57 protein-coding genes (1 of these 57 running past the window's edge) are annotated in these 57,671 nt (G+C 34.9%); 45 read left to right on the top strand and 12 right to left on the bottom strand.

The window, feature by feature from the left end:
• Positions 1-246 precede the first annotated feature (246 nt).
• Complete coding sequence (locus tag LRP83_RS15740) at positions 247-1,074, bottom strand: alpha/beta fold hydrolase (RefSeq protein WP_230497642.1); 828 nt, start codon at positions 1,072-1,074, stop codon at positions 247-249.
• An 866-nt stretch (positions 1,075-1,940) separates the two neighbouring features.
• Here LRP83_RS15740 and LRP83_RS15745 point away from each other — a divergent pair.
• The 3 genes from LRP83_RS15745 to LRP83_RS15755 all read left to right on the top strand — a co-directional run bounded on the left by LRP83_RS15745 (position 1,941) and on the right by LRP83_RS15755 (position 5,104).
• Positions 1,941-2,603, top strand: a complete 663-nt coding sequence (locus tag LRP83_RS15745) for a DNA-binding response regulator (protein WP_230497643.1) — start codon at positions 1,941-1,943, stop codon at positions 2,601-2,603.
• A 399-nt stretch (positions 2,604-3,002) separates the two neighbouring features.
• Positions 3,003-4,271, top strand: a complete 1,269-nt coding sequence (locus tag LRP83_RS15750) for an MFS transporter (RefSeq protein ID WP_230497644.1) — start codon at positions 3,003-3,005, stop codon at positions 4,269-4,271.
• Between the two features lie 245 nt (positions 4,272-4,516).
• Positions 4,517-5,104 (top strand): cysteine hydrolase family protein, encoded by a 588-nt coding sequence (locus tag LRP83_RS15755; protein WP_230497645.1) that lies wholly within the window; start codon positions 4,517-4,519, stop codon positions 5,102-5,104.
• A 43-nt stretch (positions 5,105-5,147) separates the two neighbouring features.
• On the opposite strand, the gene LRP83_RS15760 is transcribed toward LRP83_RS15755, so the two are convergent.
• Entirely contained in the window at positions 5,148-5,882 is a 735-nt protein-coding gene (locus tag LRP83_RS15760; RefSeq protein WP_230497701.1) for a YqcI/YcgG family protein, read from the bottom strand.
• 540 nt (positions 5,883-6,422) lie between these two features.
• Between LRP83_RS15760 and LRP83_RS15765 the strand changes: the two genes are divergently transcribed.
• The 7 genes from LRP83_RS15765 (at position 6,423) to LRP83_RS15795 (ending at position 12,425) form a co-directional block, all read left to right on the top strand.
• Positions 6,423-7,205 (top strand): GNAT family N-acetyltransferase, encoded by a 783-nt coding sequence (locus tag LRP83_RS15765; RefSeq protein ID WP_230497646.1) that lies wholly within the window; start codon positions 6,423-6,425, stop codon positions 7,203-7,205.
• A 56-nt stretch (positions 7,206-7,261) separates the two neighbouring features.
• A complete protein-coding gene (locus LRP83_RS15770; protein ID WP_230497647.1) occupies positions 7,262-8,404 on the top strand; it encodes a PstS family phosphate ABC transporter substrate-binding protein in 1,143 nt (380 codons plus the stop codon).
• A 243-nt stretch (positions 8,405-8,647) separates the two neighbouring features.
• The gene (locus LRP83_RS15775) at positions 8,648-9,088 is read left to right on the top strand and encodes a DMT family transporter (RefSeq protein ID WP_230497648.1); all 441 of its coding nucleotides are present in this window, start codon (positions 8,648-8,650) and stop codon (positions 9,086-9,088) included.
• 183 nt (positions 9,089-9,271) lie between these two features.
• Positions 9,272-10,330, top strand: a complete 1,059-nt coding sequence (locus LRP83_RS15780; protein ID WP_230497649.1) for a GGDEF domain-containing protein — start codon at positions 9,272-9,274, stop codon at positions 10,328-10,330.
• Between the two features lie 54 nt (positions 10,331-10,384).
• On the top strand, positions 10,385-10,894 hold the full coding sequence (locus LRP83_RS15785; protein ID WP_230497650.1) for a hypothetical protein: 510 nt from the start codon (positions 10,385-10,387) through the stop codon (positions 10,892-10,894).
• A gap of 551 nt (positions 10,895-11,445) precedes the next feature.
• Positions 11,446-11,877, top strand: coding sequence for a MarR family winged helix-turn-helix transcriptional regulator (locus LRP83_RS15790; RefSeq protein ID WP_230497651.1), 432 nt, complete (start codon positions 11,446-11,448; stop codon positions 11,875-11,877).
• Complete coding sequence (locus LRP83_RS15795; protein ID WP_230497652.1) at positions 11,877-12,425, top strand: NADPH-dependent FMN reductase; 549 nt, start codon at positions 11,877-11,879, stop codon at positions 12,423-12,425. The genes LRP83_RS15790 and LRP83_RS15795 overlap by 1 nt, the downstream gene beginning before the upstream one ends.
• A gap of 310 nt (positions 12,426-12,735) precedes the next feature.
• Here the strand turns inward: LRP83_RS15795 and LRP83_RS15800 are convergent, their stop codons facing one another.
• Positions 12,736-13,386: a GntR family transcriptional regulator gene (locus tag LRP83_RS15800; RefSeq protein WP_230497653.1), complete on the bottom strand. Its 651-nt coding sequence runs from the start codon at positions 13,384-13,386 to the stop codon at positions 12,736-12,738.
• A gap of 378 nt (positions 13,387-13,764) precedes the next feature.
• On the opposite strand from LRP83_RS15800, the gene LRP83_RS15805 reads away from it, so the two are divergent.
• The 18 genes from LRP83_RS15805 to LRP83_RS15890 all read left to right on the top strand — a co-directional run bounded on the left by LRP83_RS15805 (position 13,765) and on the right by LRP83_RS15890 (position 33,618).
• Positions 13,765-14,931 carry an aminotransferase A gene (locus LRP83_RS15805; RefSeq protein WP_230497654.1) on the top strand — a complete coding sequence of 389 codons (1,167 nt, stop codon included), beginning with the start codon at positions 13,765-13,767 and terminating at the stop codon, positions 14,929-14,931.
• A gap of 40 nt (positions 14,932-14,971) precedes the next feature.
• A complete protein-coding gene (locus tag LRP83_RS15810) occupies positions 14,972-16,645 on the top strand; it encodes a M20/M25/M40 family metallo-hydrolase (protein WP_230497655.1) in 1,674 nt (557 codons plus the stop codon).
• A 175-nt stretch (positions 16,646-16,820) separates the two neighbouring features.
• Entirely contained in the window at positions 16,821-17,483 is a 663-nt protein-coding gene (locus LRP83_RS15815) for a DUF2848 family protein (RefSeq protein ID WP_230497656.1), read from the top strand.
• Between the two features lie 72 nt (positions 17,484-17,555).
• On the top strand, positions 17,556-19,001 hold the full coding sequence (locus LRP83_RS15820) for a YfcC family protein (protein WP_230497657.1): 1,446 nt from the start codon (positions 17,556-17,558) through the stop codon (positions 18,999-19,001).
• A gap of 321 nt (positions 19,002-19,322) precedes the next feature.
• Positions 19,323-20,108 (top strand): GNAT family N-acetyltransferase, encoded by a 786-nt coding sequence (locus tag LRP83_RS15825; RefSeq protein ID WP_230497658.1) that lies wholly within the window; start codon positions 19,323-19,325, stop codon positions 20,106-20,108.
• Between the two features lie 826 nt (positions 20,109-20,934).
• Positions 20,935-21,561, top strand: coding sequence for a DNA-3-methyladenine glycosylase (locus LRP83_RS15830; protein WP_230497659.1), 627 nt, complete (start codon positions 20,935-20,937; stop codon positions 21,559-21,561).
• 450 nt (positions 21,562-22,011) lie between these two features.
• Positions 22,012-22,674: a TetR/AcrR family transcriptional regulator gene (locus LRP83_RS15835; RefSeq protein ID WP_230497660.1), complete on the top strand. Its 663-nt coding sequence runs from the start codon at positions 22,012-22,014 to the stop codon at positions 22,672-22,674.
• 26 nt (positions 22,675-22,700) lie between these two features.
• The gene (locus tag LRP83_RS15840) at positions 22,701-23,630 is read left to right on the top strand and encodes an ABC transporter ATP-binding protein (protein WP_230497661.1); all 930 of its coding nucleotides are present in this window, start codon (positions 22,701-22,703) and stop codon (positions 23,628-23,630) included.
• A gap of 1 nt (position 23,631) precedes the next feature.
• Positions 23,632-24,513: an ABC transporter ATP-binding protein gene (locus LRP83_RS15845; protein ID WP_230497662.1), complete on the top strand. Its 882-nt coding sequence runs from the start codon at positions 23,632-23,634 to the stop codon at positions 24,511-24,513.
• Between the two features lie 12 nt (positions 24,514-24,525).
• Complete coding sequence (locus LRP83_RS15850; RefSeq protein ID WP_230497663.1) at positions 24,526-25,311, top strand: ABC transporter permease; 786 nt, start codon at positions 24,526-24,528, stop codon at positions 25,309-25,311.
• Between the two features lie 150 nt (positions 25,312-25,461).
• Positions 25,462-26,670 carry an AimR family lysis-lysogeny pheromone receptor gene (locus LRP83_RS15855; protein WP_230497664.1) on the top strand — a complete coding sequence of 403 codons (1,209 nt, stop codon included), beginning with the start codon at positions 25,462-25,464 and terminating at the stop codon, positions 26,668-26,670.
• A 225-nt stretch (positions 26,671-26,895) separates the two neighbouring features.
• Positions 26,896-27,201, top strand: coding sequence for a hypothetical protein (locus LRP83_RS15860; RefSeq protein ID WP_230497665.1), 306 nt, complete (start codon positions 26,896-26,898; stop codon positions 27,199-27,201).
• 114 nt (positions 27,202-27,315) lie between these two features.
• Complete coding sequence (locus LRP83_RS15865; RefSeq protein ID WP_230497666.1) at positions 27,316-28,338, top strand: SRPBCC family protein; 1,023 nt, start codon at positions 27,316-27,318, stop codon at positions 28,336-28,338.
• 273 nt (positions 28,339-28,611) lie between these two features.
• Positions 28,612-29,811 (top strand): MFS transporter, encoded by a 1,200-nt coding sequence (locus LRP83_RS15870; protein WP_230497667.1) that lies wholly within the window; start codon positions 28,612-28,614, stop codon positions 29,809-29,811.
• Positions 29,812-29,953: 142 nt separating this feature from the next.
• Positions 29,954-30,394 carry a YybH family protein gene (locus tag LRP83_RS15875; protein ID WP_230497668.1) on the top strand — a complete coding sequence of 147 codons (441 nt, stop codon included), beginning with the start codon at positions 29,954-29,956 and terminating at the stop codon, positions 30,392-30,394.
• Between the two features lie 609 nt (positions 30,395-31,003).
• The gene (locus LRP83_RS15880) at positions 31,004-31,501 is read left to right on the top strand and encodes a DinB family protein (RefSeq protein WP_230497669.1); all 498 of its coding nucleotides are present in this window, start codon (positions 31,004-31,006) and stop codon (positions 31,499-31,501) included.
• A gap of 325 nt (positions 31,502-31,826) precedes the next feature.
• A complete protein-coding gene (locus tag LRP83_RS15885; protein ID WP_435531367.1) occupies positions 31,827-32,603 on the top strand; it encodes an SDR family oxidoreductase in 777 nt (258 codons plus the stop codon).
• Between the two features lie 379 nt (positions 32,604-32,982).
• A complete protein-coding gene (locus tag LRP83_RS15890) occupies positions 32,983-33,618 on the top strand; it encodes a hypothetical protein (protein WP_230497671.1) in 636 nt (211 codons plus the stop codon).
• Positions 33,619-33,715: 97 nt separating this feature from the next.
• On the opposite strand, the gene LRP83_RS15895 is transcribed toward LRP83_RS15890, so the two are convergent.
• Positions 33,716-34,150 (bottom strand): Rrf2 family transcriptional regulator, encoded by a 435-nt coding sequence (locus LRP83_RS15895; protein WP_230497672.1) that lies wholly within the window; start codon positions 34,148-34,150, stop codon positions 33,716-33,718.
• 209 nt (positions 34,151-34,359) lie between these two features.
• On the opposite strand from LRP83_RS15895, the gene LRP83_RS15900 reads away from it, so the two are divergent.
• The 6 genes from LRP83_RS15900 to LRP83_RS15925 all read left to right on the top strand — a co-directional run bounded on the left by LRP83_RS15900 (position 34,360) and on the right by LRP83_RS15925 (position 38,679).
• The gene (locus LRP83_RS15900) at positions 34,360-34,998 is read left to right on the top strand and encodes an NAD(P)-dependent oxidoreductase (protein ID WP_230497673.1); all 639 of its coding nucleotides are present in this window, start codon (positions 34,360-34,362) and stop codon (positions 34,996-34,998) included.
• Positions 34,999-35,201: 203 nt separating this feature from the next.
• Positions 35,202-36,158, top strand: a complete 957-nt coding sequence (locus LRP83_RS15905) for a VOC family protein (RefSeq protein ID WP_230497674.1) — start codon at positions 35,202-35,204, stop codon at positions 36,156-36,158.
• A 434-nt stretch (positions 36,159-36,592) separates the two neighbouring features.
• On the top strand, positions 36,593-37,108 hold the full coding sequence (locus LRP83_RS15910; protein WP_230497675.1) for a hypothetical protein: 516 nt from the start codon (positions 36,593-36,595) through the stop codon (positions 37,106-37,108).
• A 60-nt stretch (positions 37,109-37,168) separates the two neighbouring features.
• Positions 37,169-37,351 carry a hypothetical protein gene (locus LRP83_RS15915; protein ID WP_230497676.1) on the top strand — a complete coding sequence of 61 codons (183 nt, stop codon included), beginning with the start codon at positions 37,169-37,171 and terminating at the stop codon, positions 37,349-37,351.
• A gap of 146 nt (positions 37,352-37,497) precedes the next feature.
• Positions 37,498-37,986, top strand: coding sequence for a GNAT family N-acetyltransferase (locus LRP83_RS15920; protein WP_230497677.1), 489 nt, complete (start codon positions 37,498-37,500; stop codon positions 37,984-37,986).
• Between the two features lie 228 nt (positions 37,987-38,214).
• The gene (locus tag LRP83_RS15925) at positions 38,215-38,679 is read left to right on the top strand and encodes a VOC family protein (RefSeq protein ID WP_230497678.1); all 465 of its coding nucleotides are present in this window, start codon (positions 38,215-38,217) and stop codon (positions 38,677-38,679) included.
• A 101-nt stretch (positions 38,680-38,780) separates the two neighbouring features.
• Here LRP83_RS15925 and hprK read toward each other — a convergent pair whose 3' ends face one another.
• Positions 38,781-39,698, bottom strand: coding sequence for an HPr(Ser) kinase/phosphatase (gene hprK, locus LRP83_RS15930; protein WP_230497679.1), 918 nt, complete (start codon positions 39,696-39,698; stop codon positions 38,781-38,783).
• Positions 39,699-40,171: 473 nt separating this feature from the next.
• Entirely contained in the window at positions 40,172-40,582 is a 411-nt protein-coding gene (locus tag LRP83_RS15935; RefSeq protein ID WP_230497680.1) for a hypothetical protein, read from the bottom strand.
• Positions 40,583-40,902: 320 nt separating this feature from the next.
• Between LRP83_RS15935 and ypfJ the strand changes: the two genes are divergently transcribed.
• On the top strand, positions 40,903-41,739 hold the full coding sequence (gene ypfJ / locus LRP83_RS15940) for a KPN_02809 family neutral zinc metallopeptidase (protein ID WP_230497681.1): 837 nt from the start codon (positions 40,903-40,905) through the stop codon (positions 41,737-41,739).
• A 71-nt stretch (positions 41,740-41,810) separates the two neighbouring features.
• Here the strand turns inward: ypfJ and splB are convergent, their stop codons facing one another.
• Together splB and LRP83_RS15950 are read right to left on the bottom strand one after the other, a co-directional pair.
• On the bottom strand, positions 41,811-42,839 hold the full coding sequence (gene splB, locus LRP83_RS15945) for a spore photoproduct lyase (protein ID WP_230497682.1): 1,029 nt from the start codon (positions 42,837-42,839) through the stop codon (positions 41,811-41,813).
• On the bottom strand, positions 42,836-43,087 hold the full coding sequence (locus LRP83_RS15950; RefSeq protein WP_230497683.1) for a transcriptional regulator SplA domain-containing protein: 252 nt from the start codon (positions 43,085-43,087) through the stop codon (positions 42,836-42,838). The genes splB and LRP83_RS15950 overlap by 4 nt, the downstream gene beginning before the upstream one ends.
• A 159-nt stretch (positions 43,088-43,246) precedes the next feature.
• Between LRP83_RS15950 and LRP83_RS15955 the strand changes: the two genes are divergently transcribed.
• The gene (locus LRP83_RS15955; RefSeq protein WP_230497702.1) at positions 43,247-43,606 is read left to right on the top strand and encodes a carboxymuconolactone decarboxylase family protein; all 360 of its coding nucleotides are present in this window, start codon (positions 43,247-43,249) and stop codon (positions 43,604-43,606) included.
• Positions 43,607-43,774: 168 nt separating this feature from the next.
• Here LRP83_RS15955 and uvsE read toward each other — a convergent pair whose 3' ends face one another.
• The 3 genes from uvsE to LRP83_RS15970 all read right to left on the bottom strand — a co-directional run bounded on the left by uvsE (position 43,775) and on the right by LRP83_RS15970 (position 45,879).
• Positions 43,775-44,740 (bottom strand): UV DNA damage repair endonuclease UvsE, encoded by a 966-nt coding sequence (gene uvsE, locus LRP83_RS15960; protein ID WP_230497684.1) that lies wholly within the window; start codon positions 44,738-44,740, stop codon positions 43,775-43,777.
• Positions 44,741-44,863: 123 nt separating this feature from the next.
• The gene (locus LRP83_RS15965; RefSeq protein WP_230497685.1) at positions 44,864-45,331 is read right to left on the bottom strand and encodes a CBO0543 family protein; all 468 of its coding nucleotides are present in this window, start codon (positions 45,329-45,331) and stop codon (positions 44,864-44,866) included.
• Positions 45,328-45,879, bottom strand: a complete 552-nt coding sequence (locus LRP83_RS15970) for a CBO0543 family protein (RefSeq protein ID WP_230497686.1) — start codon at positions 45,877-45,879, stop codon at positions 45,328-45,330. The genes LRP83_RS15965 and LRP83_RS15970 overlap by 4 nt, the downstream gene beginning before the upstream one ends.
• A gap of 157 nt (positions 45,880-46,036) precedes the next feature.
• Here LRP83_RS15970 and LRP83_RS15975 point away from each other — a divergent pair, with 157 nt between their 5' ends.
• The 3 genes from LRP83_RS15975 (at position 46,037) to LRP83_RS15985 (ending at position 48,161) form a co-directional block, all read left to right on the top strand.
• On the top strand, positions 46,037-46,888 hold the full coding sequence (locus LRP83_RS15975) for a hypothetical protein (protein WP_230497687.1): 852 nt from the start codon (positions 46,037-46,039) through the stop codon (positions 46,886-46,888).
• 102 nt (positions 46,889-46,990) lie between these two features.
• The gene (locus LRP83_RS15980) at positions 46,991-47,191 is read left to right on the top strand and encodes a hypothetical protein (RefSeq protein WP_230497688.1); all 201 of its coding nucleotides are present in this window, start codon (positions 46,991-46,993) and stop codon (positions 47,189-47,191) included.
• A gap of 88 nt (positions 47,192-47,279) precedes the next feature.
• Positions 47,280-48,161, top strand: coding sequence for a hypothetical protein (locus LRP83_RS15985; protein WP_230497689.1), 882 nt, complete (start codon positions 47,280-47,282; stop codon positions 48,159-48,161).
• Positions 48,162-48,192: 31 nt separating this feature from the next.
• Here the strand turns inward: LRP83_RS15985 and LRP83_RS15990 are convergent, their stop codons facing one another.
• Positions 48,193-48,456 (bottom strand): hypothetical protein, encoded by a 264-nt coding sequence (locus LRP83_RS15990; RefSeq protein ID WP_230497690.1) that lies wholly within the window; start codon positions 48,454-48,456, stop codon positions 48,193-48,195.
• A gap of 210 nt (positions 48,457-48,666) precedes the next feature.
• On the opposite strand from LRP83_RS15990, the gene LRP83_RS15995 reads away from it, so the two are divergent.
• The 6 genes from LRP83_RS15995 to LRP83_RS16020 form a co-directional block, all read left to right on the top strand.
• Complete coding sequence (locus LRP83_RS15995; protein ID WP_354002350.1) at positions 48,667-49,917, top strand: ATP-binding protein; 1,251 nt, start codon at positions 48,667-48,669, stop codon at positions 49,915-49,917.
• 77 nt (positions 49,918-49,994) lie between these two features.
• Entirely contained in the window at positions 49,995-50,222 is a 228-nt protein-coding gene (locus tag LRP83_RS16000) for a hypothetical protein (RefSeq protein ID WP_230497692.1), read from the top strand.
• Positions 50,223-50,378: 156 nt separating this feature from the next.
• Positions 50,379-51,452, top strand: coding sequence for a Wadjet anti-phage system protein JetD domain-containing protein (locus tag LRP83_RS16005; protein WP_230497693.1), 1,074 nt, complete (start codon positions 50,379-50,381; stop codon positions 51,450-51,452).
• Positions 51,453-51,464: 12 nt separating this feature from the next.
• Entirely contained in the window at positions 51,465-52,949 is a 1,485-nt protein-coding gene (locus tag LRP83_RS16010) for a hypothetical protein (protein ID WP_230497694.1), read from the top strand.
• Positions 52,950-52,977: 28 nt separating this feature from the next.
• Entirely contained in the window at positions 52,978-53,736 is a 759-nt protein-coding gene (locus tag LRP83_RS16015; protein WP_230497695.1) for a DUF6063 family protein, read from the top strand.
• On the top strand, positions 53,729-57,671 hold the 5' portion of the coding sequence (locus LRP83_RS16020; RefSeq protein ID WP_230497696.1) for a hypothetical protein. The gene runs 518 nt beyond the window's last position; 3,943 of the gene's 4,461 nt are visible here — the first part of the coding sequence; its start codon is at positions 53,729-53,731; the stop codon falls past the right edge of the window. The genes LRP83_RS16015 and LRP83_RS16020 overlap by 8 nt, the downstream gene beginning before the upstream one ends.

A 57,671-nucleotide genomic window follows, 5' to 3' on the forward strand; every position in this document is an offset into this window, starting at 1 on the left:
CATCCAATCTGATAAATAGACGGAGAAAGTTCGTTTAATTAGTGAATAGTGTTGAAAATAGCAAAAATAAACGGAGAGATTCCGCCTATTGACTTGAAAAGCGCTAAAAAGGGGGCTTTTGCTTTGCATAGTCGGAAAACCTCCCCTTATATTCCCCGAAACAGGCTCCATTCTAAATTTAACGGAAAATCCTCCGCTTATTTTAATTTTGCAGGTTTCGTGCAGCTTTTTAATAATCTGAACTTCCTATTTGGATACGCAAACTGCATGGCTCCTAATTAACCAATCTTTAATTAGTCCTTGGACTATTTTACGTTTTTCTATTTGAATCATATGACCAGCCTGATCTAAAATCGCAAAGGTAGCATTTGGGAATTTTTCAAGAAGATAAAAGTGATCTTTATATCCACAGATTGAATCTTGTTTTCCTAATATAATTAGTGCAGGATGTGGAAGCTTACTTACATCATTAAATGGTTCCTCAGAGAGAAAATACCCTGTTTCTCTCCAATTTGACATTAGAAAACTCTTATTGGCTAATAAACGGCCTGGTTGAATTTCGTTCAAAAAGTAACTAAGGTTCTCTTTATTTTGATAAATTATCAATGTTTCAAATGCTTTTCTTATATCAGGGTCCAATCCATTTAATAAAGCTTCATCTTTTGTAAAAACAATTTTTTTAGGTAGACTTCTTTCTTTCAAATGAAGTGCAGTAGCCAGTAAACAAATACTCTTTACTTTTTTGTGTTTTTGGTGCAAAACACCTTGTGCCAAATATCCACCAAACGAAAAACCGATAAGAGAAAATGCTTGGTTGGGAATTGTTTTATCAATAAAGTCTAAAATATTTAAAAGTATATCATCAGAAGACTTTAGATTTTCGTCAATGAAACTTAGGCCGTGTGCAGGTAAATCTATGTAAATTCTTTGATAACCCTGAATGTTTTCAAAAATAGGCTCTATCCATGTTTTCATAGATCTATGGTCTGTACCCATTGAATGGATGATTAATATTGGAAAACCACTTCCTACGATATCATAATAAATATTCCCATTTGTAACTAAGCAATTCATCAGATTATTTCTCCTTATTCATAACACTTTTATCAATACCCTTTGCCGGTTCACCTATATATTTCTGTAGAAAGTTTAAAAAACCCTTTTTAAACTGCTTATTAGATCATTTAGATACAACGCTGTAAACTTGTTCCATAAGTAAATGAGGGTTTTAGCCTATGCACTTGGATTAGGGGACCAACTTAAGCAACCAATCTGAAAAATAGGCGGAAAAATTTCGCTTAATGTGTAAATTGTATAGAAAATAGCAAAAATAGACGGAGAGATTCCGCTTATTGACTTAAAAAGCGCGAAAAATAGGGGCTTTTGTATTGCATAGTCGGAAAACCTCCCCTTATATTCCCTGAAACAAGCGCCATTCTAAATTTAACGGAAAATCCTCCGCTTATTTTAATTTCGCACGTTTGATAGGATTAATTTTCAATTGGAAGTAGGGAGGTGTTTGGATAATAGCATTTTTTTGTTTATCTTAAAAAATTAAGAAATTGTCAAAATTTAAGGAAAATTAATTTACAAATTTTTAGAATTTTAATAAACTAAAGATAGTTCTATCCTCAAATTCTTCTAAGAATTATTCTTTTATAGTAGATACTTCGCATAGTCTATATTTGTTTTTACATTCTTCAATGGAAGCCGCATTAAACTCTTTTTTCATTCACTCGCAAACACTCATTAATTTTATGAATCTGTCTGAAGTTTAAATGAATAAATAATAGAGATCATTCATTCAAGGTATCGATATGGATGCTTATGCTATTAAATGCCATGTTGTAGAAGTTTTGCATTTGAAGGTGATTATTTCAATATTCAAGTAGGTTATGAGGTAACAAATTTAATAGTACGAGAAATGGAGGAGAAATGATTTGGGATTTGAAGAAGAATACCAGACCTTTATGAATGCTCACTCACAAGCAAGAACTGGTGAACGGTTGCGGCGCTTACAAGAAGGCCATAGCCAGGCTGAAATGTTGTTTTTGAAGCAAGTGTGGTGGCCATTATTTTATCATTTCAGATATCTTCATCCAGAATATGAAGTCGATGATTTCAAGGATGGCAAAAGATATTTGGATTTTGCTTATATTCGTCCGGCCATCCGGATATGTTTTGAGGTCGACGGGTACGGTCCTCATCTTAAGAATATAAGCAGATGGCAATTTTCGGACAGCCTAGAGCGTCAAAATCAGTTGGTTATTGACGGTTGGACCGTGATCCGCTTTTCTTATGACCAAGTTAAAGAGCAGCCTCGTCGATGTCAACAATTCGTTCAGCAAGTAATTGGCCGATGGGTGGGTGATGAACTAGACTTTACCTCTCTATCTTTCGCCGAAAAGGAAGTGCTTAGGCTAGTGATTCGTAAAGGAGAAGCCATATCCCCTAGGGAAGTAGAAAACTATTTGAAGATAAGTGACAAGACGGTAAAAAAAGTACTTTCTCAACTAGTCGATAAAAAGATGCTGATCCCCGCATCCGGGATTATGAGGGTCCGTTCTTATCGTTTGGGGGACCAACTTAAGCAACCAATCTGAAAAATAGGCGGAAAAATTTCGCTTAATGTGTAAATTGTATAGAAAATAGCATAAATAGACGGAGATATTCCGCCTATTGACATCAAAAGCGTGAAAATGGAGGCTTTTGTCCTGCATAGTCGGAAAACCTCCCCTTATATTCCCCGAAAACAGGCTCCATTCTAAATTTAACGGAAAATCCTCCGCTATTTTCCTTCGCCGCTAGTTACCCAATGAAGCTTAGGATAAATATTTAAATGGAAGCAAGTTTTTTTGGTGCTAGGATTTAAGCATTCATAATTATCCTCATTTAAATCCATCCCGGTGAACTGTACCGGTGCTTTTTCCTGATATAAACTGGCTCCATAAATATAAAAAAACATATTATTATAGGATAAACTCTTACAGGAGTTGATCTTATTGGACAAACAAAATAGCAGATTTAGATGGATTGTTTTTATCACTGTATTATTTACTTATGTATTAATGTCGAGCCAGCGAACCGCACCGGGGTTGATTACTGACCAAATCATGATGGATTTTAAAGTAACAGCTACCACTATTGGGTTACTGACTAGTATTCAATTTTTTGTCTATACTAGCTTACAAATTCCGATGGGGATGATGGCGGATCGTTTTGGACCGAATTTTTTTCTCATTATCGGTGCCTTTTTAACCGGATTAGGTACGATTATTTATAGTCTTGGCACACATGAATTTGTATTATTTTTTGCTAGAATTTTAACCGGAATGGGGGATGCAACCATTTGGGTTAATATGGTGTTAATATTGGGCCAATGGTTTAATGCGAAGGAATTTACAAAGTTAATCGGTGTTACTGCCATGACTGGAAGCATCGGGTTCCTTGTAGCAACCGTTCCTTTCGCCTTATTTATTGACTTGCTTGGCTGGAGGCCAGCCTTTTTTTCAGTGGGTCTGTTGCTTTGCTTATGTCCAATACTGCTTTATTTTGTCCTAATAATGAGACCAAAACAGACGCTTTTTTTAAAAAGGGAAAAGGTACGTGAAAAAACAGGGGCTTTATTACGAAGGATTTTTACGAATCGGCAAGCATGGGCTTTATTCTTATGTCACTTTGGGATTGTTGGGACGTATGTTGGATTCATTAGTTCGTGGGGAGTACCATATGGGATGAACGTGTATGGAATGACACGTTCCGATGCAAGTCAGCTCATGATGATTGGATTGATCGGGGCACTTATTGGTGCACCGTTAGCTGGATGGATTTCCAGTCGATTAAATATGATAAAACGTCCTTATATCGTTGTTCATCTTATTCTATTGGTGACTTGGTCTGTCTTTCTTTTTTTCAAGGGGAATCCACCCTATATCTTATTGATCATGCTTTTCTTCATTATTGGTCTAGCCTATGGGGCAAATGCCTTAACCTTTGCTGCTGTTCGTCAAACGTTTCCAATAAAAGAAGCGGGCATTGTTTCTGGTTTCGCCAATACCGGCGGCTTCTTGAGTGCCGTATTGCTGCCAAGTATGTTTGGAGCTGTATTGGATTATTTTCAGCTTAGTACAGGTAGCATCGGTAAGGGATACTACTATGGCTTCATTATACCGGTGATTTTCTCCATGATTGGTTTGGTTGGAGTGGGTATGTTTAAGGAAAAGCGTAAAAGTAGGGAAAATGAGGGAGAAAAATTTATTTCATTGAATTAAAAGTGAAATGGTACTCACCTTTGGAAAGAGTATTTCAGATAATGTGGATTTAGGGAGACCCATAATATGGTTCTCCCTAATATTTATGCCATAATACACTTTTAAGTATGGGGTTAAAAAGAGTTTACGAATGAATCCCCAAATAAGGTATGTCCTTAGCCTATTGAATAATGAGACCACTCTGGATAAGTGTAAGTTTTTTACATATTCTAATTTGTATACTCTAATGGATAGGAGACAATGTCATGAAGACGATTATTAATCAGCCCGCTTTATTAGTTCTAGACGTGCAAAAAGGTTTTGACGATCCACATTGGGGAAAACGTAACAATAACCAGGCAGAGGAGAATATTCTAAAGCTTTTAACTGAATGGCGAAAACGAGGATGGGAGATTATTTATTCTCAGCATTTATCCTTGTTGCCTAATTCACCATTAAACTATCAAAATAAACTAGGTATCGAGTTTAAGGAGATTGTTAAGCCCTTACCTCATGAGGTTGTCTTTCAGAAAAATGTAAATAGTGCTTTCATTGGGACAAAATTAGGGAATTACCTTAAAGAAAAGCAAGTGAAAACGGTTGTGATAACAGGATTATCTACCCAACATTGTGTATCGACGACGACTAGGATGAGTGGGAATTTAGGGTATGATACCTATCTAGTGGAAGATGCAATTGCTGCATATGAGATTACTGATCACAATGGAACGTATCATAGTCCTGAGGATGTGCAAAAATCTGAAGTGGCTGCTTTACATAAAGAATTTGCGACGATCGTTAAGACACAAGAAGTATTGACCCAACTGCAGCAACTAAATTCACAATCTCAGTAAATCAATCATAAACAGCGCTGGAAGCACCAGCGCTGTTTTATTATCAATTTTTCTTCTGAGTATTCATCATTTGATGGAAGGGGCATTTGGATAAAGCAGTTTCATCATCGTGAAGAAAATACTGCTTCCATTCATAATTATCATCTTTACCATACGTATTCAAATCGGGATGAATGTTTATAGAGTCATAAAGTTCAAGTCTCTTTCGAACATGTTTTCGAATCTTTTTAGCGTATTCTTCCGATTTACCAAATTCGGTTAAAACCCATCTTGGCGTAATAGCTAACATATAGACATCAAAATGTCTGCTTTTTCTATTTTTGTGGGAAGGAGTGGCGCAGTACATAAAATACTGTTCCCCGTGATAACAAAACTCCCAAAGCGGTTTATGCGGATCTGTTGGAATGTGGTTTGGCCATTTTACTTGGTCCAATTCAGCAATTCCACTAAGATGTCTCCAGAAAATCTGTTCAAATTGTTCCACAGTATAGTTCTTTTGTAGATCACTAGGAGTCTCGAAAAATACAATGAGAGAGGTATAATCTCCATACTCTTGAGAATGATTGGTATAGGCTGATAAAAGCTGAGCGAGCTCCATTATCGAGGAGTCATTTCGTGGATCTCCTAGAAACCCATATCGTAGGTGGTTCAATGAAAATCCTTGAGTAGCAGGTATACAAGGAAATGGATGTTCTTTATCTTTCATTTTTGCTTCAAACTTTTCTAACGCATGTCTTTCCCATTGTTGTAATTGAATTTTGTTAGACGGTTCGTTCATAAACAGGTCTTTAATTTTCAACACCTCCCAAAGGCTCATACAGTATATTCACAGGGAACCCTCCTAGGTGATTAGACTCTGGTGAATTGGGCAGCAAGTTTCTAGAATGCTGCGGAACTGCTGAGATAGGGGGACTTCAAAATAAAACAGGAATCTTGAGAATCCATCCTTGCTTCCAATTTACTTTTTTAACAAGCTATTAAGCTAATCGTTCCAGTTAACTGTGAAAAAGCTTGAAAACGGTAACGAATAGATGCTAATCGTTACCGTAAACAGTCAAAAAGCAAGAAAACGGTAACGAATAGGGTCTAATCGTTCCCGTTAATAGCCGATATTTTCAATCGTTTTAAAAAATCTAATGGTGGCCATATTTCCTAAAGCAGGAAGTATGGCTTTTTTGTAGAACTTAAAAAATAAGGATAGTAGAAGGAAATGATTGGTAGCAAAAATTAGGTGATATAAAGTTAATTTGAGGCGTACATAGGGGATTTACCCAAATAAACGTAACCGCTTTAGATTAAAAAGGAGAGAAGTAGAAAAATGAACTACCACTTTAAACCCTGTAACATAGAAGATTGTAAAGAGTTAATTCAAGAATATGTCTCTATGTTACAATCCCCCTTTGATTCCTTTTTAGAGGAACATATTGTAAGCTCTAAGTTCTATTTGATCAAGGATAACGAAGAGGCAGTAGGTTATTATGCTATCTTTAAAAATGAGTTGCTTACTCAATTTTTCCTAAAGGCATCGATGTATAGTAAGAGTCAGGAAGTGTTAAAACAAGTACTAGCTAGCCACCCGGTATCTTCTATATTTGTGCCGACTTGCGATGAGTTTATGTTAAGTACCGTGTTGGATCAAGATTTCAAAATGACGAAACAAGCGTACTTTTTTCAAGATAGCCAAGTACCTGTTTCAGAAGATAAATTATTTCAAAATGGTCAATTAAGAAAAGCAGAACAAGTTGATGCCCAGCAAATAATCGATGTGAGTCAGGACTTTTTTGATCGATTAGATGAGAGAATTGAAGCGGGTGAAATGTTTGTTTTTATGAATGACCACCAACTATTAGGTGTAGGGATTATTGAAATAAGTCGATTACAATGTGGTTATGCAAGTGTAGGTATGTTTGTAAATGAGGCGTTTCGAAAGCAAGGGATTGGTCGAACAATCATTTATCGCTTAAAAGAGTGGTGCTATCAAAATCAAATAACACCGATTTGTGGTTGTTGGTACTACAACACAAACTCAAAATTAACTCTCGAAAGTGCGGGGATGGTTTCGAAAACTAGATTATTAAATTTTCAAGTTGGAAGAGACTGAGAAGTGGTGTAAAATTACACTATAAAGGATGCGATTACAAGTTCGGAGGGGGAATTATGAGACTATTTGTTTCTATCGTCACCATTATTGGTTTTAGTTTTGTTGGGTTTGTAGCTTTTATCATCGCCTCGTTTTCGAGGGATGCGGAGTTTTATCGCATTTTTGTTCCCGTCATTACAGTAGGTTTGATCACGATGATTATTCTAGCTATCTATGGAAAATTTAAAAATAGAATAGTTAGTAAGTGCTTATTCATATTTTTTACTTTAAGTACATTATCGGTGATAGGCTATGAGGGGTACCAAGCATATTTGAAAAGCTTAGAGGTAGTAAGTACGCAGGACGTAGATTTGTCTGAGTATCTTCCTTTTGCTGAGGATACAAAAGCGGTTTCATTAGAAGAGGCTTCCATTTTTAAAATTAAAGACAATCTGCCAACTTTAGATGGTTCAACCGCTTTATACCCTGTATATTCTGCATTTGCTCAAGCTGTTTACCCTGAAAAAGACTATCCGTTATATGACAGCGAGGTTGTTTCTAGTCAGACAGGTGAAGCGTTTGATCGTCTACTAAAAGGAAATGTGGATATTGTTTTTATGCCACATCCATCAGATAAACAGATGAAGACTGCTGAGAGCGTTGGCCGTGAATTAACCTTAACTCCCATTGGTCGAGAGGCATTTGTATTCTTTGTTCATTCTAAAAATCCGGTTAAGGAATTAACAATTAAACAGATTCAAGGAATATATGCAGGAGAAATCTCGAATTGGAATGAGGTTGGAGGAGAAAATGAAAAAATCCGCGCCTTTCAGCGGCCAGAAGGAAGCGGTAGTCAATCTGCCTTGATCAAGGTCATGAATGGTATTCCCTTGATGCACCCTCCTTCTGAAGATATTGTGTCGGCAATGGGGGGTATCATTAAAGAAACCACCAATTATAAAAACAGAACAAATGCGATTGGCTATTCATTCAGACATTTTTCACAGGAAATGGTTCAAAATGGAAAAATTAAAAATATCGCAATAAACGGGATTCTACCTACAGAGGAAACAATTAAAAATGATACTTATCCAATCGTTGCGGAGTTCTATGCGATAACGGCAGGAAGTGAAAATCCTTATATCGAAGCATTCATCAAATGGATGCAATCCGAACAAGGACAAAAAATCGTTGAACGTACCGGATATGTACCTCTATGAGGAATGGGTACGGTCTTCCGCTTCAAATGAAACGGAAGTACCGTACCATTTTTATTAATGGTTATTGCCTTTTATTATTATATTGGCACAATCTGTAAAATCTAGTAAAATAAATGGATAAGAGTGTAGTGTTAGAACCTTATACTCCCTGGACAAGTAAGGCTGATGGTAGAATATTTTATAGATGAGGGAAGAAATAGAAGAGAAAAGTCCTATTTAGGATTTTATGTAAGGAGCAAACAGATGATTTTAAAGATTCTATTTCCATTGTTGGCTGTATTGGGTGGTATGGCGGTCGCGATACAAGGTCAAATTAATGGTGGCTTAGGTAAAAAGGTTGGTGTTATAGAGGGTTCGTTTATCAGTTTTACAGTAGGATCATTAGCATTATTATTTATTTTACTATTTTTTGGTACAGGTAATATTTCTGCGATTGGTACAGTTCCGAAATGGCAATTAATAGGTGGTCTGCTCGGGGCTTTTTTCGTCATTGTTCAGGTTTTAGTCGTTCCAAAGATTGGGGTCTCAACCACTCTAATTGCGGTCATTGTTGGGCAGATTATCCTTGGAGCAGTGATTGATCATTTTGGCTTATTTGGAGGAAATCGTCTTCCCATTGACAAACAAAAAATGATTGCCATCGTGTTGCTGTTATTTTCTATAATTTTATATATAAAAAAATAGTTTTGAAACAATATGTGAACAGTCCTAGCTATAGGCTGTTCTTCTTTTTATCACATATGGTTGATATAGAATAGTAGTTGGTTTGAATATAAGTTAATCATTTTTAACAAATTTTACTAGATTACTGCACCTTATCGATTATAATTAAGATTAATAGAAATTATTTAAGTGGATGTGGACGAAATGAAGAATTTTTTAAGAACTGCTTACCAGTCCGACCATGCACTTGAAGTCATTTTTTCTTCATTGCGCTGGTTTTTTTTAGTCATATCAATTAGTGTTTTCACGATTCAATATGTTGAAAATCCAAATCAGTTAAAACTAAACCTATTCCTATCATTAGTTATCTTTGGATTTTTATATATGGGCATTTCTGATTATTACCTACATAAGTCACCTGAAGGGTCAAAGATGTATACTATCATGACTAAAGGTGGACCAGGGTTTGACCTTATTGCCTTTTCTGCACTTGTCCCTTTAACTGGTGGAGTCGAAAGTCCGTTGCTACCACTGGCTTATTTAATCATTTTACATGTAGCTGTTTATTGGAGATTTATTGGTGGGATCATCACAGCCATTTTATTTATTTTGATCTACTCGATTATTTTTTTCATTCAAGTTTCAGATGTCTACTCTTTATATAGTTTTATGATTTATTGTAGTCAAGTTTTCTTTTTGATTCTGATTGGTGGTTTAGGGGGCATTATTGTTTCAAGAGAAAGAAACCATCATTCAGAAAAAAACTTACTAGCGGAAGCTGCAAGTCGTGATTATCTGACGAATTTACTTAATCACCGCTCATTCCAGGAATATTTACGAAAAGATTTAGAAAACGGTATAGATTTTTACCTTGTCCTGACTGATATTGATAAGTTTAAATCCATTAATGATCAATATGGACATGTAATCGGAGATAAAGTATTACGTCAGATTGGGGCTATTATTTCTTCGATTATTCCAGAAAAACAGGGGGAAGTTTTCCGATATGGGGGGGAAGAGTTTGCTCTCATTCTTTACACGAATGAACACTATGAGGTGAACAAGCTTTTAGTTGAAATCAAACAATCGGTTTCCAATCATATCTTTTACAGTGAAGGTAAACCCTTTTCTGTCACAATGAGCTTTGGAAGTTGTAAACAAAACGGTGAAGAGCCAAATATATTAGTGGGTAAAGTTGATAAACTACTTTATCAGGCGAAGGACAAAGGAAGAAACCAAATTGTCTATTCGAATGTGGGGTAGAACAAGAAAAAGGAAACCATCCATCCAATGATTGGTTTTATAAAGGAGTTTTATATGAAACGAATAATTGTTGTAGCTTTGATTGGGATTATTCTTTTGCTATCTGTCTTTACATTAGACCAAACCTTCCCTCGTTCCTATCATCATTTGATTACTAGTAACACAAATTTAGGCCATGAGAAGGTTGATGGCTTATCTGTAAATGATGACTTTTACAGCAATAAATTATCAGAAAAATATGGGGATAAAACAAAACAAAGTCGTGATGTCAAAAACTACGATTATTTTAAGCTAAGTAATGGAATTGAGGTAGCAGTAAATAACAAAGGCAAAATTACAAGGTTTGTTGTAACTGACAGCGATTTTAAAACTGCTAAAGGAATAAAAATGTACGATGGTAAAAAGGCTATTGAACAAGCATACGGAAAAAATAACTATTTTCGAACAGAGCAAGGTGCAGATATTATCGGTTATGTCGATAAAAAAAGAAACCTATCCTTAGAATTTTGGCTATTTGATAACAAAGTGAATTTTTTTAGACTTGATAACAATTCTATGAAATAAAGTTAAGCAAAGTTGATTAGCTTTTATTTTTGATAATTTGGTTGTTGAATGTTCGGTTAGTTAGAATGCTTTGTTTACTTAATCACTTTTTCCTGTTGTAATTCAATTATTAAACCTCTTCTGCGTAGGTTGCGTTTATATACAGTAAATTGATCCGATGCAACGAGTAACCAATTGATTAATCAGTTGATGAAAATGATTTCTGTGGATTTTTTTAAAAATGGAAAAAAAATCCTGAAAATGAACCATCTGTCATTTATTGTTAATGACAGATGGTTCATTTATTTTTTCAAGAAGTGTGTGCTAGGTTGCATAGCTTACTAGATGTATTAGTGACATTCGTTATCCTGTTCGTTGCGCTTCTTACGTAATAAAAGTGATTATCCACAATAGAATGACAGTCGATTTAGCAAAAAAGAGCTAGATTCGCGTGGTCTGACACCCATGATCTCAAGCTAATACACGGTGATATTTGACAATGATTGTAAAATATTCTATTGTTGATATATCAACGTTGTGTAATCAACGAGTGTGAGGAAGGTGAAAACCTTTTGAATTTAGAAGAGAATATTGGAATTTTGGTTCGTAATGCACATTTAAACATTTCAAATTATGTAAAGAAACAGTTAGAACCTTTTCATCTTGCTCCAGAACAAAATTTAATCATGTTGATGCTTTGGAAGAAAGATGGAATTTCACCAAACGAATTTTCTTTTAAACTGAATAAAGATAAAGCCAACATTGCACGAATGATTGCCAGTTTGGAAAAGAAAGGATACATCACAAAGGAAGATGACCCTTCAGACAAACGAACCTTTAAAGTTCACTTAACTGAAGAGGGCAAACACCTTGAGAGTTTGGTATTACCTGTTCTTAGAAAAACCCATCAAACTGTTATAAATGGAATATCTGAGGAACAATTAGTTGAGTTACAAAATTTGATTTCAAAAATGATTAACAATTCTTTAGGAGGTAATGAGTAGTGAACATCGTTGCAATCGTAGGAAGTTTAAGAAAAGATTCATATAATATGCAATTAGCTAAAACAATGCAAGAACGATATAAGGGGAAATTAAATATTAAAATTGCCGACATCGGTTCTTTGCCTCATTTTGACCAAGACGAAGAAAACAACCCACCGCAACCTGTAAAGGAGTTTAAAGATGCGATTGCAAATGCTGATGGGGTTATGATTATTACGCCAGAATATAATTGGTCTGTACCTGGTGTTTTAAAGAACGCTTTAGATTGGGCTTCTAGGGTGGACAAAGTATTCATCGGTAAACCAGTAATGACACTTGGCGCAACCATGGGAATGCTGGGAACCGTTCGTGCTCAAATGCATTTACGAGAAATATTAGTATCCCCGGGTATTCAGGCTAAGATACTTCCACCAGGAGGAAATGAGGTCCTAATTGGTTTTGCAAATCAAAAATTCGATGAACAAACACATCAATTAGTCGAGGAAGGAACGCTTAATTTCTTGGATAGTAAAGTAGAAGCGTTTGTTGATTTTGTAAAGTTAGTATAGATAAACAAGGGGCCGATACTTTAAACTATTAATAGCTTAAACATAAATTGAAATAAAAAAATCATAGAGCCGAAAAATATACAATATTTCATGCATTTTTGTATATTTAGGCTCTATTTGTATTTCAAAAAATATTCTATCATAAACAGCATTTCTTGATATGTTAAGTCTTAAGCATAGTGGTAATTTACAGTAATATCATATCGAAAGAAATACAATTGCAAACAATTTGTTAAATAAACGGAAGAATGCAAATAATCTATGCATAGCTACTTCCTTCTTCCGCCCAACCTTAATAATTATCAACTAATTAGGATTCTAAAAGTGTTCGTCTACCATTTTGTAAATGTTCTTCTATTTTCTGTACAACTTCCTCAGCATTACCTTTTTCTAGCTCTTCTAAAATCGATAAATGTTCCTCATAGGTTTGCCTTAATCGAATCTCTTTTTTCTTTAAGACTTCATTTCCATAAAATTTTAATTTGTCTCTTATACTTTTAAACATTTCTAGCATCTGCTCATTTTCAATGAACTCCATTAATTTGAGGTGGAACATCATATCATATTCAAGTGACAAATTGGTATCTTCACTTTTTACATACTCGTATTGCTTTATTAAGATGTCGTGCAGTTCTACAAGTTGCTGTTTTTTTATATTTTTTGAAAGTTTACGTAATGCAAATGATTCAAGCGCCATTCTTATCTCATACACTTCATTGATTTGTTTTACAGAGATATCACATATATAGATACCCTGCTTTGGGTGAATACGTAAAATCCCATCAAGTTCTAAACGTTGAAGGGCGGATCGGATAGGAGTACGGCTCATTTCCAACTGCTCACTAAGAAAACCTTCAGAAAGAAATTCTCCTGGTACCAAATCTCCATTCACAATGAGTTTTTTGATTTTTTCATAAGCTTGATCTTTTAGAAATGTTTTGTTTGGTTTTTTTAAGTTCATTTTATCTATCCCTTTAATGTAATTAATGCCATACGATATTATTAATAAATTAATATTAACTATAAATTATACCATTCTTCATGTAAGTATATTTTATTATATCGGACACTCAGATAATAATAAATATTCAGAATCTATTGACAACTCATATTTTTCTGTTGTATACATGTAGTATACAACATGAATGTGTCTTAACATACGAATTAGGTAACGGTCTGATATTAAAAGAAGGGAGGAACGCCATGAAATTCGTAAATTCAACCATTTCAAGACCTAATCGTGAAGAGAGTACTCAATCGATTAACCTATCTGACCTAGTGAATGTATTTTCTTAAATTTTTTTAATTCATTTACAGAAAAATTAAAGGGGATGAGCAAATGGAAAATCTGATAAATAGATATGTCTCTATTATTCAGGTTCCTGGCATAAGAAAATTTTCCAATATGGTTGTCGATTATCCTAATGCAATCAATCTAACTCTTGGCCAACCTGATTTTCCGACACCTAATCATATTAAAGAAGCAGCAATCTTAGCTATAAGGAGAGACCAAACATCTTATACGCATAATGCTGGGTTATTAAAACTTAGAGAAGTTGCTGCTGATTATGTATTTCAAAAATATAAGCTCTCATACAATCCTGTGGATGAAATTATCGTAACTAACGGTGCGACTGAAGCAATTGATATTGCCTTTCGGAGCATTCTACAAGAGGGGAGCGAAGTAATTCTCCCAGCGCCTATTTATCCTGGGTATGAACCGCTAATCACTTTATGTGGAGCTATTCCAGTTTACGTTGACACATCACAAAATTCTTTCCAACTAACTGCGGAGATGATCATGAGTAAACTCTCGGATAGAACACGATGCATCGTCCTTTGCTCACCTTCCAATCCTACAGGGAGTATGTTAAGCAAAGAAGAGATTATTAAGATTGCTGATGTAGTAAGAGATAAGAAGATCTTTATTGTTTCGGATGAAATCTATAGTGAATTGACTTATGATAATCAGCACTTCTCTATTGCTTCTGTTCCAGGCATGCGGGAGAAAACCATTGTTGTAAATGGACTTGCGAAATCACATGCCATGACGGGATGGAGAATTGGTTTTACTTTCGCTCCTTCCTATCTATCTAGTGAAATGCTAAAAGTTCATCTTTACAATTCAGTTTGTGCAAGTACAGTGAGCCAGCATGCAGCCATAGAAGCTCTAACCAATGGAATGGACGATCCAGTTGAAATGGTTGTCGAATATAGAAAAAGAAGAGATTACGTCTGTGAGCGACTTATTAGCATGGGGTTAGAAATAGATAAGCCAGATGGGGCCTTTTATGTATTCCCCTCGATTAAACATACAAAAATGACTTCATTTGACTTTTCACTAAGGTTGCTCAAAGAGGCAGGTGTGGCCGTTGTCCCCGGGGATTCGTTTTCAGGTGGGGGAGAAGGTTACATAAGAATGTCATTTGCAGCTTCAATTGAAATGCTCGAAGAAGGATTAAACCGAATGGAACGATTTATCCATTCTAATTTAGTAAGCCAATAAATTCACACCAGTAAAAAGGGAAATAACAAGGGGGAATTTTATGTACAATAAAATTTACAAAATGGCAACTTCTGAAAAAGTGGAAGCGTTTACTCGAGCTCTTGTTAGTATTAAAAGTATTAATGGAACCATTGGTGAGGTGGAAGTGGCGAACTTTATAAAAGAAACACTTTTAAGTTTTCCATATTTTCAACAAAACCCATGCCAAATATGGGAACAGCTTATTCCGAATGATCCACTAGGACGGAAGAATATATTTGCTATAGTCAAAGGGAAGTCTGAGAAGAAAGAAACTATTATTTTCCATTCCCATTTGGATACAGTAGGAATTGAAGATTTTAGTAGTATTAAAAAAGATGCGTTGACTCCAGATGCACTAGAGGATTTTTTCAAAAGGTATGAATTTGACAAAGATGTACAAAAAGATGCCCAGTCGGGAGAATGGCTATTTGGAAGAGGAGCCCTTGATATGAAAAGCGGGATTGCCGTTCATCTTGCTAATGTTCTCCATTTCTCTGAATATCCAGAAGAATTAGCAGGTAATATTTTGTTAATGGTAAATCCTGATGAAGAGAGTCAGCATAAAGGAATTATATCTGCTATAACTGAGTTGAATCGATTGAATGAGGAAGATGGGTTGTCTTTTATTGCAGCCATTAATGATGACTTTATTACCCCTTTATATGATAATGACCCCCACCGCTATATCTACACGGGGACAGCTGGAAAGCTACTGCCATGTTTCTATATTTATGGCCGAGAAGCCCATGTTGGTGATACGTTAACAGGTATTGATCCGAACTTTATCGCCAGTGAAATAACGAGGCGTGTCCATAATAACCTAGAACTGGCCGAAAATATTGAGGGTGAGTTGGTTCTTCCACCTACTTGTTTGTATCAGCGAGACACAAAAGAGTTTTACAATGTACAAACGGCAACAAGTAGTTACCTATATTTTAATTACTTTATTTATAAAGCAACTACGAAAGAAATCATGGAAAAGCTTTTGGGTGTGACAGTGGATGCCTGCAAGGAAACGGAACAAGTTCTTAAAAAGCACTATCTCGACTTTCTAGAGCGAATAGGTTTACCTCCAAAAACATTATCTTGGAACATTGAAATAACGAGCTTATCTGATTATATCAATGAGTTAGAAAGTATCGGTATTCCTACTTCTGAAGTTACAAGGAAGGTGCTCGATGAGAATAAGAATATGGAGCCAAGAATGCTTTGTTTCAAGTTGGTAGAAGCATTGCAAGAACTTGATTCGAATAAAAAACCGATGGTGATTATCTTCTTTGCACCACCTTATCTTCCACATAACTATTTAAATCCTGAGATCGAAAGGGATGCGAAATTGGAAGAAGTGCTAAAAGAAATTTTGAATGAAATGGCAGAAGAGACAAACGAGAAATTCTTATTAAAAAAATTCTTCCCTTATTTGGCAGATGGTAGTTTTTTATCCTTGCATGAAACCGATGAGGAGATTCTTTCATTAGTAAATAATTTCCCAGAATGGGATTCTATCTATCCATTGCCTATTAATGAAATTAGAAATCTTAATATTCCGTCTATTAATATAGGAGTCTATGGAAAAGACGGACATAAGTGGACCGAACGGGTATATAAACCTTATACGTTTAACGTCTTACCTAGACTTATTCAAAAAGTAACCCTTCAGCTGTTAAAAAATAGTGATAAAGTATTAGTGTAAAATACTCGATTATTATCTATTATTTTATTAAAAACTAATTAGACAATTTTTTTCCTTAAATAGAAATGGCATAAGCAGGTATATAATTTTCCGAATAATCCCTATTTTTAAACTTGTTCATTATTATTAATAATCTAAAAATTACGAAACTAGTATTAGATACAAGGAGGGAATAATGGAGCTTAAATATGGTGATAAATTAATTGTTTATGAACCCAAAAACCTGATTGTTATGGGATTTACCCCTAGAGATGAGAAGGTAATAAATGAACTATTTGTAGCATTAAGAAAAATCGGCGGTGTTATTCCGGATAAAACACCAATGACATATCCTTTAGCAGTTGAACTTTTGACAACTAAAGAGGAAATATTTGTAGTAGGAAATGATACGAACGGCGAAGTAGAATATTTAATTATTTCTTTAAATGGAGATATTTATATTGGGGTTGGCAGCGATCATGCTGATAAAAATATAGAGTCTTTAAATATTCATAAATCGAAACAGTTGTGTGCTAAACATATGTGTAATGAGGTATGGAAATGGAGTGAAGTGAAAGATCATTGGGATAAAGTAGTTTTGGAATCAAGATACATTGTTAACGGAGTAGAAGAACTTTACCAAAAAAATATTGCAGAAGTCATGATTCGCCCTGAGAATATTATTCAATCAGTAGAGGACTTTTATCATAAAAAAATATCAGATTTTGACTGTGTTATTTTTTCTGGTAGTATACCAACTCTAGACGGGTTCAGGTATGGAGAACATTTTAAATACTCCTTATTTGATCCAGTTAAAAACAGGAAAATCAGTTCAGAGTATTCCATTAAAATATTATAAAAAATAATGTTATAGTGCAAATCAGATCTAAGCCCTCACAAGGTTTTATGGAGTATATACAAGGAAAAGGAAGTGGAGAACATAGAAACGATTACGAATATTAACAATAATATTGTAAAAAAGAAATGGTATGACAGAATTCCAAGTACTGTAGTGTTCTTGTTTTTTACCTTAATTATCGGGGCTATTGCAACCTATCTTATTCCAGCTGGGAAATTTGTAAGAGTTGTAGATGAAAAAACGGGTGTAACTAAAATTGATCCTAACTCCTTTCATTATGTAGACTCTGCTCCTGTAGGTTTTCTTGATATTTTTAAAAGTATCTACACTGGTTTAGTAGAAGGCGGAGGTATCATTTTCTTAGTATTCCTTGGATATTTTTGGGTATATACGATGCTTAAAACAGGTGCATTCAATGCAGTGATTGGTAAGATTATTAATAACAGTAAGCTCCGTAGCTTATATATTCCTATTTTTATTATTCTTTTCACGTTAGCTGGTTCTACTTATGGAGAACTGACTGCGTCATATGGCTTGATCCCTCTATTCATAGGATTGGCCATGATGATGAGACATGATGCCATAATAGGGATTGCTATATGTGGTATGGCTTGTGCGATTGGGTCAGCTGTTGCAACATCCAATCCATATACAACAGCCTTAGCACAAAATATTGCAGAATTGCCTATGTATTCGGGACAAGGGTTAAAATGGTTATCGATGGTTGCATTTCTAATACCAACGATTTGGTATACAACAAGATACGCGAATAAAATTAAAAACGATACTTCCCAGAGTCTTGTAAATGATTTAGATTTTACTAGCTTTAAGTTTAATGAGGCAGAAATCAATAATTTGCAAGATTCTAAAATGACATTGACACAAAAAGTAGTCCTAGGAGTCTTCTTGCTATCAATCGTTGCAATCGTAGCGGGGTCTGTCCTTTGGAAGTTCGGTCTGACAGAAGTAGCGATGGTCTATTTAATGGGTGCTTTAGTGATGTCATTCGTAGCTAGATTTTCCGCTGATCAAATAGCAGAAAACTTCTGTAAAGCATGTTCTGAAATCATGATGGTTGTCATTTTAATTGGATTAGCAAGAAGTGTTTTAATTATCCTTACGAATGCAGATATTATTGATTCGATTGTTTATGGACTTTATCAGCCTATAAAAGATTTACCACCGTGGGCAAGTGCTCAAGGCATGCTGGTGATGCAAACCCTATTAAACTTTGTCATTCCATCTGGAACGGGCCAAGCCGTTACGGTAATGCCAATCATGGTTCCATTAGCAGATTTATCAGAAGTTACAAGACAAACAGCAGTTATGGCCTTTACTTACGGAGAAGGTTTCTCTAATCTTTTATACCCAACTGCTCATATTGGTATCATGCTAGGAATAGCTAAAATTCCTTTTGGAAGATGGTTTAAATTTTTCATGCCGTTATTTGGAATTTTATTCGTCATTCAGATGATATTCGTATTAATTGCTGTTATAACTAATTACGGTCCTTTCTAACAATAGATCAGCGGAATTCTTCGCCTATAGTTTGTCGATTGGATTCATATTCAGTGGAATATTACATTATTAATAACTATTATACTAGTATAGATGACTATTTTTTCCAGACTATTATTAGGCACTCTTATGGATGAATAATTATTAATTTATAAAAATCAGAAACCAACTGGTCTCTGATTTTTTTGTTGCTTAAGAAATTAAAAAAACACGCTTGAGGATCGAACATGGTTAGAATCGTCCCTGTGTTTTTATTTTGGTTATGTTATATTAAGGAAGAATAAGGCAGGGGAGAGTACACTATCATTTCGGGAGGATTTCATGGATCATTTAGAAAAGATTTTCAATTTAGATTTTGCTTACTTAGCTTCTTTTACACATCGTTTGGATCGGGAATGGGGAATATTATTCTATAATGAGGATCATCCGGATTATTATGATGCGAATCATGCTCATATTTATAGAATGGTAGAGAAACCTGATGAGGTAATTAAGGAAGTGTTATCCTTTTATCAATCTAGGGGTCTTTTACCTCGTTTTTATATCTATAACTTAGATGTACAAGGTGAATTTCTTTCACAATTAAAAGATAATCACTTTGGCTATGAAGAATTAATAAGCCCAGTTCAATTGTGGGATAAAAAAATAATCGAAACTAGTAATCCTGAAGAAGTTACGATTGAATTAGTGACAATGGATAATTTTTCAGAAGCACTTGAAATTGAGTGTAGCATTAAGGAATTTGGTGGGAGGGCTGTGAGAGAGAAAGCTTTTCAACAGGAATTTCATAACCCCCAGTTTACATATTATTTACTGCGATACAAAGGAGATGCTTGTGCGACTGCATGTTTGTTTACAGCGGGTAATCAAGCTCGAGTGGAAAGTGTAGCTACTCTTGAGGAATATAGAGGCAAAGGTTTGATAGGACATTTAATTCGTCATATTCAGAGTGAAGCAGCAAAAAGGGATATAGCAAACCTATGGGTGTTCCCAATTAACGAAAAAATTGAAACGATTTATCATAAATATGGCTTTCATACTGTAGAAAAATTAAAAATGGGACACGCCTTTTTTGGTGGTAAAAGTATTAAGGAAATTCAAGGTTGAGAGAAGGGACGGATAGGATGCGGGGACGTGGTAACAATTAGAGGTTAATCGTTACCGTAAACAGCGCCAAAGAACAAAAACGGTAACAATTAGAGGTTAATCGTTACCGTAAACAGCGCCAAAGAACAAAAACGGTAACAATTAGAGGTTAATCGTTACCGTAAACAGCGCCAAAGAACAAAAACGGTAACAATTAGAGACTAATGGATACCATAAACAGCTTCAAAGAAAAAAAAGGTAACTATTAGAGGCTAGGCTTATAATTTCGACTCCTTTCAACAGTCAAAAGGACATCATAGCCATCCCCATGTCTCTACAATGAATTGTATTTTTAAAATAACTTTGTTATAATGCTTTAAACATCGTTTATACTAATCTATAATTTTATATATTCCTAAAGGGGAGTAGCTTTTTCAGCAAAGTCGTCATTACGGAGTCTTAGACTCTCGGCTTTGTTGGCAACGTCAGTTGTTAGCAAGACCTTTATCATTTATTTGGTAATGGTCTTTTTTATTTGGCCTTTACCGAAATCGGTAAAGGCCTTTTTGCATTTTGACTAAAGAACAAAATATTGGATATGACTAGATACATGTCTTTAGCGTCTAAGTTTTTATAAAGTGGCCAAAACTAATTTTAATAGGTTAGAAAACGAATTCTAAACGAGGAGTGACAGAATGAAAACCGCTGTTGAATCAAGAGTCATAGATTTGAAAAAAATAGTGAAGAAACTGCAATTACAAGGAATTAATGCACAAATTTGTAAACGACCTATTTTACATGTAAATTCGTAAACAATAAAAAAATCTTTTTCTGCGAGGTGTTTAATGTGTCGAAATTAGATGGAAAATTCGTGCCACTACCGGAGGGTTTTTATGAACAGCCTACTCTCTTACTGGCAAAGTCATTACTCGGATGCCTCCTAGTTAAAGAAACTGATGAAGGTGTCGCAGCAGGATATATTGTAGAAACAGAAGCGTACATTGGTCCTGATGATAAGGCCGCACACAGCTATAAAAACAGACGAACGGTAAGAACGGAAGTCATGTTCCAACGTTCGGGCCTTGTCTATTCGTATTTAATGCATACACACTGCCTTTTTAATATAGTAAGTGGAGGTGTAGAAAAACCAGAGGCCGTTTTGATTCGTGCACTTGAACCGGTCTACGGCATCGAGCTTATGAAAGAAAGAAGAGGCATTGAGGATCTTAAGAGATTAACAAACGGTCCCGGAAATCTGACAAAGTCTCTAGGAATCACAATGGAGGATTATGGACACCAACTGTTTATTCCCCCACTATATATTGCCAAGGGATTCAGTCCTACCAGTATATCCGTTGGAAAAAGGATTGGAATTGACAATTCTGAAGAAGCAAGGGACTATCCTTGGAGATTTTGGGTTTCCAATAATAAATATGTTTCTCGACATCAAAAATCTTTGTATGTAATTACTTGAGATAGGTCATCAAGTAAAGGAATATATTAGATCCATGAGCTTCAAGAACTTTTAAATGTTTTTTGGGTTGTGCCAAAAGAAAGGAAATTAGATATGCTTTTTTTCGCGGTTCTAGTCTTAATCGTATTTTTTGCAATTAGTTTATATAATGGCTACAACGGATGGGTTTGGTTAAATTCAAAATGTACGTTCAAATATAAAAAATCATATTTCTTATTAATAGCTTTGTTATCAGTATCTTTTATTTTTGGAAGATTACTAGATTCCAAGATATTAGATTTAATAGGTGGTTATTTTATCGGGGGCTTAAATCCAGTAGGATTTAGGCTTTTTTGTTTCTAAATCTTTACAAAAGTAAGTCATTGCTCACTTATTATTGCTTTTGCTTTTAAAGTTATCTATACTTTACCTAGTAAGTGATTACTCACTTATGTGTTAGGAGGAATATAATTGTCAAATAAAATTTTTGATGCAATACTTACTCAAGCAATCACCAAGGTGAAAACAGAAAAGCAACAAAAAATAGTCGAGAGTGCAATACAGTTGTTTGCTGAAAAGGGCTATTCCAATACCTCGACGGCTGAAATAGCAAAAGCTTCAGGTGTATCCGAAGGGACTATTTTTAAGCATTATGGAACAAAGGACAAATTATTACTTTCGGTCATTTTACCGTTCGTAAGTGAATTATTTCCATATATGGCACAAGAGTTGATTAAGAAGACTATGTCAGAAAATACAACGACATTTGAACAATTCCTTCGTTCTTTAATCAAGGATAGAGTTGAATTTGTTACTGAAAATAGAGAGATTTTTCAAATCGTTGTAAAAGAAATCGTGTACAAAGACGAATTAAAGAAAGAATTACTTCCCTATGCACTTGCAAATATCCCACCAATTTTTAAAAAGGTATTGGAGGAGTTTAGAGAGCGAGGAGAATTAGTAGATCTCCCAGCCGATAAAATTTTAAAAAATTTAGTCACTTTCTTAGGAGGATTTTTTGTGTCACGCTTCCTTTTGATTGATGATTTTAACGTTAGTGAAGAAGAAATCGAAGATGCCATTCAATTTGTCATGAACGGATTAAGAAATCCCCAAAATAACGCTCTAGAATAAAAATAAAACATGAAAGGAGCTTAAAAATGGCTGTTATTCAGATTGATCATTTAACAAAAGATTATGGTCATAATCGTGGAGTATTCGATGTGTCTTTTAAGGTTGAAAAAGGGGAAGTATACGGTTTTTTGGGGCCGAACGGAGCTGGAAAAACTACGGCTATTCGTCATATCATGGGTTTTTCACGTCCACAAGCTGGGCAAACCTTTGTAAATGGGTTGGACAGTTGGAAATACGCAAGTGAAATCCAAAAAGGGCTAGGTTATTTGCCTGGAGAAATTGCCTTACCTGAATCGATGAAGGGAACAGAGTTTATTCAGATGATGGCGGAGTTGCGCGGAATCAAAGATCGGACATATACAAATTATTTAATTAAAAAATTCGAGTTGGAACCTTCGGGAAGCTTGAAACGAATGTCATTAGGGATGAAACGCAAACTCGGTATTGTGACAGCCTTCATGCATGATCCTTCTATCCTCGTACTTGACGAGCCAACAAGTGGGCTAGATCCGATTATGCAAAATGTCTTTATTGAATTTATTAAGGAAGAAAAAGAAAAAGGGAAAACCATTTTACTGTCCAGCCATATTTTTAAAGAAATCGACGCTACTTGCGACAAGATTTCCATTATTAAAGAAGGACGATTAGTTTCTTCTTTTGTGGCAGATGATCTGCGTAACAGTAAGGAAAAAACATTTAAAATGGAATTTCAGATGAAAGAATTTTACGAACGGTTTTCAAATGAAATTCCATCAAATAGTCAATTTCAAATCATTTCCTTAAAGCCTGACAAAAATCAAGCTATCGTTTCTATTCCAGATGCTACTATTAACGAATTCGTCGCTTTTATATCCAATTATGACTTAAAGTTTTTTTCGGAAATCAAGTTTACGCTTGAAGATTACTTTATGAAGTTTTATGATCGAAAGGCAAAACAGGGCGGAGGTATCAACTAAAATGCCGTTAATTGAAATAAAAAATATGACTAAAGATTATGGAAGTGGACGGGGGATTTTTGATATTGACCTCTCAATCGAAAAAGGTGAAGTATTTGGTTTTGTTGGAACGAACGGAGCGGGTAAAACGACAACGATACGACATTTAATGGGGTTTTTAAAGCCACAAAGCGGGAGTGCAACTATAAACGGATTGGATTGTTGGAAGGATTCCGCTGAAATTAAAAAAAGGATTGGCTATATTCCTGGTGAAATTGCTTTTCCGGATGCACCGACGGGAACAGAGTTTCTGAAAAGACAAGCAGAATTAGTAGGTTTGAACAATATGTCCTATATGGAATCCATCATCAAAAAGATGCAGCTTGACCCTACTGCTAATTTAAAAAGAATGTCAAAAGGGATGAAACAGAAAACAGCTATTGTTGCTTCCTTAATGACTGATCCCGATATCTTAATTCTTGATGAGCCGACAACGGGGCTCGATCCACTGATGAGAGTAGAGTTTCTTGATATTTTGGACGAACAAAAGAAAAAAGGAAAGACAATTTTTATGTCGAGTCATATGTTTGAAGAAGTCGAACATATTTGTGACAAAGTGGCCCTTATTAAAGATGGAAAGTTAATTGCAGTGAAATCCACGAGCGAAATTAAACACAATGAAGATAAGGTATATAAAATTGAGTTTATTTCACAACAGGATTATTTTAGATTTTTGTCTGAATCATTTGATTTTGTTGATAAACAGGAAAGCAAAAATCAAGTGATTATACATGTGCATGACCGGGATATTAATACTCTAATGAAAGCGTTAAAAAGCTACAACATTAAGTTCATCTCAGAAAATAAGTACACGCTTGAAAATTATTTTAAAAGCCTATATTAAGGGGGGATTCAATTGTTCAGTAAAACTATTTTTAAGCAAACATTAAAAGCTAATCTAAAATTATGGATGATTTTTACCATTATAACAAGTGCCTTGTTAGGTTTACTTATTGCTGTTTTTGAACCATCAACGATTTCTAGCATGACAAATATGGCGGAGGGCACACCCTTAGCTGACCTGCTGAAAAATACGACGTTTTTAGGTATGCTATCTTCGACCTTCTATTCGATACACGGTATCCTTTTGCCAATCATCTATATTATTATGACCGCTAACATTTTGATTGCTTCGCAAGTAGATAGAGGCTCAATGGCTTACTTGTTATCAACACCGACAAAAAGAAGTACAGTTGTAGTAACACAAGCTGTTTATTTAATTGTAGCGTTAATAGTAATGCTTTCGATTGCAACCCTAGTTGGAGTTATATCCATCCAAATTTTCCAAAGCGACGTAAATGTTAGTAACTCTGATTTTCTAATGCTGAATTTAGGCTGGTTTTTATTGATGTTTGCCATTAGTGGCATTTCGTTCTTATTCTCTTGTATATTCAACTTATCGAAAAATTCACTTGCTTTAGGAGCAGGAATTCCGATTGCATTCTTTCTGTTCGAACTGATGTCTTCGGTAAGTAATAGCCTTGATAAATTCAAATATATCTCGATAAATACATTGTTTGCTAAAGATGCCATTCTAAACGGGGACAGTTACACGATTCCTTTCTTTATCCTGGCAATTCTCGGTATTGTCTTGTATGGCATTGGAATTCGTGTTTTCAAAGAAAAGGATTTACCGCTTTAATTGGGTTATTAGTTTGTTATTGGCATAAACTCGAAGGTTTTATCCATAAGCAGGAATTTACTTAATGAACGTCGAATCAAACATGTAACTCCTAAGTATTGGGTGTGTAAGAGGTCAGGACAAATCAATTTTAGAATCTTGGTGATGAAATTGGATAAAGAAACGTTAAAGATAATAAATCGTGAAATTGGTAAACAAGAATTATCAATAACTCAAATTAGTGAGTTATTGGATTTCGATAGAACTTTATTAACTAAATTTTTAAATGGAAATCGTATTCCTAACATAGAAGTTTTATTAAAACTCCTTAATTACTTATTTCCCGAAACCCATGCTGCATATGGCATTTTAAAAAGAATAACACCGTATCTTAAATCCTTACAATCTCTAAAAATAATGCTTGAAATGGCAAGATTAAATCGTGATGAAAAAACGGTATCGGCAGCTGCAAATATATTAAGTAATGCTTCCTTACAAAAGGATAAAGAATGGGCGGATTGCTATTTGCTGTGGCAAGAATTTCGTTCAGGGAATCTAGATAAAGATAAATATCTAGATTCCATCCTAACAATATCTTTACAATCTGATGAAATGAAAGCGTTTCGATTTATCGCCCTTGCTCATTTTCATTATGCTTATTCTGATCATAAAAGTTTAGCTAATGAGTATATAGAAAAAGCAAAATTAATTATTGATACTTTACAACCGGGGCTAATTAAAAATAGTTATTTAGCACGTTATTACGGTTATAAATCTCAAATCGCTTTGAGTAAGTCTGTTAAACCAGACGATACTTCACTTCAATATTTTTATAAGTCAAATGAGTATGCAATATCTGAATTAATGGTTGGGGTTAATTATTATAACTTAGGATTAATATATCAACATCATGACCATCAGTTAGCTATCAAATATATAAAAAAGACTCTTTCAATTTTGAAAATTTACACTCAATATGACTCGAGTTTAAAGTTCTTTATAGACTACATTGAAGAATTAATCCCTAGAATAAGCATATTGGCTAACGATTTTGATGGGATCAAGGAAAAAGATTTAACATCTACTAAAAACAAATTGATTTACAACATTAAGATGGGGAACGAAACAAAAGCTAGAGAACTTCTTAAGGGCTTTACAGATGAAGAAAAAGAAAATGATTTTATTATGTATTGTCAGGGTATCCTTGAAAGCAGCATTCCAATTTTAATGAAATGTTTATCAAGAAATATTGAAGTTAGTCAAATTTATGAAACTCCTTTACCAGTAAGAGCACTACTTCAACTCGGAATAGATCATTCTATTATAGATGCCATGATTAATGCCAAATATGGGGATATTAAATATTATGTTAGTTCTTAATACTTAAAAAGGTGGGATATATGCCCACCTTTTTGTTCTTCAGGCAGTCGAAGGTGAAAGGGATATTCAGTTATTATCTATTTCTGGTAAAGATAAATAATTCAGCTAATGTAACTCAAGTTTTTAATCGATAAAAATTATATATCTCGAAACTTCTTTAAATATAAGCCGTAATATAACGTTAGGACTTTTTCTACTAAACTCCGAATTTCTTAGGGGGGCAATATGTTTACAACTATTTTTTTTACAGTAGTAATTATGATTCCGTTATATGGTTTATTAATTTGGACTTTCTATTATCCTGAAGAAAGTATGTTATTTGGGAAACGGTGGATGTATAAAGAAGAACCAGAAATATCTAGTGCAGCTATCCGATATACTAAATTTGCATCAATGACTGCGATGATTGGGCTACCCATTGTTTTAATAAGTTTTATTTTTGAAATATTCGTTCTCAGATTAGTATTGGTTCTAATTCCATTAGTGATTATATTAGGAGCAATTAAAATATTTTCAGATAATAAAGATTAGACCTAACAAAAGCGATTGAAAAATTATAAGATTGATAGAAAAAATTGTGTTGATTTTATTTTGAAAACATCAAATTTTAGAGTTTACCGTAACATTCAAAAGGGAGAATTTAACATGAAATACAATATAGAAATAGACATTGAAGCACCAATAAAGGAAGTTTTCAAAACTTTAACTGACGATGAAGAAATGAAGCAGTGGAACGATTTTTTTGTAGAAAATCGATATCATTCAGAGGAGGATAGAAATCAAAATCGGCCTGGTACAAAATATACAACTGTCGTAAGGATGAGGGATGAGACTTATGTATATGAAGGCGAACTGATCGAATACAACCCACCTTACCGAACTGTGATTCGTGCGACGACGCGAGAAGGGGAGAACAAAGCTACTTACGAATGTCTCGCAATAGATGAAGATACAACAAGAGTCACCTTGGAAACTGAGTTTTTTCCAAATAATATGGCCTATAAGTTGCTTGGAAAAGCAATTGGTGGGTATACCACGGAGCTAAATAAAGTGCAATTAGAAGCTTTAAAGGAATATATCGAAAACCGATACGAGAATTACAACATATATGATTATCTATATGAATTTTTTTTAGATTTACAAGATAAAAGCTTCAATGAAATAGAAAATAAATATTATAAAATTTGTGCCAAACTAGCTGGAGCTGGAAGAGCTAATAAAATAAAGCAAATCGATGTTAGTGACTATATTAATGAGTTAAAATCCGGTCTGACCCAAGCTATTTTAACTGCTAATACTGAGCTAGAGGCTAAAGCTATTTATTTTGAGTACGACTTGGACAACCAATGGGAAGGTACCTTCTTCATCTGCAATGAATACAATCCGGCAGAGGATGAAGACGAGGATTGGGCTTGCGATTGGGAAATAGACATTGATGGGCCGAACTTTTTACCATTTAGTGAATTATATGAAGTAGATGGGTTTGATGAAGATGATTCAGCAATGGGCTCAAATATGTATCTTGTCGCAAGAACTGTCCTAGCATTTGCTCACGCCTACGATGAACTATCAGAAAAAAGCTATGTTCCAGTATGTATCGCTTTCCATGATCAAGATCCAATCTATAGAATCAAAGAACTTGAGAACAAAATCCTGTCGACTAAGTAAGCTTGGTGGTTCGTGAAAATATCGTCAAAAAAATCTCTACTTACTTGTTCATATGGAAGAAGCCGAAAGTATGCAAGTTTCTCATTTGTTTATTTTTGGTTTTTTTGTGATCAATAGAATTGTTCAGAAGAAACCGAAAAAAAACCTTTATTTTATTTCACAGAATATTGGAATATAAAATAACAGAATTGTAGAATGATGGTACTATAGGGTAAGGGATGGCGGGAAGTGGCATGTTGTATTCCGTTTTTCTAATTCACTTGGGGGGATATTATGATTCAAGGTTCTTGGAAAGCATTGGTATGGATTGGATTATCAGAATTATGTGCTTTAAGCTTATGGTATAGCGCTTCAGTGATTGCGCCAGAACTAATTGAAATTTGGAATCTTAGCTCTAATTCGGAAGCTTGGCTTTCCTCTTCTGTTCCTATTGGATTTGTAATAGGAGCATTGTTTAGTGCCTATTTTGGGGTTGCTGACCGTTTTAATCCCCGAAAGGTTTTTGCAATTTCGGCACTTATAGGTGCAATATTGAATGCTTTACTAATTATAGTCGATTCCGGCTTTTTCGGTATTCTACTAAGGATATTAACTGGAATAACCCTCGCTGGTGTATACCCAATCGCTGTAAAAATTTTATCAGAATGGTTTCCTAGAAAACGTGGGTTGGCAATAGGAATCTTAATTGCGGCATTAACATTAGGATCATCATTACCCCATTTTATTATTATGTTCTTTTCTTCATTAAATTGGAAATTCGTGATCATTAGTAGTTCAGTATTGGCTTTATTATCAGCTTTCGTAGTCTTATTTATTTTAGTGGATGCCCCGGTAAAATCTAAAAGATTGCCCTTCTCTTTAAAAGTAATAAAAAAAGTAATTATGAATAAACCAGTGATGCTTGCGAACTACGGTTACTTCGGCCATATGTGGGAATTGTATGCGATGTGGACATGGCTTCCTGCATTTTTGACTGCTAGTTTTTCCACCTATTCACCAGAAACTCCTCATTGGTTCATTGCATTATCTTCTTTTATTTCAATAGGAATTGCAGGTGGGATTGGTTGTGTGGTCGGTGGACTAATCTCTGATAAAATCGGAAGAGCCAATTTAACGATTATTTCAATGTTTATCAGTGCTATCTGTTCGATAATGATAGGTTTTACATTTGGGCAATTTATTTGGTTAACTCTAATAATCTCTATTATTTGGGGGGTGTCCGTCATATCTGATTCCGCCCAATTTTCTGCAGCAGTTTCAGAAATAGCCGAAGATGAGTATGTAGGTACAGCCCTTACTTTTCAAATGTGTATCGGTTTCCTATTGACAATATTCTCTATAAATCTAATCCCTCTTATTCAGAGAATAGTTGGTTGGGAGTGGGTGTTTACAATATTAGCGATTGGACCTATTCTTGGAATTTTAACTATGGTGAAATATAGACGTTATGAATTCAATAACGAGAAAGTGTAAGTGTAACTTTTAATTACATAAATCATAAATATTTTTCAATCTGGAGGTATGGACACTAGATAGTTCAACTAGGAAAAATCCTTCGACACATTGAATATAGTAGTTGTTATATTTAAAAAAAATGATTTTAGGGGATGAATACATGACGAAGGGTTTTAATAAAATTCAGGAAGTTTTGGAAAATTACAAGTCTGCCATTTACGAGAAAGATGTTGAGAGATTCTTATCTTCTTACTCTACAGATATCCATATTTATGACTGTTGGCAAAACTGGGAGAGCATTGGTGTTTCAGTGTGGAAGGATTCCGTAACAGGATGGTTTAATGGTTTAAGTGAGGAAAGTGTTTTACTCAAAGTAGACTTTAATGATTTAGTAATAACAGAAAATATGGATATTGCATTCGTTCATTGTGTTGTTACCTTTGCAGCTCATAACGAAGAAACGGGAGAGAAACTACGTCAGATAACAAATAGATTTACATTTTGTTTAGGTAAAGAAAATGAATCTTGGAAGATAACTCATGAGCATTCATCTTTACCAATTGATATGGAAACTGGAAAAGGGATTTTTAACTTAAAGTAAAAATTGCTGTGATACGGTTCACCGTGATGTTGTATCTAAATGAGTTATTATTTTACTTTAGTTAGTAAAAATTTAAGTTATTCTACTTCAATTAATCGATAAGTTCTGAACTAACAAATAACTTAATGGAGAGGGTTGAAGATATCTTGAAGGGAAAATATGGAAAGTTATCTTTTGTTTTATCCATTGCAGGGATTTTGCTATTTTACTTGAGTTCTCAAGAAAGTAATGGAGTGTTCAACCCTTATTTCTTCATAGGGCTCACTTTTTGGATAACAAGTTTGATGTTATGTGTTCAGGGTGTCAAAACAAAAGAAAGTGGTTCCTTAAAATATTGTTGGAATGGGAATCATTTCTCTTATTGTTATTGGCTATGGATTGTTAACAGTCATTATTGGCATTCGTGGTTTCGGAGCATAAAAAGTATTCTTGTACAGAGCATCAGTCTTAAAGATTGATGCTTTTGTACTATAATACCTTATGCCCTTTTGGTAGAACGAGCAAGTTAGTGGTAGAAGGTATTTGTCATCATTAATGGTTTAATTATTTTTAAATACAAAAAAGGCGAAAATTTCAGATTTCATTTAACTATTACAAAGGAGTATTTAAATGAGTGACAATAAACTGCTTAATATTTTCAAAAGTGATCTTTACAATTATTCATTGGACCAGCTTAGATATATCTCGGAAGAAGGGGTTTGGTCAATTGGGCAGATGTATGACCATTTAATGGTTGTTGCCAATGAGTATCTAGATAATATGGAAACATGTGCTACATTAAATGAGGAACAACCCCTTGGGAAAACCCAGTTTGGTGAGCAATTATATAGGAACGGAGGCTTTCCACTTATTAAAATTAGATTACCAGATGAACTAAATTCTCCACCAAATAATTCAGACAGCAACGAAGACCTAATTATTAGGATGGATCAGTTAATTCAAAGAATGAGTCATTGGGAATCGAAAGTGGATTATATTAACCCAAACAATAAAGTTGAACATGGAGGGTTCGGCTGGCTGAATGCAAAGGAATGGTATGATTTGGTTGGAATGCATTTTCGTCATCATTTGAGACAAAAAGATGAGTTGGAAAGTTACATATTATAGATTGAATATGAACAAAATCAAATTGTACTTAAATTTATTTTTGTTATATTTAACCTTTTTTGTTAAAATGAAGGTAGTGGAGATATATTGAAAGGGGATAAGATTCTAATGTGGATGAACTTGTAATGATTAAAAATTGGATAGATTATTTTTTACTCTCATTAATGAGAGCTATTTGACTATCCATTATCATTCAAGGGATGCATTATATGGCTTCAAAAAGCCTGTTTAAAAAGATGGATGCCTTTTGTGTATTTACCTTTTTTGTAGGAAAATTATATCTCCTGTTGACCTAATTTATGCGTCCTTCATTTGGAGGAATATTATTATGGACCAATTAAAAGATAAAATTGCAATTATTACGGGTGTAAGCCGTCTAAAAGGGATAGGAGCAGCTATTTGTCGAGAGTTAGCTGAAACGGGTTATCATATCTTTTTTACTTATTGGACGGAATATGATAAAGAAATGCCTTGGAGTATTGAATTAGATGAGCCATTAAAATTAAAAGATGAACTATTGAAAAAAGGAGTGAAAGTATCGTGTATGGAGTTGAATTTAACTCAACATGATGCACCTGAGCAACTTATAAATACAGTAATTGAACAACTTGGCTTTCCTGATATCTTGATTAATAACGCAGCATACTCAACTAACAACGATTTTTCTAATTTGACTGCCGAAGTCTTAGATAAACATTACATGGTCAATGTTCGTGCAACGACACTATTGAGTAGTAAATTTGCTCAAAGGTTTGATAAAAAATCGGGTGGAAGAATAGTTAATATCACTTCAGGTCAGTTTCAAGGACCAATGCCAGGTGAATTAGCTTATGCAACAACAAAAGGAGCTGTTGATGCTTTAACTATTACTTTGTCGGCGGAACTAGCCCCGTTAGGTATAACGGTCAATGCAATAAATCCAGGTCCAACTGATACCGGCTGGATGACAGAGGAAATAAAAACTCAATTAAAACCGATGTTTCCTTTTGGTAGAATAGGTGAACCAAAAGATGTTGCAAAAACGATTAAATTTCTAGTGAGTGATGAAGCAGATTGGATTACAGGTCAGATTATTCATTCAGAAGGTGGATTTAAAAGATAAATTATACTAAAAGGCTCTTATCCTAGAGCCTTTTTGTTGTATTAAATATCAGCATTGATATGAGTTTATGAACTATTGTACTAATATAAACAGGGACATTTCTTCAATTCAAAGTAGTGCTTTGGGTAAAAGCAAAAACCTTCACCAGTTGTAAGCCAAACATAAGTGTTTTGAAATACACAGTCTATCATATAGGATGGAGAAGTAGGCTTTAGTGGAATGTATGGTGGTGGAGGGGACTCAGGTTGTTGTCTCATTGAACCTTAACGCTCACAATGACTTACAATTATGGCCTTTTACCAGAACTTAATTTGCATTTGTATTGTAAACACCTTGTGCTGAATATAATTATTAAAAAATTCACTGGAGGTGTTTTGTTATGGAGTGGAAACCAGATAAGCTATTACAATTGATACTTATATATGTAATGCTCAGTGGATTTACTTATTGGTTACCTACAATAAGAGGCTTATTCGATGGACCATCCTATACGTGGTCAGGTTGGATGGGCATAGTCGGAAAAGGAGTTGGTGGGCAGTATTGGATATTATTAATATTTACTGCCCTAATGACCATCGTAGTTTTTTTAGGATGGAGAGGAACTTTCAAGCCATTTCGTTGGTTACTATTAATCTGGTTTATGCTTTTAGTCGTAGAATCCGGAACATGGTTCTTCTCTTCAGAAACAGTCCAATTAAAGGGAGATACTTTAGGAATAGAGGTGTCTTTAGGAGAAATAATTTTCCCATTCGATATCCTTTTTTTGTCCTTATCTTGCTTATGGCTTATTCGTGATATAAGGTCGAATCAACCCCATCAATCCCCTTCATGGAAAAGGTTAAACCGCCATTTATTGATACTGTTTTTCTGTCTCTTACCACTACAATTTATTTTCCTTAGATTTTTTGATCATAACAAAATCTTTGATCTGATGGGAGTATTCCTCACTATTGTCCAATGGATATTACTAAACCTATCCTTCTATCCGTGGAAATCTCAAATACCAAGAAACTGACACAGAATAGGGCACGTTTATGAAAGATCATAAGCCTAATGCCTCACTAAAAATAAGAGGGATTAGGCTTTTTAAACTTTCTAAATCCTTCATACTATCAGATTATATTCTCTTTATTAAGGATATCTCTCACAACATTCTCTAATTTAACATTCTCCAGAACTTTCTCCATTGCTAATTGAGCAGCTGAAAAAAATGGTTCTATTGCATTTTGGATGTTCCTACCTACGGGACATTCTGGATTCGGATTTTCATGTAAGCTAAATAGCTCATTATCTTGCACAACATTAACTGCCTTATAGACGTCAAGCATTGTAATGTCAGATAGTTCCTTGGCAAGTTTAGCTCCAGCGATACCAGGATGTACTTCTATTAACCCAGCTTTTTTTAGCATCCCCATAATTTTCCTGATCATTGCTGGGTTCGCGTTTACACTCCCCGCTAAAAATTGAGATGAGCTCACCCCATCTTTATTTATTTCAATTAAAGCTAATATATGAATTCCGACTGATAATCGGCTGCTGATGGACATTTCCAGTCACCTACCTTATTTACTTACAATAATAAAACTAAAGGATTCCTTCATGTAATTAGTATGATTACAAGCATATTATAACAAAAATCGGATAGAATAAAACGATTTTGTTGACAGTAAATAAGCATGTAAATATAATAATTACATGTAATCGATTTGATTACAAGTTGTATTATAAGAAACATTTACCGAGGGAGTGCTATAAAATGAAGATTGGAATTATTGGAGCAAATGGTAAAGTGGGAAAACTCATTGTAAAAGAAGCTTTAGAAAGAGGGCATGAAGTTACGGCTATTGTGAGAGATGCATCTAAAGTACAAAACAACCAGATTACCGTATTGGAAAAAAATATTTTTGATTTAATGACTCAAGATATTGAAAAATTAGATGTGGTCGTTAATGCTTTTGGGGCGCCACTTGGTGAAGAGCAAGCCCATGTGGATGCTGGTCATACATTGATTGAGGCTCTTAAAGGGACAGATACAAGAGCCTTAATTGTCGGTGGTGCGGGGAGTTTGTATGTAGATGAGGATAAAACGGTTCAAGTCATTGATACACCGGATTTTCCAGATATGTTTAAGCCAACAGCAAAAGGACAAGCGCGAAATCTTCAGGAATTACGAGAAACTACTAATATCACCTGGACATTTATTAGCCCTTCAGCAATGTTTGACCCTGAAGGAAAAAGAACGGGTGTCTATCAAGTAGGAAATGAAAATTTATTGGTGAACTCCAAAGGTGAAAGCTATATTAGTTATGCTGACTTTGCTATTGCTGTGTTGGATGAGATTGAAAATCCAAAACATATAAATGAGAGATTTACCGTTGTTGGTGAATCAAATTAATGTAAAGATATATTGAGATGTAATATAGGCATACGAATGTGTGTACAGTCGTGTGCTTTTTATTTTTGTTTAATCAAATCTAAAAGGAATTCTATGTAATTGTTTTAAAGAAGGAAAAGAGATTCTTGCAGAAGGTGTTAACATTGGGGAATATTTTCGCGAACTTCTAATGGAATGGAAAGAGATATAGAGAGGGTTAAGAAATGTTGATTAAAAAGAAAATTTTGTGGCTATCCATTGTAATATTGGCAGTGATCGTTTTAGTGCTTGTAACACTTAAGCCTTGGGAACAGGATAAAAAACAATTAAATTATACTGGTGAAATGGATCCAAGGCTAGGTTACGTGGAATTATCAGTATCTGATTTAGATCATTCATTAGGGTTTTATCAAGAGATAATTGGCTTCAAATTGTTAGAAAGAAACGAAAGGACTGCTACTTTAACAACAGATGGAACAACGCCAATTTTATCATTAATAGATGAGGAGGCGTTTGTAGAACGTCCATTTGGAACAACTGGTTTGTTTCATTTTGCTATTTTAGTGCCAAATAGGGAAGAGCTTGCTTTAGTTTTAAATCATCTGATAGAATCGGAACACCCACTTCAAGGAGTTTCTGATCACCAATATAGTGAAGCCATTTACCTTGCAGATCCTGATCATAATGGAATAGAAATTTATGTCGATAGGGATCCTGCCCTTTGGTTAGAAGATGGGGAAGGCGGATATGTTGGAGGAACTTACTCTTTAGATACTAATGACTTACTGTCTGAAATTAAAGCAGACGAATGGGAAGGATTATCTCGTGAAACAAGATTAGGTCATATGCATTTACAAGTGTCTAATATAGAGGAATCCGAGAAATTCTATGTCGATGCATTAGGATTTGATGTGGTATCTAAGGATGCTCAAATGTTATTTGTTTCTAAAGATGACTATCATCATCATATTGGGATGAACACTTGGGCAGGGAAAGGATTACCGGAGCCACCAGAAAATGCCTTAGGTTTACAGTTTTATACGATTCATTTTACGGAAGATGAATTTAACAAAGCAAAATCAGAATTAATGCGTTTAGGATTTCTATATACAGAAGAAAATGATGTCATATCAACTGAAGATCCTGCTGGAAATCATATAAAAATTTTATTAACTAAATAATTTAAAGATATATTTTCCTTTAAGCAAGAAAAACCTCTCTTCATTCTTTTAATCAAAGAATTTTATGAGAGGTTTTTTTATATGTTGTTTTTCGAAAAATATTTCTGAGTATCTTCGCGTACTTGTTTAGTTAAGGCATAAAAGAAGCAGGTTCATAGTTTAATTTTTTATATATCCTTAAATTACCATTTTATATATGATAGAATAATATAAAATCGAAGTAATCAAAATTTTTGAAAAGTTTCTTTTGCTTAGGGGGATAAAGATTGTATAAAAATTGAAATTCCCCCTAATAAGAATGAATTTATAGAATTAGTTGTCGATTTATTGGTTATATTGGACTTTTTTTGCATGTGACCGAATTATGGGTAGAAATCATCAATAAGAATTTGGGTTTATATGGTAGAGTGTAGTTGAAACTGGGGGAGATAAAATTGACTAATAAGAGAAAATGGGTGTTTCGTATTTCAATAGTTCTTAACATATTACTTTTCACAATTGTGGTTTGGGGAATAGTAAAGATGAACTTTGTTAAAGAACAAGTTCTTATTACAGAAGTACAAAGCAATCTGGTCGAATTGGAAGGTTTAATTGCAAGCCAGATGGAAGATAATTGGTCAGAACCCAATTTGGTAACAACTGAATTAGGAGATGTGTTGAATGGAATTTGGCTTGGTAAGACTACAGGAAAGCAATTAGGAACGCTTACTTATAGTGACCAGAGAATTCTTGAACAGTTGTATTCCAAATTATATCAATATCCTAATGATAAATTATATAGTTTTGTTGATTTAACCGAAGAGGATAAAAAGAATTTTGAAGAGCTGCGGAAAACACTTCGTGAAGTGGGATTAGGATTAAATATTAGTATAATTGCAAGTATGGATTCCTTTATGAAACAAGCAGAAGAATTAAATGAAAAGATTAGATCCCCATTAAATTTACATTAAGCTTTATTCCCATTACATCGTAATAAATCTTAATGAGATCATCAGAGGTGGAGGGGTATTATGTCCGAGGAAGAAAGAGAAAGATTGAAGGCAAAGGAACTTCAGAAAAATCCTGTCGGTGCCCTGAACAACGCTTGGACTAAAGCTTATACTGGGTCTCCAAGTAGTGGCTGCTTAGTTAATATTATTTCTGTTGTAATCGTAGTCGGACTTCTCTTGTTAGTAAGGGGATGCTCGAGCTAATCTTAAATAAGTAACTGCGTCATTAGTCACTAAACAATGACCGTCAATCGACGTTTTTTTGTGCAACTAAACGATGCGGGTTAGTTGTACAAAAAACTATTGAAAAGTGTAATAAACCTATAGATAGGAAAGAGGTAATAGACAAGATGATATCTTTAAGAAATGTGCAATCTACAGATTTAGAACAGATGTTAGTTATTGAGAATGAAGGGTTTTCAAAAGAAGAAGCTGCCACGAAAGAAGCATTTGTGAAGAGGATTCAGTTAATACCTGATACATTTATTGTGGTAGAAAAGGAAGGGGAGATCCTTGGTTATATTAATGGTCCTATCATTAATCAACCTTACATAACCGATGATCTTTTTGAGAAAATCAAAGTGAATCCGAAAAGAGGAGGACATCAAAGTGTTTTAGGATTAGCTGTGTCCAAACAGGCTAGAAATCAAGGAATTGCAAAAATTTTGATTAATAGAATGGAAGAGCTTGTAGAAGAAAATGATAGAGAAGGAATCACGTTAACGTGTAAACAAGATTTAGTTTCCTTTTATGAAAAATTTGGATTTGTTAACCATGGCATGTCCGAATCGCAACATGGTGGAATACGGTGGTATAACATGGTTAAATTAAGAGATTGATTGCTTACCTTTAATCAGATAATGTTGATACCTACATATAGACTTAAGTAAGGAAATAAACAAAATTTTAACGCTAGAGTCATTACTTGCAAATCTCATTCTAAAGTTGTATATAGAATTCAATCCTTCTATCGAATTCAGAACTTTTTGGTATTGATATAGTGATATTATCAATGGAATCCAATGAGTAATACACTCTGAGAAAATAGAAAGGGATGGGGAGAAAAAATGATAAAGGGATTATTTGAAGCTCATTTACCTGTAAGTGATTTAGAAGTATCCATAAGCTTTTATAAAAATCTAGGGTTAGACATGGCCTATAGAGATGAGGAAACAGCTTTCTTTTGGATTGAAAAAGGAATGAGTTGGTTAGGTCTTTGGGAAGGAAAAGAAGTTCAAACACCATACCACCCGTCGTTAAGACATATAGCCTTTCGTGTTGAATATGAATTTATGAAACAATCTTTAAATTGGTTAAAAGAGAGAAATATAGAAGCAGTACCTTTTGGGACAAGGGAAAAAATTGACCCTTTTGTTAGACCATATCAAGGAAATGCATCAGTTTATTTCAATGACCCTAATGGAAATAGTTTAGAATTTATGTGTTCAGTTCCTGTTCCTAACCATTTAAGGAATCACGCTTCTTGTACTCTGGATGAGTGGGAAGTATTATTAGAAGATAAGGTACAGTAATAGAAACTATATCACAATTAATAGGGCATCAAGAACTTCGCGGGAACATCTATACAGTTGTTCCCGATTTATAAAATTTAAATGATCAATTACACGAGACACTAAAACTCAGCCTCAAGACGCTTCATGAACTCTTCTGCTGCACTGTAACCTTGCTGCTTTAAGAGCCAATTATTTGCCGCGGCTTCAATTAATCCCGCAACATCACGACCTGGTTGAAGCTGGATCTCAATATGAGGAATTTGGACGCCCATATATTCTGTAAATTTTGATTCATGCTCTAATTCATTATTAAGTGTATCTTTCTGCCAGGTAGTCAATTCGATATCAATTGCAATCCTCGTTTCGTCCTGAAAAGCTTTTCTTCCATATAAGCGAACCACATTTAATAATCCAATACTTCGTAAGGAAAGAAACTCCTTCGTTTTCACGTCATGAGTACCGAGAATTGTTCGTGGACTAAGCTTTTTCAGCACCACAATATCATCAGCAACTAGTCTGTGGCCTCTGCCTATTAAAGTGTGCGCAGTCTCACTTTTACCAACGCCTGATTTACCACGAATTAAGATACCCATTCCATATACATTTAAACATACTCCGTGTATAGCCGTTTCAGGAGCAAGTGTTTTCACCATATAATTATCAAGTTTTAGGATAAATTCTGAAGTGGATTGTAATTCATTCGTGCATAACAGAGGGATTTCCTCTTCTATACAGTATTGAGTCAAATACGTTAATCCTTCTTGTCCGGCCGTGACAATAAAACAAGGGGGACGGTATTTAACGATATTGCCTATTCGCAATTTACGTTCTTTGATACTTAATTTATGCAAGTAGGTAATTTCTTTTCTTCCTAGAATTTGAACTCGTTCCGTTGGAAAGAAGTCAAAGTGACCAACAAATTCTAATCCAGGACGGTGAGATCTAGGTTGGGTAATTAATTTATGGAGTTGATTTTCCCCTGTCAACACATTCAAGGAAAATATTTGAACTAAATTTTCAACTGTTAAAGATTTCACATCTATCAAACTCTCCTTCAAAAAGGCTCCCATTTTTAATGAAAAAAGAAGCTTATCTATATACATAAATATACGAATTCATATTTGCATTATATTTATCACATGAGATATAGCTATTAAAATAACCATAATCCTTTGCAAATCGGTCGGCAAGTATTCGATGAAATCGGATTGGAAACCTTAATCATTTATAGAATACCTGTCTGTAAAAATTTCACAAGACTCAGCCTATTCTAAAACTCTATTATATATAAACAATGAAAAACGTGGAACAACCAAAGGCATTTTACAATAAAAAAAATGAATGGAGGAGTACCACTTAATTGAAGGATGGAAGTGAATTTAAATAGCAACTGATACATTCAGTTGCTATTTTTTATGCTCATAATAGGCGTATCGGCATGAAAAGAATTTCTCCCTCTCAACGAGAAACAGATCCATTTTAACGAGTTTTTTTTATTTTCATACCCCTGTTAGAACTGTCTGTGATCGTTCACTTCATCATAACTATTCGTTTCTTTATTCCAAAAAAAGTAACCATCTTTTAATTCAACACTTGTTGAAAAGGAAGGACAAATGATTAAATCATCTTCTTCATGGTGATTTTCCATAGCATCCTTAACAACCATTTCCTTTAATTCAGCTTTGCTAATTAATCGGCAAACATGTTGTAATGAAATATTTTTCTCATTAGTAAGCTTGTATGCTCTCATAACAGATTCTTTGAATGGGGTGTTAAATTGTAACATAAATCTAACATCGTCTAGAAAAGAAACACCGAATACATTTTTTAGCTTTAGGGAGCCAATTTTCATTTCTCTTTCTGAAATCCAATCTTTAGTAGCATTTAAAGGGTTATGGATAAAATAAATTTTTTCAAACATACAACAACGCGCTCCATTTCTAATGATCGACGAATCAATTCATTTTCCTTATTGGCAGTAGACGTATATTCAGAATACAACCAATTCACCCGAACTATTTCTTACTTTATCATTATACGAAAATTCATCAAAATTGTCAACAAAGTTGACGAAAATTGGAAATTCAAATATGAAAACCCGCTGGATTTGGGAATTATATGTCGGTAGCTGATAATTACCTGGAAACAGTCGTTAATTCTGCGATAACGGTTGATTAATAATTACAATCAGAAAGGTAAACAATAACACATCATTCATACTTTAAGGAGGGAACAAACAAAATGAAATGGAAGGGAAGGCGGCAAAGTGCAAACGTCGAAGACCGTAGGGGAAGGGGTATTGGTGGTAAAACAATGGTGGGTGGCGGTCTAGGTGGATTAATCCTTGTTCTCCTTTTTTCACTGTTAGGAGGTAATCCAGGTGATATTAGTAACACTCCTCCTCCGCCAAATATGTCCTATCCAAATGACAATATGGAAGCAACCAATCAGCAAAAGGAACTTGCGGACTTTGTATCTGTTGTTTTAGCTGATACAGAGGATATATGGTCACAGGAATTTGAGAAAAGAGGACTGACGTACGAAGAGCCAAAGCTTGTCTTGTTTAGTGATAGCGTGCAGTCAGCTTGTGGAGCAGCAAGTTCCACAGTAGGACCGTTTTATTGTCCTGGTGATCATAAGCTTTACATTGACTTACGTTTTTATGAAGAACTGAAACAAAGATTCGAAGCTCCAGGTGATTTTGCGATGGCCTATGTTATTGCCCATGAAGTCGGTCATCATGTACAAACCCTTTTGAATACAGGTGGTCAAGTTTCACCAGAGCAAAAACGTAGCAATGAATACTCTATCAGATTTGAATTACAAGCGGATTACCTTGCAGGTGTTTGGGCTCACTATGCCCAAGGGAAAGGGTATCTTGAAAAAGGAGACTTAGAAGAGGCACTTAATGCAGCGCATGCCGTCGGCGATGATAATATCCAGAAAAAAGCACAAGGGTATGTAGTACCAGAAAGTTTTACACATGGAACTTCCGAACAGAGGGAAAGATGGTTTAATAAAGGATTTACTAACGGGACAATTGAGGGTGGCGATACCTTTAAGGTAAGGGATCTTTAATAAGAAAAATTATACCCCCATTACTATGGGGGCATTTTTTAACTTATCTAAAATAAGTTTGTAACAGCCCTTTACGTGAAATATTCTAATTTTGCGTCTGGAAAAAACTTCTCCATATAAGTATAAAGATGTTTTTTAATATCCTCTTCTTCTTCTTTTTGATAGATATATTTTCCTATTCCATATTTTCCCCATTTATATCTTCTTTTTTCTTCATCTAGTTCTAATTTGGTCATGGGGTAGTTTTTCTCAATTACTCTTTTTGCAGGCTTTGTAAAACGATGCTGAATAAACTCAAAGGTAAGATCCTTCTTTGCTTCAGGCGGCAATTCAGCATCCAAACGCTCAAACATATGATAGTATCCATCCTCCCAGCCTTCATGAAGATAGATAGGTGCTACTATGAATCCAAGTGGATACCCAGCTCTTGCAACTTTTCCAGCGGCTTCAATTCTTTTTTCTAAAGGGGAAGTCCCAGGTTCGAAGTTTTTAATTATATAATCTGCATTCACACTGAAACGGAACCTAGTTTTTCCGTTATGTTTAGCATCGAGTAAGTGGTCTACATGGTGAAACTTTGTAACAAATCTTAATTTGCCGTATTCCGACTGTCCAAAATGCTCAATGGCTCTTTTTAGAGTATGAGTTAAATGATCAATCCCTACAATATCGGATGTACAAGACGCTTCAAACCTGGTTAGCTCTGGTGCCCGTTCCTCCATGTATTTGTCGGCAGCCCCAAGAATTTCATCTACATTGACATAGGTACGGATATACGGCTTACTTCCCATTGTTGTTTGTAAGTAGCAATAATGACAATGACCCATGCAGCCAGTTGCAAAAGGAATTGCATACTCAGCTGAAGGCTTGGATGTATCAAATTTAAGAGTTTTTCTTATTCCTACTACTAATGTGGACTTGGCTACCCGATATCTTTGAAAATCGTTATCTCCGGGGAGATTTCTCACTTGATTGTGAGAAGTGGTATGTCGAATTTCAATATCCATCTTTTTGAATTTTTCATGTAGTTCTTTTCCTAACGGATAATCTAATGCATCAGGTTCGAAATAGACAAGTTTGGGTGTAAATGGTTTATTCATTCCAATATCCCTACTGAATCATTTCCATAATAATAATTATAGGCTTGGTTTGCCTCTTCTTCTGTTGAATAAACAGCCATTTCGTTTGATAGGGGATAATAATTTTCATAAAGAAATATAGCCAATTCATCCGTTTTCTCAGGGTTGTTTACAACTGCTGCTGCTTGTATGTTTGCTACATCTTGGGTATGGGGATTTCGATAAAAAACATAGACAATATCTCCAGCTTGATAATTTTGGTAGTCCATTTCATCACCTTCGTTTCGTTAGTTACTATTTAGATTATTCCTTTCGTTTATTAATTTATGAATTCTTGATTCTGGAAGATTTTTTTGAAATAAAATTTTTCTAGTTTGCTCATAATAATATTGGTTTGAAAGATATGAAGGAGCTGATGTATTTTGGAAATGCAAGCTGGAAACTCTACTGAATCTGCACTCATTAAATATAAAGAAGGGCTTGGAATGTTTACCCAAAAAATGCCCGAATTTGCAAGACAGTTCAATGCGTTTACTGAAGAGTGCTTTAAAGAAGGGGCATTAACTCAAAAACAAAAACAGTTAATCGCATTAGGAATTAGTATCCATGCTCAAGATGAGTATTGTATCATCTATCACACAAAGGCATGCCTTGATCAAGGATGCTCAGAGCAGGAGATTCTTGAAGCTGTAGGTGTGACTGCCGCATTTGGTGGTGGAGCATCCATGAGTCAGGGAGTTACTCTAGTTCAGGAATGCATTTCTGAAATGAATCAATTGAAACAGTAATAGAGTTAAAAATTTTTGTTGATTTATATAACCACAATTATGTTTTAGGTGAAATCGAAAGGTTTCATCTATTTTTTTGCTTTACTTCAAAGGAAGTAACCATTCCGTTTCTTGGGTTGTAGAATTTTTCATACATATAAAACAATCCAATTTGGCTCTTCTTTTCATTTATTTTAAATAGAAAGAAGAGCTATCAATAATTTCAACATCTTTCCTTGTTTTCACATCATCCATTAATTTAAAAAGCGCCTCATCCTTCATCTTAGCCTCAATCATACAGTCAAGCTGTGGAATACTCCCTTTAATAACTGAAAGGAAGTTAAAAAACATATCGATATCTACATAATCTGAATGATGGCGAAATGTTTTATCACTCTTTGGGCTTGATATATGCATTTTTATTGGTAGTGGAGAATGCCGCCATGTATCAACAACTCTATTCCAGTGGATTTCCCAGTTTTCATTTTGATGATGGGCAAGGTGATGATGATAATCGAATACTAGAGGAATATCTAGTTTTTCACATAAATATAATGTATCCTCTAAGGTAAACGAAGTATCGTCATTTTCAAGCATAATCATTTGTTGAATAGGTCTTGGTATTTCCATCCAATTTTCAACAAATCGTTCAAGTGAATTTTCAGTTTCCTTATAATTCCCACCCACATGCATGACACACCGATGAGCCGGGTTAATCCCCATAGCCTTTAGTAATAAATAATGCAGCTTTAGGGTATTTATTGAGTTTTTCAAAATGTGTTTCTGCATGGAATTAATAAGGACAAAATGATCTGGATGAAAATCAACTCTAATCTTATGTTTTTTGGTGTAATCGCCAATCTCACGCAGTTGTCCTTTTAGTGGCTTCATATAATTCCATTCGAGAAGCTCTTCATGGTTCGCCAAAGGAATAAGGCGGGAGGTTAATCGATAAAAATGAATTTCAGAAGCAGCATTATGTTTTAATATCCTTAATGTATTTTGTAGATTTAGCAGCGCGATTCGCTCCAATTTTCGAATGGCAGCCTCTCGGTCTTCGATTTTCTGAAACTGGGCAAAAGTCATCGTTTTTGAAGGAGACGCGTTTTGTAGTTTCATACTCATAGCCACATAACCAAGACGTATAATCGTCATTTATTCCACCTCTTTGTATTAAGGGTTCAAATATATACCAATTCATTATTATTACGAAGATCATTTTTAGTGTTAAGTTAGTCCACTTTTGCTAGAGAATTAATGGGGTAGGGATCTTCAGATTTACACGCTTACTTTTGCGAAAAACCAGACACAAAATTTTCGTGCTATAAAAAACGAAAGACAGACTGTAATCCAAGTAATATACCATTCCCAATGGATGTAGTTGATAAGTAAGGTGTATTTTTCGATAATGACTTCCACAATTGTTAACACAGTTGTATAACCCACATAATACCCCCATTGAAAAAGAGGACTTCGACCATTTGGATACCAGACATTAAAGGCGGCACAAATAACTGGAAAAGCATAAAACTCATACGTAAAGCTTGTTCGATTGATGGAGGCAAATAGCCTAATAGGATATTCAAGTAGCCCCAGCTCAACGGCCACTAAACCCCAAAAAAAGGTAATAATCTGTTTGAATAAAAAAGCTACAACAGCAAGTCGTCTTTTCTTTTTCGGGATAAAAAAAAGAATTCCTGTTGCCACTACATATACGGAAAATAAAATCCACCATTCCATATTCATTTGGTTTCCAACCGTTCTACTTGAAATAAGGATCTGTCCTTATAGAACCAATTACAACAGAATTGACTAACGAAAAAGAGAAATCCTATATAAATCCACATCCCATACCAGGGCGAAATTTTATATTTTAATAAATCTGTATATCTCTCAATCACATTATCAAATATTGAAACACCAGAAATCCAAACGCAAAAGTATGTAATTTTGGACGATAAACTGCGATTTACTTTCTTATTGATGTAAAAGATGGAAAATAAAACGGGATAAAAAAAATAATCGATGGTAAGAGGAAGGTCTGTCGCTTTTGGGAACTCCCGTACAGGTGCACTCATTAAATTATATTGAAAAGCAAACATATCGCAGAGCCATACAAATGTTTGAAACATTAATAATGATAAGAAACCCTTACGCCGTTCTTTGCGTGGAATAAATAAAATCAAGCCAACAAAGCCGAACAGCCACATTGCAACTAGGATCAATCGCTCTATCAGCATGTTTTTAGAATCTCCCTTCAGAAAAGCTACGATAATTAGTAAAGTATTTTTCACTTTTAAACTTATATTTATATCGTCTGATTGTTGTTGGTATTTTATACAAAATGTCTTCAAAACTCAGGCGAAAAGAACCAATTTAGGCTAGTGTCGAAACTTTTTTAACTTTAATCCGTATATTCATATAGAAATAACTTTTTGAAAGGAGATTCACATGAAATATTTTTCCGTGATTGTCACAATTATTTTGCTTATTAGCTTGATAATGAACTTCAACTTATCTTCAAAAGTTGGGCAGGTTGAAAACCATTTAATAAATCTTTCTAATAATCAGCAACAAATTTTGAGTAGTGTTAATAGCCAAGTGGACAATATTCGATTTGTCATGAATGATATTCAAAAACAACAAAGTTGGATCAGTGAAATTACGATGGATGTAAGCTCGAAGGATTTGCCAAATGACGAAATGGTAGCCCAGTTTAATTGGCAAATAAAGGATCGATCTAGTAAATCTAAAGTCATGTTTCACTATGCCGTAGGTGAGAAGGATACTTTTACTTCCATCGAAGCAGATGACTTACAAAACGGACTGTATCATGTTGAGGTTCCACTAAACGTAAACCTAGAACCACAGTGGGAAATTTTTTTGAGAGAACAGGATAGTGAGTCAGACAACTTCGAAATGGATAGAAAAAGAAAAGAAGAATTAAATCAACAATCGATGAGGTACTTTGTGTCAATCACTGAAAACGATAATGTTAAAAGTAGCGACATTAGCACTTGGTATGTAGGGGAAGTTGGCAATGAGAAGTATGGAGTAATCAGTGTGAATTTGGATTTTATTCAGAATCACTCTTCTATTATGGTAACCACGTATAAAACTGGCATTATTGAAAAATTGCAGTTGCTTCGTTATAAAAATGAAAGCTTAGTAGACGAACAAGATTTTATGCCTGAATTTGATCATTACATCATGAATAATGTCGACTTAGATAGTGCGACTCGTTTGATCCTTCGAGTAGCCTATAAGAATGGGGAAACTTTTGAAAAGGTAATTTATGAATAAAGAGTTTTTTAGACTGTTGTTTATGATAAAAAGATTAATAGTATATAAAGAAATATTTATTCTGGAGAATTCAGGGATTAGAAAAAAAGGAAGCGAGACAAAATGGTCATTCAATCAAATATGTCACCAAAAGCAATTGTTGAGGTTTGGGGAGTAACGGAGACAATTTTTAAAAAATATAATATTCCGCTTTCAAATCAGAACTTAGAAACATTGCTTGAAAACCAAGAACTATTCCAATTGATTCAAGAATTAAATACAACTGTTGGAAGTTCAACAGTTACCTGTATAGAAGGTGGTTGACAACTTCCAACAATGAAGGAGTAGGTTACTCCTAAGGGGGAAAATTACAAACTTGAGACATGCCTCGTTTCAATGAAGGGGAAACAAAATGAAAAAATTAACATATTGGGTATTGTCAGCGGTTATTGTATTACTAGTTGGTGTGGCGCTTTGGTGGGGGACAGCGAAGCTAGAGGACCGAAAAGACCCACTAAACAAATCAGATGCATTTGTGTACATTGATAAGGACATTCTCTATTGGTTTAATCTAACTAGTCGAAACGGGAAAGTCGATGGTACACTTCATCAACAGCAAGTCATAGAAGAAATCGGAAAAGTACCGTTTTTAGAAGAGAAAAAATCCCCCATTACCGGAAAAGTAACTGAAAATGGTTATGAATATATCATAAATAATGGAGGCGACATCCTGAAGTTTGACGCTTGGTTTTCTGGGGAAAATCTTTTAGTGCAAAAAGAAGGAGAAAAAGACAGTAAAATTTTCGTAGCTATGGACGATAAAGAACTTGGTGAAAATGTAAAAGCATTTCAACAAGTGCTGCAAATGGCCATCTATCATTCGGAAGAGAAAGAAAATAACCGTTTAAGGAAATTTTTCGCCGATCTTAAAAGTGTATACGGCTATCTTTACTCTATGGAGAATGAATCGTTCCAGCTTTTTATAAAAATCGATGAAGCTCTTCTCCAAGGTGAATTGTCAGGAAGTCTATTAATGATGGCTGACACGGGGGATTTAAACAACCCATACAAAGAAACTAGATATGTTTTAAACGGAATAACAGACGGACTTATGTTAAAATTATTCACCAACGTGGAAGGAAAAGAAACTAGGTTGATAGGGAATTTTCATAACAGTGCCACTAGTTTCGATCTTTCTTTTTGGAAGAACAATCAGAAACTGACTTTTCATGCTGTAACGGAAGAAGAATTTATTCAGAGTTACGAAGGATTTAAAACGAAATCACAGAAATAAAAATATGAAAGACCAAAATCAATGGTGGACTTTATTCATCACCACTATCATCAATGTCTTCGTTCCCATCATCGCTTATATCTGTATTATCACTATCATTGAAAAAATCATTTAGTTTTTCAATAAATGATTTGTCAACTTCATCCTGTCCCTTATCTATTAAATTCGAATAACTTTTTATAAAAAATGGTATGGTGAATGTTTGAATAGCTTGTTTTTTATTTTTTATTCCTATTATAAGGAAAAATGTAATGATCGATATGATTAAAAAGATGATTATTAAAATTTCAAACAAATAAAGCACCCCCTTGTCCTTAATGTAAAGATATGGGATAAATTTATTTATATTCCTAAAAGGATGGCAAGTTGTCAATGAAGGTTATTCAACAAATTACCAAAAATATGATATTATTTACTAAACTATTGAATATTAGAATGGAATATTTATTATCATGAATATCGTTCTTATCATTTGCAGAATTAAGAAATTTGAAAGGTAACGAAGATGACTATCATTAAAGATTTTTTGCTACAGATTACGTTTATTGTCATACCCATTTTTATTTACTATACATTTACATATGAGAGGGTCAAGTGTGAGAGAAATAGAGTAGTTATAATGTCCGTGTTGTGGGGAATATCAATCATACTATGCATGTCCTTTCCTGTAGTATTTGGCCAAAATGCTCGTTTGGAGCTAAGAGTTATTCCTTTATTGTTTGGGACACTTTACGGCGGATTTTGGCCAGGTCTTTTCCTATCAGCACTTATCATACTTTATCGACTTTCTTTTGGAGTGGATATAGGATTCTATAATACACTTCTTGTCTTAATTTTTTCACTTCCTGTTATCATGTTTTTCCAAAAATCGTTTGCACGTTTGAAAAAAGATAAAAGAGTTAAACTTGCTGTGGGACTTGCCTTTTATTACTGTCTTATCGGCCTCACCTTTTTAGGAATTCTAAGAGGTTTTTCCATAGATCATCTGATTGTACCGGTTATTCATCTTATCTTCGTAGTGATAGTTATTTGGTGCTTTATCATGTTAATCGAAGCAATAAGGGAGATTCACCAGCTGCGATTAGAGATGCAGAATTCGGAGAAATTGCGCGTGATAAGTGAGTTAACTAGTGTATTCGCTCATGAAATTAGAAATCCAATGCAAGTTGTTCGCGGTTTTCTTCAACTCCTAAATGAGCCAGGCTTATCTGATAAAAAGAAGGAATATATCCAGTTATCTATTGAAGAATTAGATCGTTCGAATCAAATCATTAATGACTTATTGTCGTTTGGTAAACCAACCATTAATAACAACGAAAGAATTGAGGTAGGTTATCAGTTACAACGTGTAGTAAATATCATTCAAAGCTACACACAAAACGCAAATGTTATGTTGAAAACTGATATTTTCGATAATTGTTGGATTTATGCCAATATCCAAAAATTGAACCAGTGTTTGATTAATATTTTGAAAAATGCGATTGAGTCAATGCCAAATGGTGGAGTAGTTTGGCTAACATGTAATCGAACTGATGATGGATACATCAAGATAAACATTAAGGACGAAGGAATTGGCATGACAAAGGAGCAAATTGATCGGCTTGGATCACCGTATTATTCCTTAAAGGAAAGTGGGACAGGGCTAGGAATGATGGTAAGCTATCAAATTATCCATTCCTTCAATGGTAAAATTCAAGTGTACAGTGAGAAGGATAAGGGGACCGAATTTATTATTCTTTTACCACAGATAATGTGAAATTAGGAATGCCAATGTAATTCTACTTGTAGATTTTTGAATTTACAGCGACTAAATTAAAAACGAGGTGAATATTCTTGGATTGGTGGTTCTACCTTACAATTATTATTGGACTTAGTCTCCTTTATTATGGTCATGAAAACAAAAAGAAATATGAATTAAAAAGAAAAACCATAGAATTGGAACATGAATTAGCAATCAAAAAAATGGAATTAGAACAAAAAAGAATGGATTTAGAAATGAAAAAAATGGAAAATGGTATATCGAAGAAAAATCCCGATAACGATTTTGAAAAAACAATTTGATATCTACAATGTTTCAAAAGGAAGCTAAAGACCTATTTTAAGATAGGTGTTTAGCTTCTTTTATTATTTTTAGTAAGCACCCCGCATTTTCAATAGTCACGAACCTCCCTATGTTTTATAGTAGAATGGTAGGAGAATTAGAAAGGTGGATTTCTAGTGAAAGAGAAGATGAAAAATTGGATGAATGATTATCTAAAAGGCATTCAACTACCTACTAGACGAAAAAAAATCAAACTTCAATTTATAGAGGATTACATCATAAAAGAGAAAATCAAAGATCCAATCCGTTATCAGACAGAAAATGGCTACCATCATTTTGTCAAAATTATTGTTGAACTATTAGATGAAGGTATGGTTACCCCCGTTAAAAAAAGTCCACTTAACGGACGTAGACCTAGTCTTCATTCAGAATGGTGGCTATTGCCAGCTCAAATCAATTCACAGTGGACGGATATGCAAATTTTAACGGTTTCCGATGTTCTCAATTTAACAAAATATCGTCAGCATCCAGAATGGCAAACGGTGCAAGAGTGGCAATGGATTCAAACCATTTATTGCTTTTTAAAACAAAAGGATTCTTACAACTGGGTAACCCGCGAAGAGCGCGCGTTTCAGTTATTTGGTGAGGAGAAATTTTTCTCAAATGAAGGCTCACTATTATTACAACGATTGCAGCTATCTTTGGAGGATTTAAAGGCTAAGGTATATGGAGAGCCGTTTGTCTTCTGGCCAGCCTTAACTACTGACATTAATACTGCCAACACGGTTTTGATTGTTGAAAATTTATCCTTTTTCCATACTTGCAGACAACTGATGAATTGGGAAAGAAGTATAGTGGGAATACAGCCAGATATTCTCATTTATGGTGAAGGAAAGAAAATTGAAAAAAGCTTTAATTTCCTTGAGTCAATTACCGCAGGTAAAGAGTTATTAATCTATTATGTGGGTGATTTGGATCCCGAGGGATGGGGCATTTATGTTAGACTAGCAGATAGCTATCCAACTGCTAATATACAGCTAGCAATACCTATCTATGAAGCTTTACTAGATAAACGATTAAGCAATCAAACTGAAACAAATCAAAACGAAAATTCGATGTACCTTGAGCGAGTAAAAATGGAGCTACAACAAAAAGGACGATCAGATCTTGCAAAAAAGATTCAACAATTATGGGAAGAAAAGCGTAGAGTTCCGCAAGAGGCATTGTCTCTTGATACGTTAGAAAATTAAAGGAGCAAACAAATGAATGCACGTTGGCAAGGTTTTGGGGAACGGATGAAACGGTTAAACCCGATTTGGAATCTCGCTTCAGGAATGCAGCTTGCGGGATTAAAGGACTACGCACAAATGCTAGCACTGAGTGTGCTATTAGAAGTCTTTTACCGTGAAATCGAAAACAATCCAGATCGAAAAAAGCAAGATTTATTTGGCATTGTAAAATCTTGTGCTAATACATTAAAAATAGAGGATGAAACAGAGCAAAGTGAAGAGTTAATTCAACGCTTTGTGGATGGTTTACTTTGGAGTGGACAAGCCGAATTGCATCAGCCTTTTTCTGCCAAATGGTTCGATGAAAAAGACCAGGAGATGAAAGACCATCGTTTCCGATACTTAGTCGAAGACCGCGAAACTTCGCAATGGGAAAAAGGAGGAAAAACAGTATACCGCTGCTCAGATGAAGCGAAGGAATTAATATTTATGAGCCGCGAAATTCTTCAGGAGCTTGAAATTACGATTGATCAGCTGTATATCGAGCATTTAGTTAAAAACGGTCACTTTCAACAGGCTCTTTCTGGATTAGATGATTTGATGGCACGGGTGAAGCGGATGATTGCTCGAGAGCTTGAGTATCGTGAAAGTATGAAACGAAATCCGAAGATTATTTTTCAGCAAGAGCATGAGCTGCGAAGTGGGCGGGAACAAGAGGTTAAGCAGCAATTCCAAGAAGAAAAAACACGTTTTCAGCAAATGAGAATGTTGCTTCAGCGAATTTCCACCTCCAATCAGCATTATGAAATCTCGGAAAAGTTAGATCAAACACGGCGCATACATGATCAATTTGCGGGCCATGTTATTGAAAATATGCGTTTGGAAATCGAGCTACGGTACGAATTCCCCAATCTCTTTTGGAGGCAGCAACAGATTTCTTTTCAAAAAAGCTATTTTCAGGATTGGCTTTTAACAAATGGGGTGCCAGAACCAGACGACATGGCGATTCTGTTAGAACCATTATTCTCCGCACAACCGCACTTTATCTATCCACTCGATTGGAGTTGGATGGAACAGGATACGGAAGTTTTAAAAAATGAAATATCAGACAAGCTAGTCGAAGAAAAGGAAGAAATAGTTTATCAGAAACGAGAAGTTAATTGGGAAAAAATCGTTCGTCTATGGGAGCCTTTATTTGTAGAATTGACTGAAAAAGGTGAATGTCAGCTCGTCAAGCTACGAGACATTCCCAATGTTTTACAAGAAAAATGGTTGGAACAAAAGGAAGCAATTGACTTATGGCTTTTGTTCCACAGTGAGTCCATAACGCTGTCTTCGATTGATGTCGACAAAGAAGTTTCAGATGAACGACTACAGCTTATCCATCATTTGGTAAGAAAACAGACTAGGTTTATGAAGTTAGAAGGAAAGACAATTACATCGTTTATTGATGCCGAACAATCGATGATACATTGGAAAGGTGTGAGCATTTCACCTTTTGTGCTACGTTTAACTTAATTTAGCATTTTTAGAAGGAAGTGATTTTTTGAGTATTTCCACACAACAGCTTCAGGATGCGGCGAAGATCTTTTTCCATTTACTTAATCGAAAGATGATCTTAACGAACGATCCCATTTTGATTCCCTTTTTTGAAGAGGATGGAGTACGTGATGCAATCAAAGTTTTAGCTGAGGAATCGAGAACTCGTCTAATTCAGACGGCAGATCGCATTCATTTACTCGCTCGACCTGAGGGGTCTATTTTTGCGACATCCTTTACCCAATTTAAAAAGAAATATAGTGATGTTGAAAATAAGAAATATTTTTATATGATTAATATGCTAATCTTTGTGTTACTGGCGGAAATCGATATCCCATCAAATTCTAACCTTCGCTGGGAGCATGCTGGCGTATCTTATTATTTAATTGAAAAAAATATGACACAGTTGATAGTAGATTGGCAAAAGGAAAATAAAGAATCCGATGGAAAATTTAGTGATTCTTATGGATTGGCTGTCAATGATATGGCTGAGCTCTGGAGTTCAATGGCAGTTGATTCTGACCAAGAAATCGCAGATGATCGTATTTCTGCAACAAAGAAAACACATATTGGGCTGATTCACATGGCAATGAGGCTATTACGTGATGAGGGGCTCGTCTATATTATAGAAGATGAAAAGCGCGTCCTGCCGAAAATAGAGTTATATGAAAGATTAGAAGAAGGATATCATCATCAAGCACGTTACGAAGAAATGCGTGATCTTGTATTATCCACTTTACGTACTAGAGGTGAACAAGATGCCTAGGATAGAAAAAGTGAGGATTACCGGTGTTCGCTATGACAAAATGAAGAAACACTATGAAAATACGATTTTTGATTTTCTGAATGAAGAAGATCCACAGCATACGCTATTAACGCTTGTTAACGGTGGTGGAAAAGGGATGCTTCTTCAAATGATATTCCAGGCACTCATGCCTTTGACCACCTGGGGGAAAAATGGCGAAAATCATATTGATGCCCTTTTTTATAATGAAAAACAGCAGTTTGAGCCCTATACATTTCACGTCGCCTTGGAGTGGCGCTTGGATACGGAGCCAGCAGAATGGCTCGTCACTGGAATTTCTGTGACAGCACGTAAATATGGTCAGGAAAACGATGAAGTAGAAACAGAGCCACAGTATTTTTTATATACAAGTAAATATCGCAAACCTGAGGATTGGACCATTGATTCTCTACCACTTTATGATGGAACGTCTAAGCAGACCACTAGCTTTGATGATTGGGAGAATTGGTTGAAAAAACATAAGCCACAATTCCAGGTGTATTCGAAATCAAAGCAGCAAGCCTATTATCAATATCTCTCTTCTTACGGAATTGAAAAGGGTGAATGGCGTCAAATGAAGGAAATAAATCGTGACGAAGGTGGAATTGAGCATTATTTTAAAAAAGGGCTCGATAACTATGGCTTGTTTCACCATTTAATTATTCCTGAAATTAGCGCGTATTTAACAGAGGACCAGGAAGAAAATTTAATTAAGATTTTCCGAGATTCTTCAATTATTGCGCAAAAGCTGCCTAAGCTATTAAAACGAGAGGATGCTTACCAGCTTATACAGGGGAAGATTGTCCCGATTAAAGAGGCTTTAGAAGAAGGCCAAAACTTAGAGACTAAGCTTCAAGAGCATCAGGACCGCGCCAACTATTTGTATTTTGGTATGGAGGAACAAAAGCAAACGTATCAGTATGACTTGGATAAATGGATGGAGGATCAATCCCAGACAAAAAAGAAGCAAGAAAGTTATCTATGGCAAAAGGATAATTTGGAATATGCCAAGGAGTATAGAGCGTTTGAGCAGATTGAATCGGAAATCAAGGATGCTACAGCCCGGAGTCAGAAGTTAGAAGAAGTTATAGCTAGCTTAGATGCTGAAAAACACAACTTACAAGTAGACCTCGCTTATCTGGATTATCTTGAGTCAACAGACAAGTTAACAGCTATTGAGTTACGGATTAAAGCGTTGGAGGATGCACAAAATCTTGATGAGGAAAAAGAGCAGACAGCGGTGATTGAACAACAGTTAGAGGATAGTTGGCAGGAGATAGAGGCTGAAATCAATAGTGATATAAAGAGGTTTCAAACATTAGCCTATTCATTAAAAAAAGAGATCGATGTTCACGTTTCTCAGCAGAAAATGACCCAAAATGATTTGAACAAGATTCGTTCCAAGCTAGGAACATATACTGCCTATATTAAGACACATAATCAAAAAGCCATAGGAATGGAACAAAAATATGGCAAGGACATTAATCGTGAGCCAGAGCTTGTTTTACGAAGAGTAACAAAGGAACTACAGGAGTTAGAAGAGGATTTTCAACAATTGCAAGCTGAGATGACTTTGCTGCAGGAGAGTAAGGTAAAGGTAAGTACTCTAATCGGAGAAACTGGAGTATTGGTAAAATCAAAAAAGGATGAAATTTTCCAGGTAAGTAAGAAAAAGGAAACACGATTGGTAGAAGAACAGAGCTTCCATAAGCGTTGGTGCCGTTATTATCAAAATGACCGAGAATTTTCCTACTATACCGCTGACGATTGGTACGATGTTACGAACAAAATGAAGAATGATAGTACTCAATTTAGGTTGCAATATGACCGAATTCAAAAGGAGTATTGGTATCATCAGCTCGATACTTCATTGGTGAATGACGACTATTGGGTAGCAAACCATGATGTACGTAAGATTGTAGAGAAAATCTCAGAAATGGGTGTTCAATCCAGTTATGGAACACAGCTGATTCAACAACTGTCCGAGGAAGAACGTTCAAATATGATGGAAAGATATCCACTACTAGCTTACGGTTTAGTGATTCATGAGCTAGATTGGGAAAAGAAAATCGACCGAATTGAACTTGAACAACTATTGACACATTCACCTGTGCCGATTTTTATTCGAGAGAGAATGAATCAAACTTTTTCACAGCCCTTTGAAATTATTCGAGAGCAAGGTATTTTCATGGCATATAAACCAGTGCAATGGATTGCTTGGAAGGGGAACTTAGCTAAGTTAACGGAAGGTTATTTGGTAGATTTAGAAAAGCTTGACGGTAAAATAAGTGAGGCCGACCAATTGACTGACATGATAAAAACTCTTAGTAGTACTACTTTTCTTGATATTCTGGCTGAAGAAGAGAAGTCTAAGCAACAGCTAGTTGAGCTTGAATCGAAAAGCATTGAGTTGTATGAAGAGTTGAGTTTAATTGAGGAGAAATCGAGAGAGTTTAATGAGAAGACTAAGCAAAATAATCAACAACAAAAGTTAGCAGAAGGTAAGCTTAATGAGATCGGAAATTGGATAGTAAGCTTTCAACAATTCCAAGAGTATCAGAATTTGAAAGCGGAGGCTTTAGTAAAAGACACCGAGCTAGAAAAGCGATTAAATAAGATAGCTTCGGTAAATGAAGAGCTGAACAACAGTTTGAACAGCTGGCAGGGATTGTATCATAATTGGTTATATAGTGTTCAGCAACAAACCGAACAGGTTAGAGAAATTCTGCCAGCGATTTCATTTCCAGATAACCACATACTTCCTGCTGATGGTGAGGAAACACCACACCTTAGGAAGACGATTTTTACCGGTGTAATGCCACTTGTAAATGATTGGCATAGGTTTAAGCAGAAGATAGATAGTGCGAACAGTGAGCTTGCTTCTGAGCGTACGAAAAAAGAGTATCAGCTTAAAGATCAGTTGTCCAAAAAAGCGATTTTTGTGAATTTGGAAACAGCTTGGATGGATTGGGAAGTCCCGAAAGTACCATTTGAGATACTAGGTGAACGTTTATCGTTTAAAAGGGAGCAAATTAAACAAAATGAAGCTGAACTTCGGTCCGTTGACGGAGATGTGAAAGTATTAACAGGTCAACACAAACAACTAGAAAAACAGATTCAGAAACTTGAAAAACAAATCCTTCAAAACCATCATTTAGCTGCAGATCCTTGGGTGAATGTTGTGCTGGATGAAAAAGATTCCGAGATAGAAGAATCATTGAAAAAGCTGAAGGAAGATTTAGATGCGCAGGTAAAGATAATTTTTGAGCTCCGTCAAAAGCAGCAGCAACTTCAAAAGCAACAGGATATTTTAAAAACACACTTAGTTAGCTTGAAGAAGGTTGGTGAAATACCGATTTCCTACAAGGAGCAAATTAAAGGGGAGCCAGAAAAACTGGTTCAACACTGGATTAGGCAGAACAATGAATTGTCCCTGAATAAAGATCAATATCATAAAGGCTTTAAGGGACATTTGAAGGAGCTTGGATATCTTTTACAGGATGAAAAGATCGATGCTCCATTAAAACAAAGCATGAATCAATTAATTCCTCAACTGGAAAGTGATTCGATTCGTTCTGGATTAAGTGTGATTACTAGTGTGATCGAACATATCCAGTTTGAATTACAAAAATTGAAGGAAGACAAACAACAAGCGGAGGATGCTCAGGAAATTTGGGTGGACCGCGCCGTGATTCGTGTTATTCGAATTTTTCAATCACTTAAGCAAATGGTCAATCGAATGAAAATTAAAAATCAGGAGGGACATTCCTTCCCTCTCGTCGAAATTGAACGGTTAAAAGAAATTGAGACGACAGATGAGGAAGAATATCGACGACTACTTCGTGAACATTTTACTCAGACAATTGAAAAATTATTAGAAAATGACGAAGCAATTGAAAATCTTTCGGAAACTCAAT

This window comes from Pseudoneobacillus rhizosphaerae, assembly GCF_917563885.1.
GTDB classification, from domain to species: domain Bacteria; phylum Bacillota; class Bacilli; order Bacillales; family Cytobacillaceae; genus Pseudoneobacillus; species Pseudoneobacillus rhizosphaerae.

Excerpts from the sequence above, each read along its gene's own strand:
- LRP83_RS15810 (WP_230497655.1), top strand. The coding sequence starts at position 14,972 with ATGTACAATAAAATTTACAAAATGGCAACTTCTGAAAAAGTGGAAGCG.
- LRP83_RS15980 (WP_230497688.1), top strand. The coding sequence starts at position 46,991 with ATGGTCATTCAATCAAATATGTCACCAAAAGCAATTGTTGAGGTTTGG.
- LRP83_RS15800 (WP_230497653.1), bottom strand. The coding sequence starts at position 13,386 with ATGAACTTAAAAAAACCAAACAAAACATTTCTAAAAGATCAAGCTTAT.
- LRP83_RS15780 (WP_230497649.1), top strand. The coding sequence starts at position 9,272 with ATGAAGAATTTTTTAAGAACTGCTTACCAGTCCGACCATGCACTTGAA.
- ypfJ (WP_230497681.1), top strand. The coding sequence starts at position 40,903 with ATGAAATGGAAGGGAAGGCGGCAAAGTGCAAACGTCGAAGACCGTAGG.
- LRP83_RS15880 (WP_230497669.1), top strand. The coding sequence starts at position 31,004 with ATGAGTGACAATAAACTGCTTAATATTTTCAAAAGTGATCTTTACAAT.
- LRP83_RS15955 (WP_230497702.1), top strand. The coding sequence starts at position 43,247 with ATGCAAGCTGGAAACTCTACTGAATCTGCACTCATTAAATATAAAGAA.
- LRP83_RS15915 (WP_230497676.1), top strand. The coding sequence starts at position 37,169 with ATGTCCGAGGAAGAAAGAGAAAGATTGAAGGCAAAGGAACTTCAGAAA.
- LRP83_RS16010 (WP_230497694.1), top strand. The coding sequence starts at position 51,465 with ATGAATGCACGTTGGCAAGGTTTTGGGGAACGGATGAAACGGTTAAAC.
- LRP83_RS15845 (WP_230497662.1), top strand. The coding sequence starts at position 23,632 with ATGCCGTTAATTGAAATAAAAAATATGACTAAAGATTATGGAAGTGGA.
- LRP83_RS15935 (WP_230497680.1), bottom strand. The coding sequence starts at position 40,582 with ATGTTTGAAAAAATTTATTTTATCCATAACCCTTTAAATGCTACTAAA.
- LRP83_RS15975 (WP_230497687.1), top strand. The coding sequence starts at position 46,037 with ATGAAATATTTTTCCGTGATTGTCACAATTATTTTGCTTATTAGCTTG.
- splB (WP_230497682.1), bottom strand. The coding sequence starts at position 42,839 with ATGAATAAACCATTTACACCCAAACTTGTCTATTTCGAACCTGATGCA.
- LRP83_RS15825 (WP_230497658.1), top strand. The coding sequence starts at position 19,323 with ATGGATCATTTAGAAAAGATTTTCAATTTAGATTTTGCTTACTTAGCT.
- LRP83_RS15740 (WP_230497642.1), bottom strand. The coding sequence starts at position 1,074 with ATGAATTGCTTAGTTACAAATGGGAATATTTATTATGATATCGTAGGA.
- LRP83_RS15755 (WP_230497645.1), top strand. The coding sequence starts at position 4,517 with ATGAAGACGATTATTAATCAGCCCGCTTTATTAGTTCTAGACGTGCAA.
- LRP83_RS15965 (WP_230497685.1), bottom strand. The coding sequence starts at position 45,331 with ATGAATATGGAATGGTGGATTTTATTTTCCGTATATGTAGTGGCAACA.
- LRP83_RS15865 (WP_230497666.1), top strand. The coding sequence starts at position 27,316 with ATGAAATACAATATAGAAATAGACATTGAAGCACCAATAAAGGAAGTT.
- LRP83_RS15875 (WP_230497668.1), top strand. The coding sequence starts at position 29,954 with ATGACGAAGGGTTTTAATAAAATTCAGGAAGTTTTGGAAAATTACAAG.
- LRP83_RS15950 (WP_230497683.1), bottom strand. The coding sequence starts at position 43,087 with ATGGACTACCAAAATTATCAAGCTGGAGATATTGTCTATGTTTTTTAT.
- LRP83_RS15860 (WP_230497665.1), top strand. The coding sequence starts at position 26,896 with ATGTTTACAACTATTTTTTTTACAGTAGTAATTATGATTCCGTTATAT.
- uvsE (WP_230497684.1), bottom strand. The coding sequence starts at position 44,740 with ATGACGATTATACGTCTTGGTTATGTGGCTATGAGTATGAAACTACAA.
- LRP83_RS15785 (WP_230497650.1), top strand. The coding sequence starts at position 10,385 with ATGAAACGAATAATTGTTGTAGCTTTGATTGGGATTATTCTTTTGCTA.
- LRP83_RS15890 (WP_230497671.1), top strand. The coding sequence starts at position 32,983 with ATGGAGTGGAAACCAGATAAGCTATTACAATTGATACTTATATATGTA.
- LRP83_RS15815 (WP_230497656.1), top strand. The coding sequence starts at position 16,821 with ATGGAGCTTAAATATGGTGATAAATTAATTGTTTATGAACCCAAAAAC.
- LRP83_RS15760 (WP_230497701.1), bottom strand. The coding sequence starts at position 5,882 with ATGAACGAACCGTCTAACAAAATTCAATTACAACAATGGGAAAGACAT.
- LRP83_RS15905 (WP_230497674.1), top strand. The coding sequence starts at position 35,202 with ATGTTGATTAAAAAGAAAATTTTGTGGCTATCCATTGTAATATTGGCA.
- LRP83_RS15995 (WP_354002350.1), top strand. The coding sequence starts at position 48,667 with ATGACTATCATTAAAGATTTTTTGCTACAGATTACGTTTATTGTCATA.
- LRP83_RS15870 (WP_230497667.1), top strand. The coding sequence starts at position 28,612 with ATGATTCAAGGTTCTTGGAAAGCATTGGTATGGATTGGATTATCAGAA.
- LRP83_RS15985 (WP_230497689.1), top strand. The coding sequence starts at position 47,280 with ATGAAAAAATTAACATATTGGGTATTGTCAGCGGTTATTGTATTACTA.
- LRP83_RS15805 (WP_230497654.1), top strand. The coding sequence starts at position 13,765 with ATGGAAAATCTGATAAATAGATATGTCTCTATTATTCAGGTTCCTGGC.
- LRP83_RS15920 (WP_230497677.1), top strand. The coding sequence starts at position 37,498 with ATGATATCTTTAAGAAATGTGCAATCTACAGATTTAGAACAGATGTTA.
- LRP83_RS15765 (WP_230497646.1), top strand. The coding sequence starts at position 6,423 with ATGAACTACCACTTTAAACCCTGTAACATAGAAGATTGTAAAGAGTTA.
- LRP83_RS15895 (WP_230497672.1), bottom strand. The coding sequence starts at position 34,150 with ATGTCCATCAGCAGCCGATTATCAGTCGGAATTCATATATTAGCTTTA.
- LRP83_RS15770 (WP_230497647.1), top strand. The coding sequence starts at position 7,262 with ATGAGACTATTTGTTTCTATCGTCACCATTATTGGTTTTAGTTTTGTT.
- LRP83_RS15840 (WP_230497661.1), top strand. The coding sequence starts at position 22,701 with ATGGCTGTTATTCAGATTGATCATTTAACAAAAGATTATGGTCATAAT.
- LRP83_RS15900 (WP_230497673.1), top strand. The coding sequence starts at position 34,360 with ATGAAGATTGGAATTATTGGAGCAAATGGTAAAGTGGGAAAACTCATT.
- LRP83_RS15775 (WP_230497648.1), top strand. The coding sequence starts at position 8,648 with ATGATTTTAAAGATTCTATTTCCATTGTTGGCTGTATTGGGTGGTATG.
- LRP83_RS15925 (WP_230497678.1), top strand. The coding sequence starts at position 38,215 with ATGATAAAGGGATTATTTGAAGCTCATTTACCTGTAAGTGATTTAGAA.